58 protein-coding genes and 1 pseudogene (2 of these 59 cut by a window edge) are annotated in these 57,671 nt (G+C 40.1%); 41 read left to right on the top strand and 18 right to left on the bottom strand.

The window, feature by feature from the left end; all coding sequences use genetic code 11:
* The 6 genes in view from HF078_RS10640 to HF078_RS21195 are tightly spaced (at most 12 nt apart) and all read left to right on the top strand, a layout consistent with a single transcriptional unit that may run on beyond the window.
* Positions 1 to 70: the end of a hypothetical protein gene (locus HF078_RS10640; RefSeq protein WP_169291129.1), read on the top strand. It extends 860 nt beyond the left edge of the window; 70 of the gene's 930 nt are visible here — the last part of the coding sequence; its start codon lies beyond the left edge, outside the window; the stop codon is at positions 68 to 70.
* A gap of 12 nt (positions 71 to 82) precedes the next feature.
* Positions 83 to 1,444 (top strand): MATE family efflux transporter, encoded by a 1,362-nt coding sequence (locus tag HF078_RS10635; protein WP_169291128.1) that lies wholly within the window; start codon positions 83 to 85, stop codon positions 1,442 to 1,444.
* A gap of 2 nt (positions 1,445 to 1,446) precedes the next feature.
* Positions 1,447 to 2,523 (top strand): arginase family protein, encoded by a 1,077-nt coding sequence (locus tag HF078_RS10630; protein WP_169291127.1) that lies wholly within the window; start codon positions 1,447 to 1,449, stop codon positions 2,521 to 2,523.
* Position 2,524: 1 nt separating this feature from the next.
* The gene (locus HF078_RS10625) at positions 2,525 to 4,759 is read left to right on the top strand and encodes a M16 family metallopeptidase (protein WP_169291126.1); all 2,235 of its coding nucleotides are present in this window, start codon (positions 2,525 to 2,527) and stop codon (positions 4,757 to 4,759) included.
* Positions 4,756 to 6,033, top strand: a complete 1,278-nt coding sequence (yfmH, locus tag HF078_RS10620) for an EF-P 5-aminopentanol modification-associated protein YfmH (protein WP_169291125.1) — start codon at positions 4,756 to 4,758, stop codon at positions 6,031 to 6,033. Before HF078_RS10625 ends, yfmH begins: the two co-directional genes overlap by 4 nt.
* Positions 6,030 to 6,872, top strand: coding sequence for a DUF4097 family beta strand repeat-containing protein (locus HF078_RS21195; protein WP_169291124.1), 843 nt, complete (start codon positions 6,030 to 6,032; stop codon positions 6,870 to 6,872). The genes yfmH and HF078_RS21195 overlap by 4 nt, the downstream gene beginning before the upstream one ends.
* A 195-nt stretch (positions 6,873 to 7,067) precedes the next feature.
* Here HF078_RS21195 and HF078_RS10610 read toward each other — a convergent pair whose 3' ends face one another.
* From HF078_RS10610 to HF078_RS10600, 3 genes are all read right to left on the bottom strand, one after another.
* Complete coding sequence (locus HF078_RS10610) at positions 7,068 to 7,511, bottom strand: VOC family protein (RefSeq protein ID WP_169291123.1); 444 nt, start codon at positions 7,509 to 7,511, stop codon at positions 7,068 to 7,070.
* A 31-nt stretch (positions 7,512 to 7,542) separates the two neighbouring features.
* Positions 7,543 to 8,442, bottom strand: coding sequence for an alpha/beta fold hydrolase (locus HF078_RS10605; protein WP_169291122.1), 900 nt, complete (start codon positions 8,440 to 8,442; stop codon positions 7,543 to 7,545).
* Between the two features lie 341 nt (positions 8,443 to 8,783).
* Positions 8,784 to 9,860, bottom strand: a complete 1,077-nt coding sequence (locus HF078_RS10600; RefSeq protein WP_240951728.1) for an endonuclease — start codon at positions 9,858 to 9,860, stop codon at positions 8,784 to 8,786.
* 398 nt (positions 9,861 to 10,258) lie between these two features.
* Between HF078_RS10600 and HF078_RS10595 the strand changes: the two genes are divergently transcribed.
* Both HF078_RS10595 and HF078_RS10590 read left to right on the top strand, forming a co-directional pair.
* Positions 10,259 to 11,641: an alkaline phosphatase gene (locus HF078_RS10595; RefSeq protein ID WP_169291120.1), complete on the top strand. Its 1,383-nt coding sequence runs from the start codon at positions 10,259 to 10,261 to the stop codon at positions 11,639 to 11,641.
* Between the two features lie 87 nt (positions 11,642 to 11,728).
* Entirely contained in the window at positions 11,729 to 12,394 is a 666-nt protein-coding gene (locus HF078_RS10590) for a DUF4352 domain-containing protein (RefSeq protein ID WP_169291119.1), read from the top strand.
* Between the two features lie 128 nt (positions 12,395 to 12,522).
* Here the strand turns inward: HF078_RS10590 and HF078_RS10585 are convergent, their stop codons facing one another.
* Positions 12,523 to 13,413, bottom strand: a complete 891-nt coding sequence (locus HF078_RS10585) for an Ltp family lipoprotein (RefSeq protein ID WP_346775332.1) — start codon at positions 13,411 to 13,413, stop codon at positions 12,523 to 12,525.
* Positions 13,414 to 13,527: 114 nt separating this feature from the next.
* Positions 13,528 to 13,977, bottom strand: a complete 450-nt coding sequence (locus HF078_RS10580; RefSeq protein WP_169291118.1) for a GNAT family N-acetyltransferase — start codon at positions 13,975 to 13,977, stop codon at positions 13,528 to 13,530.
* A 154-nt stretch (positions 13,978 to 14,131) separates the two neighbouring features.
* Here HF078_RS10580 and HF078_RS10575 point away from each other — a divergent pair, with 154 nt between their 5' ends.
* Together HF078_RS10575 and HF078_RS10570 are read left to right on the top strand one after the other, a co-directional pair.
* Entirely contained in the window at positions 14,132 to 14,554 is a 423-nt protein-coding gene (locus tag HF078_RS10575; protein WP_169291117.1) for an Lrp/AsnC family transcriptional regulator, read from the top strand.
* A 163-nt stretch (positions 14,555 to 14,717) separates the two neighbouring features.
* Positions 14,718 to 14,960: a hypothetical protein gene (locus HF078_RS10570; RefSeq protein ID WP_169291116.1), complete on the top strand. Its 243-nt coding sequence runs from the start codon at positions 14,718 to 14,720 to the stop codon at positions 14,958 to 14,960.
* A 100-nt stretch (positions 14,961 to 15,060) separates the two neighbouring features.
* Here HF078_RS10570 and HF078_RS10565 read toward each other — a convergent pair whose 3' ends face one another.
* Positions 15,061 to 15,615, bottom strand: coding sequence for a C1q-like domain-containing protein (locus tag HF078_RS10565; RefSeq protein WP_169291115.1), 555 nt, complete (start codon positions 15,613 to 15,615; stop codon positions 15,061 to 15,063).
* A 169-nt stretch (positions 15,616 to 15,784) separates the two neighbouring features.
* On the opposite strand from HF078_RS10565, the gene HF078_RS10560 reads away from it, so the two are divergent.
* Positions 15,785 to 16,198 carry a VOC family protein gene (locus HF078_RS10560; protein WP_169291114.1) on the top strand — a complete coding sequence of 138 codons (414 nt, stop codon included), beginning with the start codon at positions 15,785 to 15,787 and terminating at the stop codon, positions 16,196 to 16,198.
* 227 nt (positions 16,199 to 16,425) lie between these two features.
* On the top strand, positions 16,426 to 16,608 hold the full coding sequence (locus HF078_RS10555) for a hypothetical protein (RefSeq protein ID WP_088017127.1): 183 nt from the start codon (positions 16,426 to 16,428) through the stop codon (positions 16,606 to 16,608).
* A gap of 57 nt (positions 16,609 to 16,665) precedes the next feature.
* On the opposite strand, the gene HF078_RS10550 is transcribed toward HF078_RS10555, so the two are convergent.
* A complete protein-coding gene (locus tag HF078_RS10550) occupies positions 16,666 to 17,229 on the bottom strand; it encodes a GNAT family N-acetyltransferase (protein ID WP_169291113.1) in 564 nt (187 codons plus the stop codon).
* 379 nt (positions 17,230 to 17,608) lie between these two features.
* Between HF078_RS10550 and HF078_RS10545 the strand changes: the two genes are divergently transcribed.
* From HF078_RS10545 to HF078_RS10525, 5 genes are all read left to right on the top strand, one after another.
* A complete protein-coding gene (locus HF078_RS10545; protein WP_169291112.1) occupies positions 17,609 to 19,285 on the top strand; it encodes a ribonuclease YeeF family protein in 1,677 nt (558 codons plus the stop codon).
* Positions 19,286 to 19,337: 52 nt separating this feature from the next.
* Positions 19,338 to 19,646 (top strand): hypothetical protein, encoded by a 309-nt coding sequence (locus tag HF078_RS10540; protein ID WP_169291111.1) that lies wholly within the window; start codon positions 19,338 to 19,340, stop codon positions 19,644 to 19,646.
* Between the two features lie 75 nt (positions 19,647 to 19,721).
* Complete coding sequence (locus tag HF078_RS10535; protein ID WP_169291110.1) at positions 19,722 to 20,030, top strand: hypothetical protein; 309 nt, start codon at positions 19,722 to 19,724, stop codon at positions 20,028 to 20,030.
* 1,128 nt (positions 20,031 to 21,158) lie between these two features.
* Positions 21,159 to 21,863, top strand: a complete 705-nt coding sequence (locus tag HF078_RS10530) for a hypothetical protein (protein WP_169291109.1) — start codon at positions 21,159 to 21,161, stop codon at positions 21,861 to 21,863.
* 242 nt (positions 21,864 to 22,105) lie between these two features.
* Positions 22,106 to 23,329: an MFS transporter gene (locus HF078_RS10525; RefSeq protein ID WP_169291108.1), complete on the top strand. Its 1,224-nt coding sequence runs from the start codon at positions 22,106 to 22,108 to the stop codon at positions 23,327 to 23,329.
* 198 nt (positions 23,330 to 23,527) lie between these two features.
* On the opposite strand, the gene HF078_RS10520 is transcribed toward HF078_RS10525, so the two are convergent.
* On the bottom strand, positions 23,528 to 24,211 hold the full coding sequence (locus tag HF078_RS10520; protein ID WP_240951721.1) for a CPBP family intramembrane glutamic endopeptidase: 684 nt from the start codon (positions 24,209 to 24,211) through the stop codon (positions 23,528 to 23,530).
* Between the two features lie 85 nt (positions 24,212 to 24,296).
* On the opposite strand from HF078_RS10520, the gene HF078_RS10515 reads away from it, so the two are divergent.
* Positions 24,297 to 25,049, top strand: coding sequence for a MerR family transcriptional regulator (locus HF078_RS10515; RefSeq protein ID WP_169291107.1), 753 nt, complete (start codon positions 24,297 to 24,299; stop codon positions 25,047 to 25,049).
* An 89-nt stretch (positions 25,050 to 25,138) separates the two neighbouring features.
* Positions 25,139 to 25,533 (top strand): annotated as a pseudogene (locus tag HF078_RS10510) (VOC family protein).
* Positions 25,534 to 25,857: 324 nt separating this feature from the next.
* Here HF078_RS10510 and HF078_RS10505 read toward each other — a convergent pair.
* Complete coding sequence (locus HF078_RS10505) at positions 25,858 to 26,427, bottom strand: TetR/AcrR family transcriptional regulator (protein WP_169291106.1); 570 nt, start codon at positions 26,425 to 26,427, stop codon at positions 25,858 to 25,860.
* A 262-nt stretch (positions 26,428 to 26,689) separates the two neighbouring features.
* On the opposite strand from HF078_RS10505, the gene HF078_RS10500 reads away from it, so the two are divergent.
* The 3 genes from HF078_RS10500 (at position 26,690) to HF078_RS10490 (ending at position 31,932) form a co-directional block, all read left to right on the top strand.
* Positions 26,690 to 28,633 (top strand): efflux RND transporter permease subunit, encoded by a 1,944-nt coding sequence (locus HF078_RS10500; protein WP_240951725.1) that lies wholly within the window; start codon positions 26,690 to 26,692, stop codon positions 28,631 to 28,633.
* On the top strand, positions 28,633 to 30,438 hold the full coding sequence (locus HF078_RS10495) for a YhgE/Pip domain-containing protein (RefSeq protein ID WP_169291105.1): 1,806 nt from the start codon (positions 28,633 to 28,635) through the stop codon (positions 30,436 to 30,438). The genes HF078_RS10500 and HF078_RS10495 overlap by 1 nt, the downstream gene beginning before the upstream one ends.
* Before the next feature lie 136 nt (positions 30,439 to 30,574).
* Positions 30,575 to 31,932, top strand: a protein-coding gene (locus HF078_RS10490; RefSeq protein WP_169291104.1) for an IS3 family transposase whose coding sequence is annotated in 2 segments (ribosomal slippage) — positions 30,575 to 31,046 and positions 31,046 to 31,932 — 1,359 coding nt in all. Because the reading frame shifts where the segments join, the coding sequence is not laid out codon by codon here.
* 199 nt (positions 31,933 to 32,131) lie between these two features.
* Here HF078_RS10490 and HF078_RS10485 read toward each other — a convergent pair.
* The 3 genes from HF078_RS10485 to HF078_RS10475 are packed head-to-tail and all read right to left on the bottom strand — an operon-like array spanning position 32,132 to position 34,416.
* Positions 32,132 to 33,430 (bottom strand): FtsW/RodA/SpoVE family cell cycle protein, encoded by a 1,299-nt coding sequence (locus tag HF078_RS10485; protein WP_169291103.1) that lies wholly within the window; start codon positions 33,428 to 33,430, stop codon positions 32,132 to 32,134.
* Entirely contained in the window at positions 33,427 to 33,864 is a 438-nt protein-coding gene (locus tag HF078_RS10480; protein WP_169291102.1) for a PadR family transcriptional regulator, read from the bottom strand. The genes HF078_RS10485 and HF078_RS10480 overlap by 4 nt, the downstream gene beginning before the upstream one ends.
* Positions 33,865 to 33,867: 3 nt before the next feature.
* Positions 33,868 to 34,416, bottom strand: coding sequence for a sigma-70 family RNA polymerase sigma factor (locus HF078_RS10475; RefSeq protein WP_169291101.1), 549 nt, complete (start codon positions 34,414 to 34,416; stop codon positions 33,868 to 33,870).
* Between the two features lie 205 nt (positions 34,417 to 34,621).
* On the opposite strand from HF078_RS10475, the gene HF078_RS10470 reads away from it, so the two are divergent.
* A complete protein-coding gene (locus tag HF078_RS10470) occupies positions 34,622 to 34,975 on the top strand; it encodes a helix-turn-helix transcriptional regulator (protein WP_169291100.1) in 354 nt (117 codons plus the stop codon).
* Entirely contained in the window at positions 34,962 to 35,624 is a 663-nt protein-coding gene (locus HF078_RS10465; RefSeq protein ID WP_169291099.1) for a permease prefix domain 1-containing protein, read from the top strand. Before HF078_RS10470 ends, HF078_RS10465 begins: the two co-directional genes overlap by 14 nt.
* A gap of 132 nt (positions 35,625 to 35,756) precedes the next feature.
* Here the strand turns inward: HF078_RS10465 and HF078_RS10460 are convergent, their stop codons facing one another.
* Complete coding sequence (locus tag HF078_RS10460; RefSeq protein WP_205825372.1) at positions 35,757 to 36,326, bottom strand: biotin transporter BioY; 570 nt, start codon at positions 36,324 to 36,326, stop codon at positions 35,757 to 35,759.
* Between the two features lie 178 nt (positions 36,327 to 36,504).
* Between HF078_RS10460 and HF078_RS10455 the strand changes: the two genes are divergently transcribed.
* From HF078_RS10455 to HF078_RS10420, 8 genes are all read left to right on the top strand, one after another.
* Positions 36,505 to 36,891 carry a VOC family protein gene (locus HF078_RS10455; RefSeq protein WP_169291098.1) on the top strand — a complete coding sequence of 129 codons (387 nt, stop codon included), beginning with the start codon at positions 36,505 to 36,507 and terminating at the stop codon, positions 36,889 to 36,891.
* 114 nt (positions 36,892 to 37,005) lie between these two features.
* On the top strand, positions 37,006 to 37,533 hold the full coding sequence (locus HF078_RS10450) for a sigma-70 family RNA polymerase sigma factor (RefSeq protein ID WP_169291097.1): 528 nt from the start codon (positions 37,006 to 37,008) through the stop codon (positions 37,531 to 37,533).
* Entirely contained in the window at positions 37,508 to 38,263 is a 756-nt protein-coding gene (locus HF078_RS10445; RefSeq protein WP_169291096.1) for a hypothetical protein, read from the top strand. The genes HF078_RS10450 and HF078_RS10445 overlap by 26 nt, the downstream gene beginning before the upstream one ends.
* A gap of 143 nt (positions 38,264 to 38,406) precedes the next feature.
* Positions 38,407 to 38,940, top strand: coding sequence for an RNA polymerase sigma factor (locus tag HF078_RS10440; RefSeq protein WP_240951720.1), 534 nt, complete (start codon positions 38,407 to 38,409; stop codon positions 38,938 to 38,940).
* Complete coding sequence (locus tag HF078_RS10435; RefSeq protein WP_169291095.1) at positions 38,930 to 39,766, top strand: hypothetical protein; 837 nt, start codon at positions 38,930 to 38,932, stop codon at positions 39,764 to 39,766. Before HF078_RS10440 ends, HF078_RS10435 begins: the two co-directional genes overlap by 11 nt.
* Positions 39,767 to 39,899: 133 nt before the next feature.
* Positions 39,900 to 40,535 (top strand): lysoplasmalogenase, encoded by a 636-nt coding sequence (locus HF078_RS10430; protein WP_169291094.1) that lies wholly within the window; start codon positions 39,900 to 39,902, stop codon positions 40,533 to 40,535.
* 113 nt (positions 40,536 to 40,648) lie between these two features.
* On the top strand, positions 40,649 to 41,161 hold the full coding sequence (locus HF078_RS10425) for a CBO0543 family protein (RefSeq protein WP_169291093.1): 513 nt from the start codon (positions 40,649 to 40,651) through the stop codon (positions 41,159 to 41,161).
* Between the two features lie 192 nt (positions 41,162 to 41,353).
* Positions 41,354 to 42,916, top strand: a complete 1,563-nt coding sequence (locus HF078_RS10420; protein WP_169291092.1) for a PAS domain S-box protein — start codon at positions 41,354 to 41,356, stop codon at positions 42,914 to 42,916.
* A 29-nt stretch (positions 42,917 to 42,945) separates the two neighbouring features.
* Here HF078_RS10420 and HF078_RS10415 read toward each other — a convergent pair whose 3' ends face one another.
* Positions 42,946 to 43,458, bottom strand: a complete 513-nt coding sequence (locus HF078_RS10415) for an acyl-CoA thioesterase (protein WP_169291091.1) — start codon at positions 43,456 to 43,458, stop codon at positions 42,946 to 42,948.
* 163 nt (positions 43,459 to 43,621) lie between these two features.
* Between HF078_RS10415 and HF078_RS10410 the strand changes: the two genes are divergently transcribed.
* The gene (locus HF078_RS10410; RefSeq protein ID WP_169291090.1) at positions 43,622 to 45,076 is read left to right on the top strand and encodes a protein adenylyltransferase SelO; all 1,455 of its coding nucleotides are present in this window, start codon (positions 43,622 to 43,624) and stop codon (positions 45,074 to 45,076) included.
* Positions 45,077 to 45,944: 868 nt separating this feature from the next.
* On the opposite strand, the gene HF078_RS10405 is transcribed toward HF078_RS10410, so the two are convergent.
* On the bottom strand, positions 45,945 to 47,681 hold the full coding sequence (locus tag HF078_RS10405) for an ABC transporter ATP-binding protein (RefSeq protein WP_169291089.1): 1,737 nt from the start codon (positions 47,679 to 47,681) through the stop codon (positions 45,945 to 45,947).
* A 178-nt stretch (positions 47,682 to 47,859) separates the two neighbouring features.
* Here HF078_RS10405 and HF078_RS10400 point away from each other — a divergent pair, with 178 nt between their 5' ends.
* Positions 47,860 to 48,429, top strand: a complete 570-nt coding sequence (locus HF078_RS10400) for a TetR/AcrR family transcriptional regulator (RefSeq protein ID WP_169291088.1) — start codon at positions 47,860 to 47,862, stop codon at positions 48,427 to 48,429.
* Between the two features lie 57 nt (positions 48,430 to 48,486).
* The gene (locus tag HF078_RS10395) at positions 48,487 to 49,425 is read left to right on the top strand and encodes an SDR family NAD(P)-dependent oxidoreductase (RefSeq protein WP_169291087.1); all 939 of its coding nucleotides are present in this window, start codon (positions 48,487 to 48,489) and stop codon (positions 49,423 to 49,425) included.
* 60 nt (positions 49,426 to 49,485) lie between these two features.
* On the opposite strand, the gene HF078_RS10390 is transcribed toward HF078_RS10395, so the two are convergent.
* Entirely contained in the window at positions 49,486 to 50,553 is a 1,068-nt protein-coding gene (locus HF078_RS10390; RefSeq protein WP_169291086.1) for an AI-2E family transporter, read from the bottom strand.
* Positions 50,554 to 50,845: 292 nt separating this feature from the next.
* Here HF078_RS10390 and HF078_RS10385 point away from each other — a divergent pair, with 292 nt between their 5' ends.
* The 3 genes from HF078_RS10385 (at position 50,846) to HF078_RS10375 (ending at position 53,134) form a co-directional block, all read left to right on the top strand.
* Positions 50,846 to 51,199, top strand: a complete 354-nt coding sequence (locus tag HF078_RS10385; RefSeq protein WP_169291085.1) for a PadR family transcriptional regulator — start codon at positions 50,846 to 50,848, stop codon at positions 51,197 to 51,199.
* Complete coding sequence (locus HF078_RS10380) at positions 51,186 to 52,175, top strand: hypothetical protein (protein WP_169291084.1); 990 nt, start codon at positions 51,186 to 51,188, stop codon at positions 52,173 to 52,175. Before HF078_RS10385 ends, HF078_RS10380 begins: the two co-directional genes overlap by 14 nt.
* Positions 52,176 to 52,291: 116 nt before the next feature.
* On the top strand, positions 52,292 to 53,134 hold the full coding sequence (locus HF078_RS10375; protein ID WP_169291083.1) for an STAS domain-containing protein: 843 nt from the start codon (positions 52,292 to 52,294) through the stop codon (positions 53,132 to 53,134).
* Between the two features lie 120 nt (positions 53,135 to 53,254).
* Here the strand turns inward: HF078_RS10375 and HF078_RS10370 are convergent, their stop codons facing one another.
* Positions 53,255 to 54,169, bottom strand: a complete 915-nt coding sequence (locus HF078_RS10370) for a TetR/AcrR family transcriptional regulator (protein WP_169291082.1) — start codon at positions 54,167 to 54,169, stop codon at positions 53,255 to 53,257.
* A gap of 181 nt (positions 54,170 to 54,350) precedes the next feature.
* Here HF078_RS10370 and HF078_RS10365 point away from each other — a divergent pair, with 181 nt between their 5' ends.
* The 3 genes from HF078_RS10365 to HF078_RS10355 all read left to right on the top strand — a co-directional run bounded on the left by HF078_RS10365 (position 54,351) and on the right by HF078_RS10355 (position 57,188).
* Complete coding sequence (locus HF078_RS10365) at positions 54,351 to 55,919, top strand: DHA2 family efflux MFS transporter permease subunit (protein ID WP_169291081.1); 1,569 nt, start codon at positions 54,351 to 54,353, stop codon at positions 55,917 to 55,919.
* 325 nt (positions 55,920 to 56,244) lie between these two features.
* Positions 56,245 to 56,538 carry an antibiotic biosynthesis monooxygenase family protein gene (locus HF078_RS10360; RefSeq protein ID WP_169291080.1) on the top strand — a complete coding sequence of 98 codons (294 nt, stop codon included), beginning with the start codon at positions 56,245 to 56,247 and terminating at the stop codon, positions 56,536 to 56,538.
* A gap of 38 nt (positions 56,539 to 56,576) precedes the next feature.
* Positions 56,577 to 57,188: a methyltransferase gene (locus tag HF078_RS10355; RefSeq protein WP_169291079.1), complete on the top strand. Its 612-nt coding sequence runs from the start codon at positions 56,577 to 56,579 to the stop codon at positions 57,186 to 57,188.
* Between the two features lie 199 nt (positions 57,189 to 57,387).
* Here the strand turns inward: HF078_RS10355 and HF078_RS10350 are convergent, their stop codons facing one another.
* Positions 57,388 to 57,671, bottom strand: the final stretch of a protein-coding gene (locus HF078_RS10350) for a GIY-YIG nuclease family protein (RefSeq protein WP_169291078.1). 772 nt of this gene lie beyond the right edge of the window; 284 of the gene's 1,056 nt are visible here — the last part of the coding sequence; the start codon falls outside the window, past its right edge; the stop codon is at positions 57,388 to 57,390.

Here is a 57,671-nt window from a genome sequence, read left to right as displayed (position 1 = left end):
GAATCAATCTATAGCATATGTTCATTTAAAGATTCATGACATACCAGAAATTAACTATATTCATTATTAACGGAGTGGTGAGATGTTTAAAAAGTTGGATTATTTAAATGACGGAATTTCCCCCCTAATATATAAGGTCTTTCTACCAATGTTATTAGCATCAACGGTAACAGTAACTACACAAATAGCTAATACATTTTTTATGGGGCATGAAGATAAAGTGGCATTATACATTGTGGGTTTATTTCTACCGATTTCTTTCTTAATGACAGCTTATATTGAAGGGTTCCAAATTTCAAATCAAGTTGCAATTGCGATTGAGAAGGGAAGAAAGAATGAAAAGAAAATATCCTTACTTATTAAAAATTTCCTTTTATATGGCGTTATAGTAAGCACAGTGATTGCCATTGTATTAAGTATAATAGCTCCATGGATTGCAGCTTTCTTTAAGGTTAACGACCTTATAGTCAATGAATTTATTTCCTTCGCAAGATATATGGTTTTTGCCAATATCATAGTAGTATTAAATGCTTTAGCAATGTCAAGCTTAAGAGGCTTTGGTCTAGTTAAAATTTCTAGTTTAATTAGTGTTTTTACGGCTCTTTCAAATATATTACTTGTGTTTTTATTTGTTACATATGCTCAAACTGGAGTTATGAGTATTGTATGGGCCAATTTAATTGTTTCTTTTATATCATTATCTTTAAGTATGTATTATTTGATTAGAAATAAAATTTTAAAATTAGATATTAAAGGATTTGAATTTGAAACTTTAGGATTACAAAAACTAAAATCCATAGGAATTCCTGTAGCGCTATCATATGTCCTTATCTTCGTAAGTACCTTTTTCTTTAATAAAATTGTAAGTCCGTTTGGAGAGGAAGCAATAGCAGGGTTTGGAGTAGCTTATAGAGTGCAGACCATGGTACTGATCGTGGCAATTTCTCTTGGTTCAGCAATTGGAATAATAATTAACCAAAATATAGGTGGTGAACGTTTAGAGAGGGCGTATGATGCATACAAAAAAGGTATTCAGACAGCATTTTATTTATATCTAGGTATAGGAATAGCAGTTTACTTTAGCAGAAATTTCATTTCTTCCATATTAGTAGAATCTAATGAAGTTGCAGAGTTCACAACGGAATACCTGGGTATTGTAGCTCTATCCTACATTATAATGGGGCCAATGTTGACAACTTTATTATTATTAGAACAGCTAGGTAAAGGGTTGCAAGCAGTGGTGCTTAATCTAGCATATTTCATATTAATAATAGCGATTAGTTGGTATTTAACTAGATCGTATCAAAGAATAGAATTTTTTTACGTCACCATAAGTGTGTTAAATGTAATAGGCATATCAGGTATATTTTATGGCTTAGTCGTAATACGTAAAAAACTAGGAGTTTCCAATTTACCAAAAGCAAAATTACAGTTAGGAGGTTGAAAATGAAAGCACTTTATATATTAGATGATTACAAATCTGGACATTTAGGTGCTGATATAGAGTTCTCTGAGTTTTTTGAAGTTGAAAAAAACGAGTCTTTACAAAAGAGAGAGCCTGCAGGGTGTATATTGGAAAAAACACAAGGAGAATTCTTTAATTTTTGTCCTGTTAATGGCCATCCTAGTCCAGAAGTAACAATAATAGGAGCTAGTATTTCTGAAAAATCAGGTAATGCTAATTCTACTGTATGTCATTTTCCTTCTACGCTAAGAAGACTTTCACAAACAAAACCTATATATATAAGGACTGACAACGTTATGACTTCTGGGCTTATTGAATATGGTAATGATAATGTTCTTATGGAGGGGCTTATATTTGAAGATTTGGGGGACTTTACACCAAAAACATTTATTCCAGAAAATATAAAAGATGTCATTCTCCATATAAAAAGACAAGATAGCATCTTATTTTCACTAGGAGGCGATCACTCACTAACATACAGTATTCTAAAAAGTTTTGAAAAAGAGCTTTCGGATCCCGTAGTGTTAATTGTGTTTGATGCACATAGTGACTGTGGAACATCCCCCTATCGAGAAAATGATATTTATCATGCAAATTTTATTAAATTTCTTCTAGAACACGAGAAAATTGCAGCTATCATCCAGATTGGAGTACGCGGGATAAGGTCAGTGGGGCAAATCTATAAGCATCCTAAGTTGATTCAAGTTGCTAGTAGCGACATGTCTCCAGAACTAATAAAAAAAATAATGACTGATGTGAAACAAAAACATCCAGCTGCTTCAGCTTATATATCCTTTGATATCGATTGCCTAGATCCTAGTGATTTTCAATATGTTGATTTTCCAGTCAGTGGTGGAGCTTCTTTATCTACCATACGAAATTGTTTATATAGTGTTTTGTCAAATTGCCCTAGTTTAATAGGGGTGGATTTGGTGGAAGGACAGGGAGTACAAAATGATGAAGATATCCCTAAAAATTATGAAGCAGCCCTTCAAATCCTAATATATTTACTAGATGGGGTTGGCACACATATTAAAGTTAGAAGAGGTGAAGACTAGCATGTTATTAAACATTCAGGACATTACAAATAGAACTTCCTTCGAAAAAGAAGAAATGATATTAGATTATTATCGTAAATTTGGAATACCGATAGAAAAATTCCTTTCTTTAATGAATATTACCATGGAATTAAAGCCAACAACTCAAACCAAGTCTTTAGAAAAAATTTGGTTAGATCATATGGTTTACAACAACCATATAAATGATATAAGGTTAGATCCAATTCTAGATAATCACTGGGATGAAATTATTGGTAAAGAGTATATATCTGAGATATTAAACGAAGGAGGTGCCTTTTTAACTTGGCACTATGGTGATTATCGCCATAATTTAAATCCAATAATAAAGGAACTGCGGGATAATATAAGTAATCATGAAAAAAAGTTTAGTGTAGTAGTAGACAGGGATTCATTTAATGCTGAAAACTTATTAAATGGGTGGAATGATACGAGAAGACATGCAGGCGTTAACCTTTTAGTTTCTGAATCGAATTTGATAGGGGTTAAACTGCATTACTTACTAAAGAAAAAAAATTCCTTTTTATTGTTTCTTGATGGAAATAGTGGATTTAATGAAGACGCTTATGACCTTGAAACATCTCTAGTAACTTCAAAAATAAGGGTAAGAAGCGGTATCTTTAGAATATTAGAACAGACACACAAAAAAATATGCGTTATTATTACCAGTCAAACTCCGGAAGGAAAGAAAAGAATCCATTTCCATGAACCTTTTTATGTAGAAAATAATAAAATACAAGAAGCTTGTAATAAAACTTTTCAAATCTTTAATAAAGCATTATTAGACCAACCAGAACTATGGAGACTTTGGGATCGGCATCATAATCAGGTAATATCCTGGCACCGAAGTATAGAAGAAGATAAAGCAGATATGCGTTTTGATTGGAAAACAAAGAGGGATATAGGTTCTTCAACCTTAGGACTGGATGTTGCAAATGCAAAACTTTATCTTTTGGAAGAAGAGACAGCTTCTTTCTTAACTGAATCTATTGGAAACATCAGTGCTCATGTTCAAGACAACAAAAAATTTAGAAATACTACTATTACGGTAAATTTATTATTGCCTATTAGTTTGCAGAAGGTTTCTTCTGTTGCTTTATTACAATCAGTATTGATACCGTCTGATCTTCAAATGAAACTTGAAGATTTATATGGTGGTGAATTCAATATTAGTATTAATAGAAAAGGTGATTTACAGGTTTTAGAACTAAAACTGTTATTTCCCTACAATAAAAATTACACACAGTTCGAATTACTTGACGAAGCTTTCACATTTCTATCTGACGTACTATACTCCCCACTAAGAGATAAAGGCTTTAGTGCTGAAAAAGTGCATAGGGGGATAGAAGTGCTAAAAAATACTATCCATGAATCGGAAGCAAGTATTGAATATTTTGTCCAGGAGATGTGTTTAAGGGCAATGACATCTGGTGAGCCATTTAGTATACCTGTGTACGGAATTTTGGAAGAAATTAAAAATATAACCACAGAAAAGCTTTACAAAGTATATTTAGATATTTTGGAGAATTCCTCGATACATGTACATGTAATAGGGAATATCGACGAAAAGGAAAAGGTCATAAAAAGAATCTTTAAAAACCTAGGTAACAATAATGGGAAAAGTCCAAACTTGCCTCAAAATATGACTTCTCCACAAAATAAACTAATCCAAGTAGTAGAAAAGAATGTCCAAACAGCACAAGGTCGGTTGGTAATTGGTTTTAAAACACAAACCAATTTCACCTCTAAACACTATTTATCTTTAATGGTTTTCAATGCTATTTTTGGAAACTCGCCAAACTCTAGATTACATAAAAAAATAAGGAGTGAAAGAGGGCTTACATATTTTTTAAGCTCAGAAATAGAACATTACAAAGGAATATTATTAATAAACATAGCTCTTAATGAGGAACATTACGAAGAAGTAATAAATATAGTTAATGAAGAACTTCAACAATTAAAAGAAGGGGAAATAGTAAAATCTGAAGTGAGCTCGGCTATAAATCTTATAAAACATTACATCATAACCGGCTTAGATATGATGTCAACTATAATTGATATCCATTTAGACGGAGAAATACTTAATTATCATTACGATGAAAAAGAGATATTGAACACTCTAGACCAAATTACAGTAGAGGACATAATTAATTTAGCAAACAAATTAAAACTAGATACTATATTTAAAACAAAAAGTAAGAAAGAGGCTTTATTATGAAGCAATATATAAATAAAGACTTAGGCATATCTTTGTACAAAGAAAAATTGCAAAACGGCTTAGAGGTGCACATATTACCAAAAGAAGACTCCTCTCAAACGATGGGTGTGTTAAGTGTTAACTTTGGAGGTAATGACAATACTTTTCTTGACAATGAGAATAAGGAAAATAATTTACCATTAGGCACAGCACATTTTTTAGAACATCTACTAATTACGCAAAATGGAGAAAACTCTATTAAAAATACTTTTTTAAATAATGGTGGTTCTGTAGGGGCATTTACAGACTATAAATCAACTAACTTCATTTTCTCATTTGCAAATAATATAAGTGTTTTTATAGAAAAATTATTGTCTTCACTTTATATTCCAGAATTCACTTTGAAAGATATCGAAATTGAAAAAAAAATAATATTAGAAGAACTTTTATTGTACGAAGATAAGAAAGATTGGTTAATTTTCAACAGCTTAATGAAGCAAATGTACCCTGATTCCCCCATATCGGAAGATGTAGCTGGAACTATAGATAGTATAAAACTACTTAACAAAAAAATACTAGATGAAGCACATAGTTCTTATTATATACCAAATAACATGAAATTGGTTGTGGTAGGAGATGTTAATCCATTTGATTTTTCGGATTTAATAAATAGAACTTTTAAAAAAATGGATTATTTGTCACCCCCAAGGAATACGATAACTAGAGTTTATAAAAAACCTGCTTATTTGGAATCTAAATTCCCATATGAAAATATGCATAAGCAGGCGGTGCAATTTTTAATTGGGGTAAGGGAAACTAATTACACAAATGATATTAGTACTTTACTCAGTACGCGTGTAGGATTAGATATGTATCTAGGGCCGGGATCTGAGATATCTACTAGACTAAAAGAATTGAATTTAGTTAATGATGATTTTGGTTATTCATACACCACAGGTCCAAACTATTCTTTCATTTCTTTAAGTGGGACAAGCAATCAAATCCATGATTTAAAAGAAAATATTATAACTGTAATAAATGATGTGCTCAAAAAGGAACCAGAGGATATAAACTTTCATCGAACTATAAAAAAAGCTATAGGAAATAAATTGTTATTATTAGATTCAATTAACAAGTTTACAATTTCTTATACAAATGACTTAATGGATGGAATGAATTTTTTTGAAATATTGGAAATGCTGTTAAAATTAGAATCAAGTTGTGTTCAAAATAGAATGAGAGATTTATTTAATAAAAATGATAATATTTATTTCGAGTATAATCTTAAGGAGTGAGCAAAATTTATAAGTTAATTCTAAGTTCAATTGTCGGATTACTGGCAATATTCATTATATTTATTGTTTATAGAGCAATCCCTGCATTAAGTAATATAGATAGTTATAAACCTTTTGAATTTAATTATTCTAATGAAGTAACGGACTTTAAGGGCAATAAAATGGATATTAAGGCATCTAAAAGTGATTTAGTGATTGAGGGGATCGACGGGGACAATATTATCTTGGAAGGAACAGTTATAATTAAAGCAAAGAATAAAGCCGAAGCAGAAGAACTATATAATAATTGTTGCAACTTTAAATTGAAAAATGATAAAGTACTGCTAACAATGGAAGACTTTAAAAAGAATGGTATAGTTACCACCAGTTCGTCCTTAAATTTAAGAGTTCCGAAACAAGTTAAAGTTAGTGTTAACGTAGAATCAGGAGATATTAAGGCTAAACATTTAGACCAAGGACTATTTTTAAATGTAAAAAAAGGAGATTTAACTGTTAAAGATATTGAGGGTCTTATGGAGTGGGACATTACTAGTGGTAACATAAATGCAGACCGTTTAAATGGAAAGTTATCTTTAACAGCAGTGGATTCAAATATAACTTTAAACGAACTATCTGTAACAAGTGAAAGTGAAATTTCATTAAAAAATGGTAATATTGAGATTACTATGAACGAAGAAAATCCAATAAATGTTCTAGCAAAAACTGTGGTAGGAAAAATAGGTGGTAACAGGACATGGACATTAGGAAATAGTAGCTATTATGAATCAAATACGGACTCTAATGCTGTGAAGCTTATTTTAGATAATATACACGGCAATATTACTGTAGATAACTTTTAGTTGCAATCCTTCAGTGGGTAAGAAGTTAAACCAATCTTAATATTAGAACAAGAAATAAACCTAAATAAAGACAACATTCTAGTTTTGTTAGCGAAAAAGTGCACATGAGATAAGTAAATTCTTAATATAAAAGAATTGCAAAATTAAATAAAATCAATATTTTACTTGAGCTACAGGGCAGCACCTGTAGCTTATTCACATGTCTTCAATGACCAACATATTCGATTCATCAAACTCCCAAAACTCTCCGTATGCAACTTCCCAATAGTAACCGTCAAGATCGGTGAAGTACCCGCTATAGCCACCCCAGTCCGTTTTCTGCGGCTTTTTCTGAATGGTCGCTCCTGCTAACTCTGCTTTCTTCATGACCTCGTCCACTTCATCTATTGATTTTGTATTATAAGCCAGGGTGATTCCGGGAAACCCTTTTCCAATCTCAGGAGGTTGCTGTTTATTAACGTCTTTCGCTAATTCTTCAACCGGATACAGCGCGATCCTTGTTCCTTCATTTTTAAAGAAGATAATGGCTGGAGCGGATTCCGGTCCTCTGATGGACGTGTCAAAGCCTAGGTCCTTGTAAAACTTATGTGCCTTCATGATGTCCTTTGTGCCGAGTGTAATGATATTTAAACGGTTCATGATAGTTCCTCCTTTTTATATGTAGTGTTCCTTACTGACTAGGAACTGCTTCTAATACAAAGTTTACCACTTCGTCCCGATACTTTTGCGGCTCCTCTAATCGGGGAAAGTGAGCATTGTGTTCAAATACAACCGTTTTACTTGCGGGAGCGTTCTCTATGAAATATTTTTTCTGGTGCTCGCATAAGACTGGATCAAACTCTCCATGTAAAAGTAGGGAAGGCTGATTTACCAATGGGATGAGGGGAAGCTGGCTTTCAAACATCATGCCTTCTTCCTCAAGCTTTTGGGTGTATTTTTGCGAGCGTCCCCATAATTCAGACGGAAGTTGGGCCTTTTCATAGATGCTATTTAACTCATAAGGCTCGAATGATTTTAGATAGATTGAATCCTTTTTCTCTTCTCCTAATTCCTGATAAACCTTACCTATCGCATTCCAAAGCTCTTTGGTAGTATAGGAATCCTGTTGGATGTAGCGGTTATACTCGTGATTAGGACCCAATAGTAGGAGGGCACGTTTAATCATGGATTTACTAGATAACCCTAAATCAAAAGTTGGCGCCTCATAGATTATCTTTTTCACAGAATGAGGAAGTTCATGTGTATACTTTAGTGCAATAAAACCACCAAAGGAATGACCTAGGACAGTCCATGATTGAATGCCTAATTGCTCCCTTAAAGCCTCGCAATCTGCAATAATTTCATCTAAACCAATATCCGTACCTTCCTTGATAGGGTCAGAACGAAGTACACCTCGCTGATCAAGTGCAATGATTCTAAGCTTTTCCCCTAACAATTTTGCCTGTTCATAACAAAAATCAAGGCAGTTAGCACCAGGCCCACCGTGCAAATACAACAAGGCCACCTCATTATTTTCCCCAAACTCCTCCACATATAGATTCGTACCGCGAATATGTACTAACTCCCCCACAAGGCCAACTCCCTAATCTCAAAAATAGCTACAAAGTAAATTATTCTATAGGGACAGGGAAAACCCTTTTTGGGTTGCCGGGACAGGCACGCTGGCCCGTTTCTCCTTTAAAGTTTAATAATGTTCTTTTCCTATATAAGTTAGGTTTGAGGGGTATGATCCTCAAGCCTTTGTTGGTTTGTTATCCATTTTAACGGAGATTAATTTTTCATAGAACTGTAAAAATGAAAAGACATGCCCATGCGGCATGTCTCCTTCTCAATATATGATTCGCTATATATAGCTTTAAATATAGCTTTAAATTTATCGTTGGGTCGCCGTGCCTGTCCCCTCAACCCTGCCTACCAAATCATCTCCGCAAATTCCGGATGATCGATAAATGGATTTCGGTTTCCTTGGTAGTTTTCGAAAATGATATTGTTGCGGCGGATTTCTCTTGCATCCACCGGGTCTTCTGCGTGCCATTGTAGCAGGACGGACAGTTTGCCGTGGTAAGGGGCACTGCCGTTGTTTACTACGTTATTAAGCTCTAAATCTAGCTCCCCGCTGTCTCCTTCATAGCGAACCGCCATATAGAAAATCATGCGTGCTACGTCGCCTTTTACTTCATCACGCGGCTCCCAGGAATCACTGTCATAATAGTTTCCTGGTGCTTCAGCATGTTGGCTTCCCCCGTTATCAAAGTCCAGGTTACCTCTGGAGGAGTTTACCGTCACATCGGTTGGACGCAGGTGGTGAAGGTCTGTTCCAGGACCTTGAGTTGTACCGAAGTTACCGTGGGATTTTGCCCAAACATGCTCGCGGTTCCAGTCGTCTACTCCGCCTCCGTTTGTGAACTTGGATTGAGAACGGCCGGTATACAATAAAAGAACATTGTTAGCGTTTGATGGGTCTTCGTCTGTATTACGCAGCGCATCCCACACTGCATCATAGGATAGAGTTTGGTGATCGTCGATGATGTTATGTAGCGCTGTTTTTAATGCGGAACCTGTTTTACCTTCTGCAGAACTGTAATAGGAATCATAGCTTGGTGGTGGGTCAGTAGGGTCTGTGGTCCCGCCATCCACAACCTCAAATGCAGATGCGTTTTTGATACCTGAATGAGAAAAGTAAGCTGTTAAAGAACCAGTGACCTTCAATTTTTTCCCCATTAGGTCCGGGTTGCTCTGCAATCCATAGCCTGAACGGAAGGAAGAAGGAATCTGAACATAAATCATAGTGGAAGTGCTTGTTTCAGACGGGCTGTCGGCTAACGCTAGTGCGTAGTCGTTAGGGAAATTGCTTGTAACCACTGTATTGGTAGCCGTTGGTTGCCCCACTACATAGCCTTCAACCGTGTTAGTAGAACCGTTTTGATTGGAGTTCGCTTGACTCACAGTAAACGGAGAGCTCCAAGTACCGGAACCTGCAGCGCTCATCTTATCAGGTACGGCGTGGGAGCATGCAAGGGTAAAAACAAATAGGAAAATAAATAAGCCGCGAACTTTCTTGTTAAAATGATTCAAACCGTTTCTCCTCCTCGTGGGTGCTTCGTTACATACATAGCGTACATCAGGAGGTTTGGAAATTGTGTAAAAATTATGTAAAACGCAAAAAATGAGGCTTTTAGCATAGGGAGGGAGTCAAGGGGACAGGCACCGTTACCCATTTATGTCCTGTAAATGAGATTAGTGGATCGAGGAACCTGTCCCCACAGCTCTTCCTTGTAATACGCTTGTAAATCAATCTTTACGTTGGCTTAAGGGTGGCTTAATAATATATTAGTATACTAACTCCTGTAAGTGAGATTGATAAATTCATTTTCCAGGAGGTTATTATGTTTTCTAAAAAACTACTAACGGTATCCATGGTTGCTACTCTTGCAGTAAGTGGGGTTGCAATGAACCAAGTTTCCGCTAAAAAAGATGATAATAATAAAGAAGAAATCCGCAATGTTATTTTCCTAATTGGAGATGGAATGGGGAATTCTTATACAAGTGCGTATCGTACCCTTAAGGATGATCCGAACACTCCAGAGATGGAAGAAACGGCGTACGATCCTTATCTTGTTGGGATGCAGTCCACTCATTCTTCGGATGAAGAGGAAAGCGTAACGGACTCCGCAGCTGCTGCAACTTCCATGTCTGCTGGAATTAAAACGTATAACGGCGCTATTGCTGTTGATATGGATAAAAAAGACGTGAAAACTGTCCTGGAGCAAGCAAAAGAGAACGGGAAATCTACTGGACTAGTAGCAACTTCCCAAATCAACCATGCGACTCCAGCAGCATTTGGAGCGCATGATGAATCTCGTAATAACTACAATCAAATTGCAGATGATTACTACGACGATCTAATCAATGGTGAACATAAAGTCGATGTCCTTCTTGGTGGTGGGACAAGCTATTTCGAACGTGAAGATCGTGATCTCACAAAAGAATTTGAAAAAGACGGCTATTCCTATGTAACAACTGCTGAGGAAATGGCAAATGATGATAACGAGCAAATTCTAGGTCTTTTTGCACCAAAAGGGTTAGAAAAAATGATTGATCGTCCTGAGGAACAGCCTTCTCTTAAAGAAATGACGGTCTCTGCACTTGACCGCCTTGATAACAATGAAAAAGGTTTCTTCTTGATGGTAGAAGGAAGCCAAATTGACTGGGCGGGCCATGATAATGACGTTGTCGGTGCAATGAGTGACATGCAAGACTTTGAAGAAGCCTTCCAAGCAGCAATTGACTATGCGAAAAAAGACAAGCACACGCTAGTTATTGCGACAGCTGACCACTCCACTGGAGGAATGGCTATGGGACGTGACGGCGAATACAAATGGGATCCAGCTGCAATCAAAGCTGCGAAGAAGACACCTGACTTCATCGCTAAGAAAATTGCAGAAGGTGCACCTGTTCAAGAAACATTAAAAAAATATATTGACCTTGAGTTGACAGAAGAAGAAATTCAATCTGTTGAGGATGCAAAAGAAACAAGTGGTGGCGAACTTATTGAAATCGACAATGCCATCGAAAAAATCTTTGACCTTCGTACAGGAACAGGCTGGACAACAGACGGTCACACTGGGGAAGACGTGTCCGTTTATGCATACGGCCCTGGTATGGATAAATTTACGGGTAAAATCGATAACACCGACACAGCAAAAGAAATCTTCAATATTTTGAAAGAATCGCGAAAAGGTAAAGACAAGCATAAAGATGATAAGTAACGGCGTTAATTACGATCGAATTGACGACTAATTTTAAAAGCATTCCGAGTTCTTCTCGGGATGCTTCATTTATAGGAGGTACTTTTCATGTCAGTTAAACGTTTTTTCATCGTTGGTATGGCGGCTTTGTTTTTAGGTGGCTGTTCCTTGGGGGATGTGGGAAAAGAACAGAATTCTGCTTCAGGAAATACAAATGAGGTGGAGTCAACGGAGTCTACTCCTAAAACGTTCCAAGACAGTCCACAAGCTCCTGACGACAGAAAACTAAAACAAGTGGGCGAAACGCTGGAAGACGAGGATGGTGTAATCACTCTTAAGCAATATGTCAATCTAAACGAAACCAAGCAAATAGGAGATATCACCATGACGATTGAAGAGGTGAAGGTCATGAACTACCGCCCGTCACCTGATTTGGTGGACTATTTCCATGGCTTAACCCATGAAGAAGTGGAATTCCCGTATGTTCGAGTGAATGTAAAGGTGAAAAACAACAGCGAAGAACCCCTTCACTTTGCGCCGGTCGCAGAGCTTGCCACCGACCAAGGAGAAACCGTGACATGGGAAGAAGACTTCTACATTGAAGAACTAAACGGCGAACTAAAACCAGGTGAAGAAAAAGTCGGAAGCCTCGGCCTCATTATAGACGAGAGCAACCCAGAAGGACTGAAGAACCTGACAATCAAGACAAGTGAAGTGGTTAATGATCAGGAAGAGAAGATTAGAGAGGGCGAGGAGTTTACTGTTGGGTTTTAGGGGGAGCGATTGGACAGGCACACGCCGACCCATTTTTCTTCTGTTAACTAAATGTGAAAGAGACATGCTGCATCGGCATGTCTCTTTGGTATGGTGGATGGGTAGTGGAGATCGTCAAGGAACCTGGTCTACAGCCCTACTTCGTCCACAGCATAAGTAGCATCCTCATTGCTAAAACCTTCAAATTCTAGCTGTTGGATTAATCCATTTCTTGAGAATGCCGTGTAATCAAGGTAGTTTTGAGCCATTTGGACTGCTTGTGCTTGCCAGTCTACATTGAGTTGATCGACAGCATAAGTAGCATCCGCATTACTGAAACCTTCAAACTCTAACTGTGCGATCAAGCCACTTCTTGAAAATGCAGTGTAGCTAAGGTAATCATCCGCTTTTTTGACTGCTTGGGTTTGCCAATCTACCTGGAGTTTATCTGTAGCATAAGTAGCATCTTCATTACTAAAACCTTCAAATTCTAACTGTGCTATCAAGCCGCTTCTTGAAAATGCGGTGTAATGAAGGTAGTCTTCTGCCATTTGAACTGCTTGGGTTTGTGACATGGTTTCCGCATTTTTTGCTGCTTCTTCGGCCTCTTTTTTAGCTTGCTCTTCGGCCTCTTTTTTAGCTTGCTCTTCGGCCTCTTTTTTAGCTTGCTCTTCAGCCTCTTTTTTAGCTTGCTCTTCGGCTTCTTTTTTAGCTTGCTCTTCAGCATCTTTTCTAGCTTGTTCTTCCGCTTCTTCTTTAGCCTTTTCTTCTTCCTCATCCTCCACTGGCTCATTATCTGCTATCTCTGATTCTTCTTCACTATCTCTTTGTTCGCTCTTAACTGTACTCTCGCTTATGGGAGGTGTAGTTATTCCAAATAAAATAAAAAAGGCCACTGTTGCAATTCCAAAATACATCGCTACATACTTTCTTTTTCTTTTGGCTTCAGGTGACCATGACAATACTATACTGGGCTTAATCATGCCAATAAGAAATGCTAAGATGGAAATAAGAGATAAAATTAAAAAGAAATCATCCACCCGTTCCCCTCCTAATCATTAACATAAACCAATATATGTTAATTGACTTAGGGATATGAAAAGGGATGGAATTATTCATGAAATGGATGGAGCAATTGAATGGAGCAACCGGGTTTAGCCCTCCTTAAGTTCCAGGTAATAATGGTAAAATTGATCATCCTTTTTATATCCGCTTTTTTCGTATAATCGCTGAGCTCCTACATTATCTGGTGTTGTCTCTAACGAAATACTTTTAGCACCTGTTTGATTAGCAAATTCCTTTGCTTTTTGTAGAAGCTTTCCTCCAACTCCTTGGTTTCTGGCCATTGAATCTACAAACATATCATTTAATATCCACGCTTGTTTCATTGATATGGATGAAAAGGTGGGGTAGAGTTGGGTGAATCCGACATATTCATGATTAATTTTTGCAATGTATATTACCGAATCCTCATTTTCTAAGCGATTTTTTATGAAAGCCTTAGCCCCATCTAAATCTGATGTTTGTTGATAGAAAGTCCGATACATATTAAATAAATTTGCAGCCCCTTCTAGGTCTTTCATAGTAGCTTGATAGATCTCCATTTGTTGTTATCCCCCTTACTTTAAGTTAGTTATATTTTATAGAGTGTATGGATTTATTCACATGGCTTTTTGAAGGTAATTTGCGTCAATCTCATGCAATTTTATTATAATAATAGTTAACTACTTAAATATTATTGGTGAGGAGGGAAATTATATGGATGAGATTGATCAGAGCATCCTTCGTCATCTTCAAGAAAATGCTCGGATGTCGATGACAGAACTAGGAAAAAGGGTTGGGCTTTCCACCCCAGCAACAAATGAGCGGGTAAAAAAGCTTGAAGATAAAGAAGTGATAAAAGGGTACCATGCAATTGTGGATCCAGAAAAACTTGATAAAAACGTGACAGCCTTTATCCTTTTTGACACCAAGCAAGGGAAGAAGTTCAGGGACTTTTGCAGAGAGCATCCGGTTGTAGTGGAGTACCATCGACTGGCAGGTCAATATAGTTATTTAGTGAAGGTGGTAGCGGAATCAGTGAAAGTACTTGAAGAATTCATTGATGCGACCTTGCCTTTTGGAGAGCCGTCTACTTTGATAAAGCTGTCATCAGTAGTGGAGTTTAAGCCGGTGGTGTAAGGGGCAAGTTCCTCAACCTATTTGTAATGGGTTGTGGAGTGCTGAAAATGGTTAAAAGGTGAAAAACAAAGGTCAAATAAAAAAACAGAAAGGTGCAACTTTCCGCCTTTCTGTTCATAGATTCTATTATCAACTAGATGATCCGGAAAGTGGTGATAGGAGTATGAGTAAGAAATCACTAAAGATTACCTCGCTAGTTTGTTTTGTCATTTGTGTGCTTCTGTGGATACCAAATGTGTTCATGCACATTGCCAGTCCGTTTTGGATGTTGACCTTTGTTGTTGGTCCGATTGGTCTAGCGTTCGGATTAGTGGGGAAGCATTATTTATTGGCTATTTTAAATTTTATTATGACATTTAGTTTCTTTTTGTTTATGGCTGTTGGTTACTATTTTTTAGGCCCATAGAAAGAAGGGACGTTGCATTTGCTTGGACCATGAATTGGGTGATAGCAATAGAAACGTCCTTTTTTTCATAGGACGGTGCGTCGGTTACAGTGCCTGTCCCCTACGAGACCTTAAACGCTTCAAAGTTGGAGCTATAAGCAAAGTTTGGAATTTCAATGTCTGGTTCGATGAAGCCGTCGACTGAGCTTTGGCCGAAAATTTCGACATGGTCGCAGGCTTGTAGTTGTAGGACTGCGGACACATTGACTACGTTGAGATTTGCGAGTTGATCCCAGTAATCATTGTCGACTTGGACGGTGATGCCGTTGACAACAATGTCTGCGCGTGTACGATAGGGCACGTTTTCGCTTGGTGCAAAAGTAAAGCTAGCTGCTACATAGTAGACACCACTCTCACGGGGAACAAAGGTGGAAGAGTTAGGTTTATAAATGCTTCCAATGTCAAATTGCTCTTGTTCAAACGTTATTTTTGAGGAAACACCTGCTGTAAGTGGCTGAATATTCTCTTTTAAAGCCCTGAATGCAGGGTTTGGTCGATCTCTTTCCCCATCGCCATGTCCACAACAATCAACGTAGCTATTGGTATCCTTGGAGTTTTTCTTTTGGTTGGGATAATAAGTAGTCCCTGAATCATTTTTATAGTGGTATGTTTTCATCTATTCACCTCCTATTCTTCTATTATTTTATGGAAGTCTAGTAAAAAGGTTCGGGTGTTTGGAAGAGAAGATTGATTTTTTAGTTGAAGAAGTTCCTTTTGGTAGTGTCTATTAATAGAACATTCGGATAAAATAGAATTGTACGTATTAAATACTAGGGGTGAAGCTTGTGTCTGTAGATGTTTATCTTGTATTTGATGGGAATTGTAGAGAAGCGGTTGAATTTTATGCAAAGGTGTTTCAAACAGAAGCTCCTCAGATTATGACTTTTGGGGAAAGTCCGCAACATCCGGATTATCCACTTCCAGAGGAGGCGAAAGGTCGCATCATGCATACCCGCCTCTCAATAGATGGAAGCAATGTGATGTTCTCTGACACCTTCCCGGGGCAAGAATATATTCAAGGCAACAATGTTACATTGGCACTGGTTAGCCATAGCACAGATGATTTAACATCTTGGTTTGAGCAACTAAAAGAAGGCGGAAAGGTTGATATGGAACTGCAAGAAACCTTCTGGAGCAAGCTTTACGGACAAGTAACTGATAAGTTTGGTGTACACTGGCAATTAAATTACGGAGAATAATAAGTTTTGAAAAAATGCCTTCGTTTCTGAGGACATTTTTTTGATATGGAAATAAATAGTTTATTCCATCCTGGGACAAAATAAACCCTCCTGTTAATAACAAAGATAAGGATAGTTTGGATAAAAGTAGGGGAAAGTATACGGGCTGAGGGGACAGACACGCCAACCCATTTGGGTCACAGTACCTGTCCCCACGACATCAAAAAGGAAATGGAGGGATACCTACCATGGCGAAAAGAAACGGCAAAACAGATGCGGAACAAAAGAATAAAAAAGGCTTTGACGCTAGCCAAACAGACGCTGAATTCTCTAAGGAATTAGGTAGTGCTGCAGCTAACCAAGCTCATAAAGAGAAAGCCAAAAAAGAAAAATCCTCTAAGAATCAAGGGGAATGGAACGGAATGAATTAAGGGTTGAGGGGACAGGCACGGCGACCCATGTGTAGCGCCGTGCCTGTCCCTAAAGCTTTAATTAGCGTTTTTATAATATACCAAGTTGTCGGTCCACTCATCGTTTTCGAAAATAAAGCCTTTCCGAATACATTCAAATTCCATGCCGACACTTTCTGCCAATTTTATAGAAGGGGTATTATCCAAGTTTATATGAGCTTCAATGCGATGGAAGTTCAACTCTTGAAAAGCAATCGTAAGTGCTACATTTACTGCTTCTTTCCCGTAACCTGCTCTCCAATATTGATTATGTATGGTATAACCAATCCTCCCCCATTGAAAATCTTCTCTTGCAAAGGTGGAAAAATCAATCATGCCGATGTGAGTCCCATCATTTTTTCTAAACACTCCAAATATATGAGCTTTGTCTTCCAGTGCCAATTCTTGATGTTTATCCACTAGATTGTGAAACCATTCCAGTGTACAAATGCTCATATCCATTTTTCCTTCATCATATGGATGTTGGGAAGGTAACCTGCTTTCATATTCATGTAACCAGTTTTCATAGTCTTCTTTCTTTAATGGTCTTACTATTAATCTATCGGTCTCTGATAGATAGTCGAATTTATTTTTTGTAGTCAATGTGGCATCTCCTCAGCGTGATTGTTTTGTTTTATTGTCCAAATTTATGATTTATTGGCCAACTTTTTATTTTATTAACACTTTCTCATTTTATTGTCCAATTGAGGTCATATAATTGCCATTCGACAAAATGTAATTGTAAAATTCGGAGTTTCGCCTTTTCATAAAATGGGAATGTGAAAAAAAGGAAATAACCTAGAGCGAATGTTTTATGCATGCCAAGAAACCCAAACATTTGTATGGTAGAAAAGTTACAAATTTAGAAGTAGGAGCTTGCTATCTAGATTAAACATAAACCATAACACCTATTCTAAACAAGTTGGCTGATTGGTAAAATTAAACTAACTGTTTTAAATGAACGTGGGTGGTGAATGAAAAAATGAAAATTTTAGAAGTGAATTCGCTCCAAATGGAACTTCAATCCATGCTAGAGAAATTGGAACTGCAAAAAAAAGAAGTAGAAAAGATACATAATGATGTCATGGGGATTGTCGGCCTGGAAGATGCCTTAAAGGGGCAGGGTGGACAGGCAATTCGAGCATTTTATCAGGACTGCCATATTCCTTTTTTGACCTACTATCAATCCATGCTTGATGAATTCAAGAACACATTAAACGGAATGAAAAGTGCTCTTCAGTCGGTGGAACCATCAAGTTCCGGCTATATTAATGAAAGCTTTTTGCAAAACGATATACCGCGCGCACTGGATAATGCAAGGCGCATGACCACAGACTTAGCAATCGAAACAAATCAGGTCCTCTATTCTGTAAGCGACATTGTTTCCTTGCCCAACATAAGGGAAGATGGCTTTGTCGATCAGGTCCGGATGGCCGAGAAAGATGTTGACCAAACGCTTGAGAAACTGCATGTATTTGATCAGGAACAAACCAGGAAATTAGATGCCGTTTCTGAGAGCAGCCAGGTTGCATCCGGTTATATTGAACAAATTAATTCCATGTTCAATGCCAAGAAGATCAGCATTAGTGGGTATGAATCGGGTTCGTTGCTAGAGAAGTTGGCAGGTGAAGCGATGACAACAGGTGTGAACGCGCCTGGTAGTTCTTCGGGTACGACTCTTAACGGTAACTCGATTAGTGAACGTGCGCTTAATTTGTTGTTATCCCATGAAAGTAATATGGATGGGGATGGACCGGACACGGGAGGGAAGGATGAGTCGAAAAGTATTTTCCATGCTATTAAGGATGGTGCTTTTGATTCCTTCGCGCCATTGGCGGTTATGATGGCAGCACATAAGTCGAAGCTTCTGCGTATCGAATACACGAAGAAGAAGAATCATTATACGTTTAAGTATAATAGGAAAGTTTCTCAGTTTCTTAAAGGTAGAATTGGGCCCAAATGGTCACGGTTACTCATTCAGAAGATTAATAGGACTTCCAAGCAGTATAGGAATATAGAGAAAACCTTGAAAGCTCAAAAGGCCTCGCTTGGAAAAGGATTTAAGGATCCGAGAAGTACTGTGGAGAAGTTAAAGGGTACTATTTGGAAAAAGGTTACCGAGAACAGTTCTTTAAATGGAGTTGTTAAAGGTAAGATTGTTCAGCACTCATCAACAAAAATGGTCATTCCAAAGGAAGCATTTAAGAAAGTTGCGGCAAAAGCGTCTGCAGGTGCGACTGTTGTGGTTGGGGTATTCTCTATTTTTACTAACTCCTCAAAAAGATTGAGTGAGATGGAGGGGTTACAAGGTAGAGAAAAATCTTCGGTAACCGGACGCGTTATTGGAGAAGAAGTAAATAAAGTAGCGGGGAGTGTAGCAGGTGCTACAGCAGGTGCTTATGTCGGCGCGGCTATAGGAGGCGTTCTATCGGGCCCTTTTGCACCATTTGGAGCAGCAGCGGGCGCGGTAGTAGGAAGTGCCATAGGAGCTACAGTTGGTGAATGGGCTTCAAAATATACTAACAAATGGGCAAGTGAAGCTGGAGCAGCAGTTGGAGAGAAATGGCACGATGGTGTAGAAAAGGCTAAAGATGCACTAGATAGTGCAAAGAATGCAATAAGTGATGCAAAGGATTCCCTTTTTGGGTGGATAGGTTAATGTCAATTTTAAATAAAATAAAAAGGTAGTGTTTAAGGATGTTAGATACGTAATGCAAATTCTTGCAGTTTCTTTTGGTTCTCTTGGGGCATTTATATTATTTAATTTCTTCTTTGCCCTTATATATATTCTTAGTAGATCAGCAGGAAATGGATTATATCGTTGGGTTACTCATGATCTAGAATTTTTGGCGATTATCTTTGCCCCAATATTTGGGCTAACTCAATGGGCGGCAAGTAGTTTATATGAGAAATATAATTGGTTTGTAGCAAGAGTGTTCATGGTTTTTTATGCCATATTTATATTAATTGTTTCATTGCTTTGCTTTAGCCTGTTTGGTTATTTTACAGATCGGATGTAATAGTAAATGAATGTAGCAAAAAATAGTAGTTGCCCTAATAACTTATAGGTCGTGATGTAGGATGGTTAGGTTTTAATGGAGGTATTCGGAACAATTCTATTTGCGCTCGCTGCATTTTTATTATTTAATTTTCTATTCGCCCTCTTATATATACTTAGCAGATCTGTAGGAAACGGGTTTTATCGATGGATTACCCATGATCTGGATTTTCTAATAACTATGTCTTTTCCGCTAATCGGTTTAACTCAATGGGCGGCAAGTAGTTTGTATGAGCGATTTAATTGGTTTGTAGCTAGAGTGTTGATAATTTTGTATTCTGTTTTGATATTTATAATGGCGATAGTTTGCTTTTATATGTTTGGAGCTGTGGAAGACTGGTGGTAATTAAGAAGTAGTAATAATTTTGAGAGTTTGTAAAGGATGCTAGATACGTAATGGAATTGATTGGAACTGTTTTCTTTATGCTTGGGGCATTATTATTATTAAATTTCCTTTTTGCCCTCTTATATATACTTAGCAAATCCGCTGGGAATGGCTTTTATAAATGGGTTACTTATGGTGGCCTTCTGAGTGTCTTATATTTCCCAATAATGGGGTTGACACAATGGGCGGCAATTAGTATTTATGAACGGTTTAATTGGTTTGTAGCGAGGGTGCTGCTAGTTTTTTACGCCGTATTTATATTTATTATTGTAATACTCTGCTTTATCGGGTTTGGGTATACTTTATAAAATCAGTAAATGAATGTGGAAATGAGGCATTGATTTAAGTAAGTTAGTTTCAACAACATAAGTAGCATTAGTATAAAAGGATGCAAAATTAATGAAATATATCGCGTTTTTTTTTGTATGCTAGGGTTTTTCTTATTGATAAATGGCTTTTTTGCCCTGTTGTATTTACTAAGCCGGTCAGCAGTCAGAGGATTTTATCGCTGGCTTACTTTGGATTTTGATTTCCTGAAGACTATGGCTTCCCCGATTTTCGGTTTGACTCAGTGGGCAGCACCTAGTATTTATGCGCGGTTTAATTGGTTTGTAGCGAGGGTGCTAATCCTCTTATATGCCATATTCATATTTATTATTGTGATACTCTGCTTTACCATGTTTGGATATCTAGCAGGTAAGGTGTAAGTTAGTTTATAAAACTTGTATAGAGGTAGTGTTAAAGGATGTTACAAATCTAATGGGATTCATGGAAACTATATACTTTGCAATTGGGATAATTTTATTTACTAATTTCTTCTATGCTCTCTTATGTTTCCTCAGTAGAACAGCTGGTGAACGGCTATATAATGGGATTTGTAAGTACTCGGATTGCTTAGGATCTTTGTTGTTTTTACCTCTTATGGGATTTACTAGTATTTTAGCGGAGCATATTTATGATCGCTTTAATTGGTTTGTAGCCCGACTGTTGATACTTTTGTATGCATTATTATTATTTATTCTATTTTTCGTTTTGTTAATTTTAGTATCATAGATAGGCAGGTTTGATAAAAAGAAAGGGGTTACTCATATGACGTATACTCTTACTGCGGAAGAATACATATTATCGCTTTTATTGCTTGATGGGGCGGAAGTGGCCGCTTCGATCAAGGATGAGGTGTTCGGTGATATTTCAGATCAACTATTGGAGTGTCGGCTGGATAGTGCGACAAGTGGCCTAATTTCTAAAGGGTTATTTTTCGTAGATGGTAATCAGGAGAAAGTGGATGAGCAGTTTCGGGAGTTTGTAATGGGACTGACCAATGTGAAGCGTGTGGTTCGTTGTCAGGTAGCAACAGACGAAGGTGCCAGTACGGTGTCATTATTCTGTGGTGAAGATTTTACGGTTCAACAATCGTTGTATGATAACCGTATTTTTAAGTTGTTTGGTGAGTCGGATGAGCAGAAACTGAGCAGGTTGATGGACCTGAGTATGAATCGGATGGATGGCGAAGCATTTACTGTGAAGGAACCACAATTTGAAAAGGTTGTAGACAAATTGTTGGCGGGTAGGGAGCTTACAGCGGAAGAGTCCAGTTTGTTTGATCCGCAATTTCTAGACGTGCTTGTGGCGAAAAAAGGCAAGTTGAATTCGTTGTATGATTATCGTCTTGGGGAGCAGGTTGCCATTGGTGCCCTTTTGTATATTAGTAATGGTGAGCAAACATGGTTTATTGAAAACAATGAGGATAATTTGATTATTGCACCGTTTTCGTTTGGGGATTTGTTTGAATAATTGGTTATACGGACAGGCACGCCGACCCGGTTGGGGGTGGCGTGCCTGTCTCTTTCACTAAGAGCGACTCCGTAGATTTTTGGATGGGGTCGTTTTTTGTTTGGTTTATAGAATCTAATCTACATCTAAAGTCGCACCTCCCCCATCACAAAGCTGTATTCAAACTTCCTTCCTTTGCTGAATGTTACCAAACTCTTCTTCCATTATGATAAAAGTATCAAAAGTGAAGAGGGAGAACAGCTATGAACAGTTTATATAAGGACAGCAGGTTTCAGTATATTATTTTGGCAAATGTGGCGTCAGCGATTGGGAGCGGAATTACCATGATCGCAATTCCGTGGCTGTTGGTGACGAGTGAGAACGGGAATGAAGTGTTTGGTTACGTGGCAATTTGTATGACAATCATCAACTTTATGCTTACTCCGTACTTAGGATATTTGATTGACAAGATTTCTAGGAAGAGATTACTTGTAAGCAGTAAGATGGTCAGTCTCGTTGCTTTGGCTTTATTTTCGGGAGTTGGTTTTGTTGAATTGGACTATGAACTTTGGCATTACATTGTCATCTACATGATTGGCAGTCTGTATTACACGATTTTTTATCCAACGATGTTTGCTTTAAACCAGGAGTTGTTTCATAAAAATCAGTTTAAGGTATTGAACGGCACAATGGAGGTGCAGGGGCAGTTATCCAGCATGCTGGCTGGAGCGATTGCGAGTGTGCTTCTTTTAAAGTGGGATCTTCATTACATTTTGCTTTTGGATGTATGTACGTACGCACTTGCAATCTACTTTTTTGTAAAGATTCCTTATCGGAAGAATCGTCCAAGGGGAGCAGTTTCAGATGGTGCGAAAGTGAGCGCATTTGCGGCCATTGATTTTATGAAAAGAGAGCCAGCGATGTTCCTGTTTTTGCTGGCCTCGACCTTGCCGTTCATTGGGGTCATGCTCACAAACTATCTATTTCCTGTTTACTTGGCCGATGTGTTGAAAGTGGAGGGGGATATTTATGGCATCCAGGGGATGGTGTATGGACTGGGGGCGGTGCTAGCGGGGATTTTTGTTCCGATTGCTGCGAGGAAATTTGAGGACGAGAAGCTAGTTGCAGGGACGATGGTACTCTTTACGTTAGCGATTTCGGTTATGGTTTATTTACCAGTTGGCGGCTATCTGTTCATGATGTTGTTGATCGCGCTTGGTAACGCAGGTGCAAGGGTGGCGCGGAATACCTTCATGATGGATCGGATTCCGAATGAGATTATTGGTAGGGTCGATGGGATGTTAAGAACTGTCGGGCTTTTATTGCGAATTGTGTTGTTGGGGTTGTTCACGGGGCTTGTTTCTATGGGGCAGATCATGATGTGTTTTACTATTTTGGCGGGTATTCTGGTGATTGCTTCGAGTTTTGTGGTTGTTTTTTCACGGAAAAGTGTTGGAGCTGCTGAGCGGGAGGTCATTAAAGTGTAAAAGGAGCCGAAATGCGTGGCTCCTTTGGTTTTGAATGGGGTGGCGTGGTGATTTATAGTCCAAGTCTTGGATTTATTAGCAAACTTTTCAATTTATCAGCGACTTTGGGCAATATAAATGCCATTCGACAATATATGACAAAGGTATCCATTCGCCTTGATTGAAATTCTCCAAAACTGGGTCGGCGTGCCTGTCCCCTCAGCCCACCACCATCAACAACACCGCAATCCCGTTAAACACCCCATGTATAATGATCCCCGGAACTATCGACCCTGCCCTCTCATATGTCCATGCAAAAATTATCCCTGAGAGGAAGTTGACTGGCAACGTGTTGTAGGTCGGGATATGCACGATGGTGAAAATGAGCGAGCTGACCAAAAGACCTGCCCCCACACCCCACCTCCCCCGAATCCACTTATATAAAAATCCTCGGTAAAAGATTTCCTCATATATTGGTGAAATAACAGCGGCGGAAAGAAAGGCGATGGTGAAAGTGAACCATGTGACTTGTTCCTGCAGTGATTCTGTCTTGCTATTGTCGACTCCGACTCCCAATATATCCATGATGACGACCAATAGAATACTAAAAGCAATCAATATTACCGTCCATACCGGTATCCATTTCCAATAGCTTCTTGGGAAAGAACGAAGGCCGACTTCCTTCCATCCTAGTTGGTGTGGTCTTAAGGCAAATAAATATACGCTTAGTGTGAAAATGATGGACATGATGAGGCCAGTCATGGTGCCGGCGTAAAGTGCGTTATCAAATGCTTGCAATAAAAAACGGTGCAGCCACACCTCAATGAATAATGGCACTAAAACGAGAGCCATAAATAGTAGTAGGATCAATTCTTTAACATTCCATTTTGTGTTAATTTTCAATGTGATTTCCTCCAGTAATTTTGTATGATAGATGTAGGATAAATGGTGACGTTACGTAACCTGCAAGTAGTTTAGGAGGGAATGTATGAATTATTTTTCATCGGGAGAGGTTGCAAAGAAATTAGGGGTGTCTTTGCGGACAGTACGATATTATGACGACATTGAGTTGGTGGAACCGACAAAAAAGGATGACAGTGGAAGGCGGCTGTATACGGCAGACGATATCCTCCAGCTTCAAAAAGTGATGTTATTGAAGGAAACGGCCATGCCTCTGAAGGACATTGAAAAAGTGTTAAATCATATCACAATGGAGCGGATTCTTCTTTTACACAAGGAAAAGTTGGTGGGAGACCTAGAACGGTTAAATCTGTCGCTCAATCACACACATTCCCTGCTAAATATGATGAAGCTAGAAAAGGACATTCAATGGGAACATCTTATTCCTTTGCTTGGAGAGGACTTGGAAGGAAAGCGGCAGCAACGAGGGGCTGAAATGGAATTGGTGTTCAGCGAGGAGGAGCAAGTAGTTTTGCAGCAAAACTTGCCTAAGTTAGAGGACAACCCTGTGGAAGTGGGGAAATGGATCAATATTATAAAGCGGATTGAGCTTTGTCTTGCCGAGGGGAAAAAGCCGGGTTCGGAAGCCGGACAACTGATTGCGGAAGATGTCATGATTTTGTCTGAGGAGACGTTTAAAGGCGATGCGGAGCTGGCGGAAAAGTTTTGGGATGTAAGGAAATCAGAAAGGGCATCTTCTGAGTTGGGGTTTTATCCAGTGAGGCAAGAAGTGTTGGAATTTTTGGAGGAGGCTATGAAGAAAATTGCCGTATCTTCCTAACTAGTTATTGAATCCTTGTCTATCGATGAATTATGATAGAGAAGTAAGTTGGTATATATTAGAAATATTAATCTAGTAGGAGGGGTACTATGGGAAGATTAATTCATTTCGAAATTCATGTGGATGACATGGAGCGTGCGAAGGGGTTTTATGGAGAGGTGTTCGGTTGGACGTTTCAAGATTGGAGCGAATATGCTGGAACGCCGTATTTCGGAGCGGTTACAGGACAAGAAGGGGAGCCAGGATCAATGGTGCGTTAATGAAACGAAAAGGTTCTGCGCCTGAGGCCAATCAACCTCTAAATGGTTTTGCCTGCACAATGGGTGTGGAGGAGTACGATGTTACGGAAAAATTGATACTTGAGAACGGCGGTAAAGTGGCTGTGCCAAAGCATGCGTTGCCTGGAATGGCGTGGCAAGGCTACTACATGGACACAGAAGGTAACGTGTTTGGTATCCACCAGCCAGATCAGAATGCGAAATAGATAGAGTTAGAGACAAGACCTGATGTTGTGGGTCTTGTTTTTTCTTTATCAGCTAGAAAGTCTTGAGAATCAGCCAGTTTGCTAGTTTAAGTGGGAGATTAAGGCACCAATGGATGACGAGCTTGTCAGAATCGAAGGGGATAAGGTCCGTTCGGGTGACTTATTTTCCAAAAGCGGGTATTTATTTTCCGTTCACGTGATTTTATTTGCCGTTAGACTTAATTTATTTTCCAAAATCACCGATTTATTTTCCGTTACACCTGTTTTATTTTCCAAAGTCGCTAATTTACTTTCCATTCTTTCAAAACAAAAACCAACTCCGCCTCACCGCACCTGTCCCCTCAACCCACGATTCAAAAACTCATTCAACAACCCGGCCATCTCCCTAGGTGTCTTGTTCATCCCACTCTCCAACCAATTCTTTATCATATAAATACTCCCGCTGACAAAGAATATACTTAGATATTCGAAGGTTTCCGCGTCGATTTGTTTGCTAGGAATAAAGTTCTTCAAGATGTATTCCTTTGCGATCATCATACCTTTTTTCTGGAATTGCACTTCGGTGTTTTCGCTCAACAAAATACAACAAATATCACTCTTAGAGGCGATATATTCAAAGATTTTCTCGGTCATTTGGTATGCCTCGTCTTCTTTTGAGAAATTATATTGGTTAAGCGTTTTTACCATGTCCTCGGTGAATTCATCGTCAATGGAATCGAGCAGGTCATATTGACTGGAATAGTGGGCATAGAAGGTGGAACGGTTTATATCGGCTTTTGTACATATTTCTTTTATGGTAATGCTAGCAATGGATTTTTCCTTTAATAAATCTAACAAACTTTCCTTCAGCACCATGCGTGTGTACTGCTTTCTTCTATCCATCTTTTCGCTCATCTTCCCTACACCCTTTCATAAAAAACAACACAATAGAATGATTTGTTGTCTATCTAACATCCTGAACCCAACTGTCTGTTGTATACCCAACACCGTGTCTAATATAATAATAAAATGAAAAGGGTTAAGAAACAAGAGAGGATGAACAACCATAAATATTGCATCGCGTATTATTAAACATAAAAAGGCAGTGTTGATTGTGTTTGGGTTGGTGACCATCATCTCCGCCGTGGCGCAGTTTTTTGTCTCAGTTAATTATAATATGGTAGATTATCTGCCGGATGATGCCCAATCGACAAAGGCCATGGAGATCATGGAAAAAGAATTTACAGGCTCTGTTCCGGATACGCGGGTCATGATATCGGATGTGACGATACAGGAGGCCGTGTCGTATAAAGAAAAATTAGAAGCTATTGATGGAGTTGCAGAAGTGATCTGGCTCGACGACGTGGTCGACTTAAAAACTCCTCTTGAAATAGCGGATCAGGAGATGGTGGAAAGTTACTACAAGGATGGCAATGCCTTGTTTTCTATCAGCGTCCGCAGTGGGGATGAGGTGGCGATTACAGATGCCATCTATGAATTAATTGGGGGAAATGGCGCTATTGCCGGGGAAGCGATTAATACCGCAACCTCACAAAAAATGGCCGGAAACGAATCCATGTATGCGGCCATGCTACTGGTGCCGATCATTATTTTCATTCTGGTCATTTCCACAACATCTTGGGTGGAACCAGTATTCTTCCTGACGGCGATTGGTGTTTCTGTCTTGATCAACTTAGGAACCAACATCTTTATCGGTGAGGTTTCCTTTGTAACGCAGTCGGTGGCGCCGATTTTACAGCTTGCCGTATCGCTTGATTATGCGGTGTTCCTCCTACACAGCTTTTCAGAATATCGTAAAAAGACCAACAATCCTGAAGAGGCTATGGAGCTAGCGATGAAAAAATCGTTCCCTGCCATAACGGCAAGTGCAGCGACAACATTTTTCGGTTTTATCGCCCTGACTTTTATGGACTTTGAGATAGGTTCTGACCTTGGGTTGAATCTGGTAAAAGGGATCGTGTTGAGTTTTATCAGTGTAATGGTGTTCCTCCCAGCATTAACACTGTTCTTTTATAAATGGATGGATAAGACGCAGCACAAGAGTTTCATTCCAAGCTTTGAGGGAATTGGGAACTTTGTGGTGAAGTTAAGGGTTCCTAGTTTACTAATTGTGCTGGGTCTACTTGTACCCGCATTCCTCGCACAGACGAACACCTCTTTTACATATGGATTTGGTGAACTTCCAGACCATACGAGAGCAGGTGCGGACTATAAAAAAATCAACGAATCCTTTGGTGAGATAACACCTATTGTCCTCTTGGTACCAAAAGGCGAGGTGGCAAAAGAGGAAGAGCTTGTGGAAGAGCTAGAGTCCATGGACTATGTCACAAGTGTCGTGTCTTACATGAACATGGTGGACCCGGTAATTCCGCCGGAGTACTTAAATGAAGACATCCGGAATGAATTTTACTCGGAAAATTATAGCCGGATTGTGATCAACACCAACCAGGCGACAGAAGGAGACATTCCGTTTGCGATTGTGGAAAATGTGGATAAAGCCGCATCTGCATATTACGGGGATTCCGCGCTCAGCCTTGGGGAGAGTGTGACCCTGTTTGATATTAAAAAAACGGTAACTAAAGATAATATCTTGGTCAATGTACTGACGGTCGTGACAATTGCCATTGTGTTATTGATTGGTTTCCGGTCGATTTCCATACCGGTTGTCTTGTTAATAGCGATTCAGTCCTCTGTGTGGATCAATTTATCCATTCCGTATTTTACTGAAACGTCACTGGTGTTCGTAGGGTACCTCATCATCAGTACTGTGCAGCTAGCGGCAACAGTGGATTATGGAATCTTGTTTACAGAGGCTTACACCCACCACCGCAAAGAAATGTCTGCAAGGAAAGCCATTATAAAAACATTGGATGAGAAGACCTTCTCGATTTCGATATCCGCAGCCATTCTATCCAGTGTCGGGTTTATTTTATGGATTACGTCTTCTAACCCAATTGTCGGTTCGATCGGACTGTTGCTTGGAAGAGGTGCGTTGCTGGCGTTTATCATGGTGCTGTTCTTCCTGCCGGCGATGCTGCTAGTGTGTGATAAGTTCATCAAGAAAACGACCTATAAGTCCAATTTTAAAGAGGAGAAGTGATGATGAGAAAGAAAAAACTACTTTATGTTACACTTGCCGGAATGATTTTCTTGCCTTCATTTCTTGGCAATGCGAGTGGTGTTTACGCTGAGGAACAACGAAATGTCCGGACTAAGGAAGAAGTGGTGTATGCCACGCTTAAAGCAAACGGAGATCTTGGACCAATCTATGTCGTGAATACCCTTGATGTTGCGAAGGCTGGGGAAATCCTCGATTTTGGTGAATATAAAACAGTGAAAAACCTGACGGACATGACAGAGCTTGAGCAAGAAGGCGAGCGTGTGGTGGCCGATGTGGAACAGGAAGGGAAGTTCTACTACCAAGGGGACTTGGAAGAAGGAACTGAACTGCCTTGGGATGTGACGGTTACTTATCTTTTAGATGGACGTAAAGTGGAGCCTGCAAAGCTTGCGGGGAAAAGTGGTCATGTGGAAATACAAGTTGAGACAGCGGCGAACAAAAACGTTGCACCTGCCTTTTATGAAAACTACTTGCTGCAAGTATCCCTGACGCTGCCCAATACGTATCAGAATATCGAAACATCCTCTGGTGGCATGCAGGCGAATGTCGGGAAAAATAAACAAATCACGTTTACGGTGATGCCTGGAAAGGAAGAACAGCTTCGTGTGGAAGCGGATGCGGAAAACTTTGAATTTAATGGCGTCGAGATTGCCGCAGTCCCATCCAGCCTTCCGATTGATACAACCGGAACGGAAGGGATGACCGGTGATATGGCAGAGCTGTCTGATGCCATCGGTCAGTTGAATGATGGGGTTGGCCAGCTGCAAGACGGGGTTTTTGAGTTGAACAACGGCGCCGCAAAACTTCGTGATGGCTCTGCACAATATAAAAATGGCATCAATCAGCTGAGTGGATCGTCATCTGAGTTGGTTGGGGCATCGAACTCTATAAAAGAAGCATTAGGAACAATTAACCGTGAGCTTTCTGCTGGTGCGGCCGACGTGGATCTGAGCAGTTTGACCGAATTGCCGGCTGGATTGCGTGAGCTTGCAAAAGGCTTGAATGAAACGGCGGATGGTCTTGTTAAGCTACAGGAGAACTACGCGGGGGCATACGCCGCACTAGATGGTGCGATTACAGAAATTCCTGCTGGGGACCTATCCGAAGAAGAAATTGCCGGGTTATATGAGAGCGGAGCAGACCCTGCCGTTGTGGATAAGTTGGCAGCCAACTATGCCGCTGCCCAAAAGGTTAAAGGAACTTATGCACAGGTGCGAGAAGCTTTTGCTGCAGTGGAACCATCCCTAACCCAGGTTGACGGAGCGGTAAGAGGAATAAGCGGCACGTTGACGACGATTGCGGATGAGCTATCGGCTTCACTAGAGGAAACAGATTTGAGCGGGTTGGCAGAACTGACAAAAGGCATGGAAACATTAGCAGCCAACTATAATCAGTTCCACTCCGGGCTAGTAAATTATACAAATGGTGTTGGAGAGCTATCCACATCCTATTCACAACTTCACACAGGTTTGATTGGCTTGACGGATGGTACGAGTGAACTTTCATCAGGAGTGAATGAGTTAGCTGAGGGAACAGAGGAATTGTATTCCGAAACGAAAGACCTTCCTGCCAAAATGCAAGCCGAGATCGACAAGATGATTCAAGAATACGATAAGTCGGATTTCAAACCGGTGTCGTTTGTATCGGAAGAAAATGAGAAAGTTACTTCCGTTCAGTTTGTCATTAAAACGGAAGCAATTAAGATGGAAGAGAAGAAAACAAAGGAAGCGGAGGCGGAGAAGAAGAAGGGATTCTGGACTTTGTTGAAAGAGTTGTTTAAGTAAAGGGTGTGTTAAACACCGCTGGTGATTTCCGCAAATGGCTTCGCTTTCCTAGGGGCACTGCTGGAGCCTCCTCGGCTATGCTACTCTGCACCCCTATTGTTGGACACACCATCTAACAATAGGAGGTGTAGTCCAAATGACTATATTCACCAAGGAGGAAAAACTCCTTGCCGCAAGACGTTACTTGGATGATTTATATAGTTACCGTGAATTAGCTAAACAACTTGGAGTAGACGATTCTGTACTCCGATATTGGGTGATGTTAGTAAAGCACCATGGTGACCAAGCATTTGTGTTTCCCTATACAAACTATTCGCCAGCCTTTAAACTGAGGGTAATTCAATTTATTAAGGAATCGAATTATTCTATTCGAGAGGCGTCGGCGATTTTCCACATCCCAGATCCTTGTATGGTTCGTAGGTGGAAATGTAAGTGGGAGACATGTGGAGATGCCGCCTTTAATCTAAAAGAAAAGAGGCCATCTACTATGACTTCCAAACACAATAAAACATCCAATAACGACAAAGCTACCAACCCTTCCATGGAAGAGTTGAAAAAAGAATTAGAATATCTTCGTATGGAGAATGCGTATTTAAAAAAGCTGAAAGCCTTAGTTCAGGAAGAGAAGTTACCAAAGAAATTAAAGCGAAAGTAATATATGAACTAAGGCATGCATTTCCTGTAAATCAATTGGCGAAGGTAGCTAATATATCTAGAAGCACCTACTATTTCATTGTTCAAAGCTGGGAACAATCTGATCCTGATCGTAAGTGGAAAAGACGTATTGCGTTCATTTACCGTAAGCATCAAGGCCGTTTGGGTTATCGTCGTATTACTGATGTCCTACAGGAAAAAGGCTATATAATCAATAAAAAGAAAGTGTACCGTATTATGAGAGAACTAGGCCTTCAATGTATCGTTAGGATGAAGAAGTACAAGTCTTATAAAGGAGAAGTAGGAAAAGCTGCGCCAAACATCTTAGACCGTGATTTTAAGGCCGACAGGCCGAATCACAAATGGGTCACTGACGTGACAGAGTTTAAATTGTTTGGTGAGAAATTATACCTTTCTCCTATACTAGATTTGTTTAACGGCGAGATCATAACGTACACTATTCAATCAAGGCCCACTTTTGATTTAGTAGGAAACATGTTAAAACAAGGATTAGAACGACTCAATGAAGACGATAATCTTATCCTTCACTCAGACCAAGGGTGGCATTACAGAATGCCGAAATACAAAAGGACTTTAAAGCAAAATAATATTACCCAAAGTATGTCTAGAAAAGGAAACTGTTATGACAATGCAGTAATAGAGAACTTTTTCGGAATCATGAAATCCGAATTTTTGTACTTACAAGAATTTGATAGCATCGACCATTTTAAGGAGGAGCTAGAAGAGTACATCCTTTACTACAACCACCTGAGAATAAAATCAAGATTAAAACGTAAAAGTCCAGTAGCTTATCGAGCTAGATTTGAGCAAGCTGCTTAGAAAATATGTGTCCAGTTTTAAGGGGTCAGTACATGCCTGCGGGGTCTCCACCTAGCGCTAGCTCCCTCAGGAGTCTTCGCCTTTTGCTCCAATCACCAGCTAGGTTGCTGCATAAATCAACCATATGCTTTAACAGAGTCAAATTATAAAAGGGAGGTTTCTACTTTTACACAGTAGAAACCTCCCTTTCATTTCAGAACTAAATCTCACTTGGTTCGACTATATCTTTCCGTCTGTAAACACTTAAAATAATCCCTAAAATTGCGGAATGAAAAATCAGTGTGGTTCCGCCATAACTGATGAATGGTAAAGATACACCTATTATTGGTGCAAAACCTACCCCCATAAGAATATTCCATATGGCTGGGACCGCGATTAAAGTAGCTCCACCAACTACTAAAATCCTTCCATAATAATCCTTTGTCTTGCTTGCATTTTGTGAAATTTTCCATATAAAAACAATCAGTAAAATACAAAGAGCTATTCCAAATGCCCAGCCGAGTGAGTAAACAAGATAGGGGAAAGCGAAATCTGTATGGGCGTCCGGAAGGGATTGAATGGCACTATTCCCATTTAGACCGTTTCCGAACCAGCCTGCGTCAGCAAGGAGTCCCTTGATTAAGATGTACATATAACCCAGTCCATTGTAATATTGTTCAGGGGAAAGAAAAGAAAATAATCTTTCACTTAAAAGTGTACCACGAGAGCTGAATAAAATCGGCACAATAAAAAATACACACATAGTCAGTTTTGCTGCAATCATGATGACCTTGCTCTTTTTCCGTATATGGGAAAAAGTGAACATCATTAATACACATAAAAAATAAAAAATACTGTAAGGTAAGGCAGGAAGCATCATGTAAAGGATGAAAGGTATCCAGAAAAGACCAAACATTATTGCTTGTTTCCACCCGTTAAACATGTCAGATTTAGTGAAAATACCAGACCATGCAAGGAAAAACAAAAGCATAGAAATGGTAGCCGCATCCACCGTAAATCCGCCAAATGAGATCCATCTCTTGACTCCGCCTACTGAAAGGCCGAATACAGGTAAGTATAGGAGCACGAGCACGCCACTACTATAAAAAATCAACCACCAATTTCTCAGTTTTCGATAATCAAAGAATAGAAATGCGATAAGGACGATTGTTCCCAGGCTGTACCAAATTGCCTGCTGTTTCAAAAATAATGAGCCAGGTGCATTCCCGACTAAGGGGAGAAAGCTGATCGCACCGATCACAATAAATAGACTAATGAGCATCCAGTCCATTCTAGGTTTATGAAGCTTATTTAATTTTTCTCCAATTGTAAAAGGGTTTCCCATTTCTTGAACGGCCTTTTCCTCTGCTTCTTTTAAGGAATCTGCGCGATTCTCAAAGGACTTGCTTAATTCTAGGAGGTGATGGTGGAGCTCTTTTCTAATCATGCTGTGCGCTTCTTTGGATCTTACTTTTGAGATTACTTTTGTTAAAAATTCATTAAAGATCGGCGAACTCATAAGGAGGCCTCCTCTAGTATCTCTTTTAATAGAAACGGTTGTTTGACATATCCTTTTTTAGACGTGGCTGCCAAGTACTTCCGACCTTTTGCAGTTAGTGCATAATATTTCTTATCCTCTCTCCACATAGAAGTCAGTACTTCTTTTTTCTCTAACAAATGTAAAAGGGTATAAAGTTGTCCTTCATTGTGTAAAAAGCTGTGTTCTTCTTTTTGGAAAAGTTGTGTGGAAATATCAAATCCATGCTTGGCCTCTAGTTGTAGAGATTCCAAAATGGAAAGGACGGTTTTTTCGTTAAATGAGTGAAGCGTAGAGGATGAATGCTTGGACTGTATCGCTTCGTTCACTCTAGCTTTTCGTTCTTCTGTAAAAGAGAGATCTTTGAAAACATTCTTTTTCATAGACTTTTTGAAATTTAGAAATGGATCGTTCATTCTTTAAACCTCCTCAATCAAGTGTTCTTTTAATATCTCTTTTGCGCGTTTAAGTCTTGTTTTTATCGTATTAACATTAACCGAGGTAATCTTGCTGATTTCAGCCAAAGGAAGTTCCTCATAATAATGAAGGACCACCACTTCACGATATTTTACAGGCAATCCCATTACTGCATTGGTCAGGCTTTCTTCTTCGCTTTTGGCTATCACCTCTACCTCGACATCTTTTGCTTTGGAAGGTATATAGTCCAATAGTTTTTCATTGAGAATTAGCTTTCGAAAATGCCAACTCCTTAGATAATCTTTGCAATGGTTGCTGGCAATTCGGTAGAGCCAAGTCTTTAGGGAAGACTGGTGATTAAATTGCTCTAACTTCTCATAGCACTTGATAAAAATCTCTTGCGTTAAATCCTCTGCTATCGTCTGGTTCTTAACATATGTAAAAACAAGATGGAGTACGGCGTCCCCGTTCTCATTCATTATTTGATTGATAAGTTGTTCCTTATCTGCAACAAACACTTTAGAAACTGCCTTATGTTCTAGTTCGTTCATGTAGACAACCCTCCTTTCTCCATTTTAGACGAAGCACCCACTGTTTGGGTTTGGAAAAAAAATAAATAGTTTCATTGTGAGGGAACTAAAAAAGGCAATCCCGAAAGTTTCTTGTATGGATTTTTGCTATCAAGTACTTTGTTGTAAAAATTACTTTGACACACACAGTAATATGTTGTAAATTATAACCAGGAGGTGAGAAAATGTGGAAACTAAAATATCGACTGATTTGATACGCGGGCATACAGATACCATTATCCTGAATGTGCTTCGGCAAGGGGATAGTTATGGTTATCAGATTTATAAGACCATTATGGAACTAAGTAAAAATCAATATGAATTGAAAGAGGCAACGCTTTACACAGCTTTTCGGCGCCTGGAAAAGGAAGGATCTATTGCTTCTTATTGGGGAGATGAAACCCAGGGTGGCCGCCGGAAATATTACCGGATAACGGAAGATGGTACGGCACGCTACGATCAGTACAAGAAAGAATGGAAGTTTGCTAAAGAGATACTTAATTACTTGATAGAGGGAGGAATTGAGAATGATGAGAAGTAGTGTGGATAAAAAAGTTCAGGCGTATGTGGATGGACTTTTCTCCGGTGTTGGGGAAAGTCAGCAATTATTTGATCTTAAAGAAGAGCTAGCAACCAATCTAAAAGAAAAAATTGCGGACTACAAGAAGGACGGAATGGATGAGTCAGCCGCATTCAAGGAAGCAGCTAGTTCCATGGGCGACCTTAGCGGACTGGTCGATGATATGCGTGAAATTGGGCAGGACAAAGCCAAGCAGGCGGTGTACTCTTCCATGACAGCGCGTATCTCCGCGGCTGGGTTGATCACTGGAATTTTGCTTATTCTGTTCGGTGTAATAACATCTGTCATGTTGTATTTTATGGATTTGCAATTGGAAGCTGTGACAGGGACTGCTATTTTTGTTGTGTTTGGGGTTGCCCTCATTACGTATAGTGCCTTAACGAGAGAGACGAGTAAGAAGTATGGTATGAACAAAGTGCGCGCGATTTGTTACGCAGTAGCAGTCGGGTTGGTCGCATTCAGTTTATTTGTTGCTTTTACAACAGGGTTTGCAACCGGAGAGATGTATATTGCGATTAGCTCCTTTATGATTTTCTTCTTGGTTGGAGTTGGTTTATGGTTAGGACTTGCTTTTACGGGGACGGATCGTAGGAAGATGGTGGCGAGGTAGTGATTACGAGGAAATTGGGCAAAAGAAAACCACCTTCTGCTTTGGTAAAAGAAAAAGATGGCTTTCACACTTAGATAAATCATGGAGAGAGGTGTTGGCGCACTTCTCTCTTTTTTATTATACACCAGATTACTACGCAGCTACATCCTCTTTTACCTGTAAAAGGTTAGCCTGCTTCAGACGTCTTCTTACTGTAATCCCAATCCAACTTGCCAAGAATGCTTTAATCAATCCCACCACAATAAAAGGATAAACCCCGAATTTCAACGCATTTGCCCATGTCATATCCATCACCAATTTTAACTGTATAGTTCCCATCACGAGCGTAATAATCATCCCCACCGTGTTGGCGAGCATTGCCCATTTTAATGTGAAAGATGTTTTTTCTAATATGTAGCCAGTGAAAAATGCAGCTAGGATAAAGCCAAAGATGTAACCTCCTGTAGGACCAACAAGTACTCCAGCCCCGCCTTTCATTTCTGCAAACACCGGTAAGCCGACTGCTCCAAGCAAAACGTAACAGACCATGGACATAGCCCCGTATCTACTTCCAAGAATCGTTGCTGCAAGTCCTACCGCAAGTGTTTGCCCGCTGATTGGCACGAGCGGTAAAGGGATTTCCATTTGTGCGAGCACCGCTGTAATAGCGGCGAACATAGAGCATAGTATTAGCCATCTTAATCTTTCGTTTTTTGCTGTCAATTGAGGTTCCTCCTACTATGTAAACTTTCGATAATTATAAGTTTACATAAAACGAAGATTAATTGGAAGGTTTTTTTTGGATATGAAGGTATGGATTAAGTGAGGCTATTTAGAGGGTTTTTATAGATGAACCTAGAACTTGTTACTATATTAATCTATCTGGAGGGAAAACAAAAAAATGATCCATAAGCTCGGTCAAGTCATGCTCTATGTAAATAATCAAGATGAAGCGTTGAGGTTTTGGACAGAGACAGTAGGGTTCCACGTCATTTCTGAAGAAGACAATGGAGAGGGAATGAGATGGATTGAAATAGCACCGTCAAAAAGTTCGGAAACAAGTATCATCCTACACAACAAGGAATTCGTTGCGAAAATGTCACCGGGACTTAACCTTGGTACGCCTTCTTTCATGTTTTTTACGGAGAATCTTGAAAGATTATATGACAATTTATCCAGCAAAAGTGTAACCGTAGGGGAAATGGTAAATATGCCTTCTGGTAAAGTGTTCAATTTTGCCGACTTTGAAGGCAACTATTTTGCGGTAATGGAGAAGAAAGAGAATTAGCCTTAAGACCTTGGAGGAGTCATTCTCTGAGGTTTTTTTGTGACATATAATCTTTTTTAAAACTTTTTTGAAGTTCGCCCGTCTATACAGTGTCAAAAAAAAGGGGGAAAGCCGGTGTCATTCTATAAAGAAAATGAGATAGAGGAGTGGTATAGCCAATACCATCAGACTATTTTCAAATATATTATTCTCATGGTCAAAGACAGTCAGCAGGCAGAGGATTTGACGCAAGAGACTTTTTTAAGGGCATATAAACATCATCATACATATAAGAGAGATTCTTCACCGAAGACTTGGCTCTTTAGGATCGCTCACAATTCCACAGTTGATCACCTTCGGAAGATGAAACCGATAAGGTTATTCCATCAAGTTTTCCAAAAAGAACAAACCGTTTCATCGGAAGACATTGTCATCCTTAAAGAGAATTCATGTGAACTTTATGACGCACTAAACAATCTTAAGGATAACTATAAACAGGTAATTATCCTTCGAAAAATTAAAGGCTTTTCTATTTTGGAAACAGCTCACATCTTAGATTGGTCAGAAAGTAAAGTGAAGTCAACTCTGTTTCGGGCCATGCAGACCTTGACTGAACATATGAAGGGGGAGGTAAATCATGAAGAGAAACGGTTTAGAAAGTGAATACGGTTTGGACCAATCATTGAAAAGGTTAGAGTATGATTTGGAGTGGAATCAGGATAGAGCCGGTTTAGTAAGGGAGAGAATCCGTACAGACATGTATAAAATGAAAAAAAAGCGCAGAACGGCAAAAATTCTTCTTATTGCAGCAACTTTGTTTCTCTTAATGGGTACTCCTATTATGCTTCAAGACCATTGGGGGGCATGGACGGGAGATTCTCCTGCAATAGAAAAAGAAACAGTAATCCCGACTGAAAAACCAATTACAGCAAAACAGCAGAACAATGCTATCATGTTGGATCCGGAATATCAAGTCTTTCCTCTAAATGCACAGGAATATGTAGAAGGAATTAGTGGGGAGCCGACTATCACTAGGGCTTCTTATGCTAAATACCCTTATCAACTCAGTGACCGTCCAGTGGAATTTCTACATGTCCTAATTGAACCCCATGAACTCTCCCAGGAAGAAATGATTAAACGATTGAATCCTGAAATAAATTTTCATCCCTCTGAAGCCTACGAGTCGGAAGAATTATTAGTTGGAGAACATCCCGCAGTTCTTAAAGTTTCAGGGCAAGAAATGGGAGGAATTAATTTAGAAGTAGTTACGGAAAATTTTGTCTACCTTTTTACAACGCCAAAGTCTTTCCAGCCAAAGGATATGACAAGTGAAGAAATAGAACAATTGAAGGCAGACATGATCGAACTTGCAAAGTTATTTCAATTTGAATGAAGGAGCGGTCCTCTCGTTTCCTAGTGTAAATTAGAAGAGCGGGAGAACCGCTTTTTTCTTTTGAAAAACTGTAACCGATGAACAATCCTCACGTCCTTAAAGTAAGCAAATTTGCGATAGCTATAGAGAGATAGGTGAAATAAATGGAGGGAGAATGGTCAATTCGAAAGCTGGATGATTGGTATGAGCGTTATAGTGATGAGGTTTTTCGTTATGTTCTGATGATGACCGGTGATCCAGAGATGGCGAAGGACTTGACCCATGATACGTATATCAAGGCTTATCATGCACTAGATCGTTTTAAAGGGGAGACAAGCGAAAGGAATTGGCTGTACAGGATTGCCCGGAATGCGACAATCGATGAGTTTCGTAAGAGGAAGCCTTTTCGGTTTGTAGCGGATTCTTTTGCCGCTACTGCCATGCTTTCAACTACGGAATATCTACCAGAACAGGTAACGCAGCAAGGGGAATATGAGGCGTATCTGTATCGTGCTTTGCAACAATTGAAAAGATCTTATCGAGAGGTCATTATTTTACGAAAAATAAAGGATTTGACGGTGCGGGAAACCGCAGAAATTCTAAGTTGGAGTGAAGGTAAGGTGAAGACCACTTTGCACAGAGCGTTGGAAGCTTTGAAAAAACAGATGCTGAAGGAGGGTTATAACCATGACGCATGAAAAAGATGAGAGTCGCTTGGATCTTACATTGAAAGGATATCAGGCGATCAGGATGGATGAGGAAGGAAAGAAAGAAATCCATGAACGAGTGATGGAGACAGTTAGACATCGGGAGATAAGACAACAAAGGAGATGGGATATGAGGCCGGTCGTTTCATTCATGTTGGCTGGGTTTTTGTTGGTGATTGGTGGGTACTTTGTTGCTTCAGAGTTGATTTTATCAGATGATACGGAAAAGAGTTTGACGGTGGAGGAAGAGAATGACACTGTTGTAGAAGCTGGAAATGGAGGGGTGACTCCTTATACTAATTTAGAAAAAGCGGCCTCTGCTAAGCTTGGGACAGAGGTTCATATTCCGTTTCATGCTGATGTCCCTTTACGGACAGCTTTTATCATGCATGACGGTTATATTCTTAGTGATGATGAGGAGTTTTTAGGAGATCCGGTAGTGGCAGCTTTGGTGTATAGTACTCTTGAAGCGGGTGATGAAGAAGGGAAGTCAGAGGAACTTGGGAAGTTATCGAAATCTACGGATTTGATATATGGGGAGTTTCTGTTGAATGATAAACACATGGTCGCGCTGAACATTTTAAATGGAAAAACGAGTCATATCGATTTAATTAATAGCAACCTGATTGGTGAGGAGAAAACTATTGCCGGAAAAACTGTCTACTATAGTCAAAGAAAAGGATCTATTCCAAATACGTTCCGGATAAGTTTCCGGGTGAACGAAGATGTGTATGCATTCTATTTCAATGCGGAAAGAGTATCGGAAAGTTATGCGTACGCTTTTGTGGAGAAGTCATTGAAGCAGATAGTGGAGTGATATAGAGGGAGGGTTCATTCGCATTAGCGTGAGAACCCTCCTTTATTGTTATGAAGTTTTGAAAAAGGCTATCAAGAGTGTTGGATGTGGATTAAAATATAGAGTAAATAAAAGGGTGAAGGAGGTTATTGGATTGTTGTTATCGCTCTCATTTCTCACCATGTTTCTCGGTGTTTTTTATCTTTTTGCAGTAGAAAAACAATATAGATCATGGATGTATATTTTAAAGCCAGGGACTATGGTAATCATTATTTTTATAGCGATATTGGGGTTGGGAAATGTATCTTTTACATATGGCTGGTGGATTCTAGCTGGATTATTATTTTCGATTTTTGGTGATATTTTTTTGATGCTACCAAGGGACCGTTTTGTTTATGGATTAGTATCTTTTTTGGCCGGGCATGTATGCTATGTTGTGGCTTTTTGGTATTTTCCTGGCGGTGGTTCCGTAAGTATATGGATTTCTGGAGCACTATTTCTTGTCGCTATTCTCTATCTTATGAAACTTTCGAAAGGGGTTGTGAATTCGGGAGGTTCCGTTCTTTTTCTAGCAGTCACAGCGTATGTAACGATTATTACTGCTATGGTATGGACAGCACTTTATAGTCAACAGCCTCTAATTATAGCAGGCGCCATCTTGTTTTTCTTTTCCGACGCCATTCTTGCATGGGATAGATTTGTCGGTAAGCTAACCTATAGAAACTTTTTGGTGATGATCCCTTATTATTTGGCACAATATCTATTTGCGATTTCTTTGCATTGGATTTAAATTTTTTCATGTAGATGTACCTTAAACATCATTAAAACAAGCTCGGATAATATCTTTCTTGTTGGGAAACGTATAAGTAGTAAAATTACCATTCTTGAGGAAAGGGTGTCCCAATGGAGAGAAAAATGTTAAACCTATTAAATATACTTTGTATGGTTTCCTTACCATTTGTATTTAGAGGTTCAAAAATGAGAGAGAATATACTGGTTTTTTTCCTAAAGGGAGTTATTTCGATGCTACTGGATTCATATGTAGTAGGAACGAAAAAAATTGCTTATCCAGTAAGGCCTTTTTCAAAAATTTTTAGTACAAATATTATTTATGATTTATTGTTCTTTCCAATATTAAGTGTCATTTGGGTTAGAATTTCTTACCATGATAATTTGAAAACTTTACTACTGAAAAGTATGATTTTTAGTGTTCCCATGAGTTTATGTCAATGGTGGCTGGAAAAAAACTCAAGATTATTTGAGTGGAAAAAATGGTCTGTATTCCATACATTTGGGAGTATCAATTTCACCTTGTTTTTGGTTAGAGGTATTATAGGCTTCTTAAAAAGAGTAGAAGTGATGAATCAAGAGAGTGTAACCAATTCAATCAATCATTGTTCCACCCAAGGTAATTAAACTTGGGTTTTTTTGTTTGACTTTATTAAAAACTACGTAAAAGAGAATCTTTGCGTCTGTTCAGGACGATATCTAGTCTTTTAAAAAAATTGCTTCTCCAATTGTGGAAATAAAAAGCCAAAAGCACTTTAATGTGGTAAAGTTATTATTAGAATAGTAAGAAAATACTAAAGGAACGTTGAGGGGCATACTATGCTGAATGAACTTTTACATAAAAATCCTTTTGAACATGATGATACGGTAGAGAAAATATTATCTCGTTTGGTAGTAGAGTTGCAAGAGATGCTCTCAGAAGATGCCGTTGTAACGACGATGATCTTTGATGATGCGACGCAAACATTGAGTCCCGGACCGGGTTATGATGGATTTCCGGAGTGTTTCATGGAGAGAGCCAAAAACCTTCCGCTTGGCGTTGGCGGATGCGGCATAGCAGCAAATGAAAAGCGCATTGTCATTTGCGAAGATATGCATACGGATCCTGTGTGGGAGCCTTTTTTAGAACTTACTAACTTGGCTGGAGTACGCGCTGTCTGGTCCCTCCCTATTTACTATCGAGAGAAAATATATGGAACGTTTGCTATTTATCATCGTTATCCATATCATCCGACTGAAATGGATATACGTCTGTCCATTTTAATGAGTAAGCATGCGGTTACGGCCTTTACTTTTTTACGAAAACAGGAATTTGAAAATATGTATCAGCTCATTTCAGAGCATTCGAAAGACATCATTACGCTAGCTTCACCGGACGGGACGGTTCAATACATCAATCCTGCCGTGACCGATATACTTGGCTACAGTCAAGAGGATATCATCGGAGCTGATTTTACTCAATTCATTCCATCGGAAGATCTAGAAACCGTACAAAGTTTTAACGATGAAATAAATAATGCTCAAACATCAGTAAGTAAAGAGTTCCGTATTTTAACAAAGGATGGCAGAACTATTTGGCTTGAAACAGTTTCAAAACCAGTTTTTGATGAATACGGAAAACTCGAGCAAATCATTAGTACAACTAGAGATATCTCGGAGCGCCGAGAATCAGAAGAAGCGCTGGTTAATTCAGAAAAATTAACAGCAGTGGGGCAGTTGGCTGCAGGGGTTGCTCATGAAATACGAAATCCGCTCACTTCCTTAAAAGGATTCTTGCAGTTAATTAACATACAAAACGGAGTGAATCCTCAATACTATGAAATTATGGCAAGTGAGTTGGAACGGATTGAACTGATTTCTAATGAAATGCTAGTGCTTGCCAAACCACAAGCAAAATCCTTGGAAAATGTGGACATGGTTAAGCTTTTGAAGAATGTAGTATTTTTGCTGGACTCACAGGCATTGTTCCTCAATATAGGAATCAAGCTGGAAGTACCGGAATCATTGATGCATGACTGTGTGGAAAGTGAAATGAAGCAAGTGTTCATCAACCTCTTAAAAAATGCCTTTGAAGCGATGCCGCGTGGTGGAGAGGTAACCATCCGTCTAAAGGAAACAGCCGAATCGGTTTATATAGAATTTGAAGATCAAGGTGTCGGTATCTCTCCTGAAAAGATTAAGGAGTTGGGAAAACCGTTTTTTACAACAAAAGAAAAAGGAACAGGCTTAGGCCTGCTTGTTACAAATAAAATTATTAAAAATCATAATGGGTCGCTTGATTATGAGAGTGAATTGAATAAAGGAACGGTTGCAAGGATTACATTGGAAAAGCAAAACGCTGTCACAGCGGAAGTGAATCTTTCAGCGAATGTGATGGAATAGAGGAGAGTGCTGGGATAGTGAGCACTCTCTTATTTTTGTTGTGAAAATCCATTTGTCAGCTTGGAAGCTAGCGCTTTGGATTCTGCTCTTCTGGTGCGACGTGCTTTTGCCCGTTCTTCCCCGGTTTTGTTTAGGTACAGCTCTTCTTCTGTTTCTGGTGTAATAGAAGGTACTGGAGCAGGCTTTCCTTGATCATCTAGTGCCACAAACGTTAAAAAGGCTGTCGCTGCAATGTTTTTGGTACCTTTTGTTAAATCCTCTGCTGTCACTTTCACAAAAACTTCCATGGAAGAATTCCCTGTCCAAGTTACAAACGATTCAAAAATTACGGCATCAGTAGGTCGGATTGGTGATAGAAAATCCACCGAGTCCATGGAGGCTGTTACACATTCACAACGGCACATGCGGGCAGCTGAAATGGAGGCTAGCATGTCCACATCAGACAATAGCTTTCCTCCAAACAGAGTGTTGTGATTGTTAATGTCGTTTGGAAACACACGGCTTGTTCGGACGACGCGGGTATCTTTGCAAGTTTTGTTCATGGAGTATCTCCTTGTCTGTTACTTGTTTGAGATATATTTTAGCATTATTTTCCTCAAATGCGAAATTTGAACTTTCTATGGGCAAGGCTGATTTTATTAAATTTGGCGGTACAAAGGGTATAATAAATGTATTGACCTAGACAGATGAGAGGAAGGGGATTTGATGACCATTACTAACAATATAGGATGGAAATTTGATAATAGCTATGAATCATTACCTGAATTGTTTTTTTCAAAAATAGAGCCGAACCCTGTGGAGGCACCGAAGTTGGTTGTCCTAAATGAGACGGTTGCCAGTGAGCTTGGACTGAGAGCGGAAGCATTGCAAGATGGTGTCGGTTTATCGATTCTTGCAGGTAACACCGTTCCAGAAGGTGGTTCAGGTATAGCTCAAGCGTATGCGGGCCATCAGTTTGGCAATTTTACGATGCTTGGCGATGGCCGTGCCTTGTTGGTGGGGGAGCAAATTACACCTTCTGGAAAGCGTTTTGATATTCAGTTGAAGGGTTCGGGGCGGACTCCATATTCCCGGGGTGGCGATGGTCGTGCAACTTTGGGACCGATGCTGCGTGAGTATATTATAAGTGAAGCGATGCACGGCTTGGGGATCCCGACCACACGAAGTTTGGCTGTGGTGAAAACTGGGGAAGAGGTCTTGCGGGAAGGATTGTTACCTGGAGCAGTCATGACCCGAGTTGCGTCCAGTCACCTTCGTTTTGGAACCTTTCAATTTGCTGCTCAGTGGGGTGACTTGGAAAAGTTGCATGCATTGGCTGACTATGCAATGAAACGCCACTTCCCTGAGTTGGATCCCGGTGACTATCTTGGATTTTTTAGAAAAGTGATGGAGCAACAGGCGGAGCTGATTGCGAAATGGCAGTTGGTTGGTTTTATTCACGGTGTGATGAACACAGATAACATGACAATTAGCGGGGAAACCATCGACTATGGACCATGTGCGTTTATGGATGTGTATGACCCGGCGACCGTGTTCAGTTCCATTGATGTACAAGGTCGTTATTCATATGAAAACCAGCCGCGAATCGGCGGTTGGAACTTGGCACGTTTTGCGGAAGCTTTGTTGCCGTTGTTTGATCAGGAGCAAAAGCGTGCTGTCGAGTTGGTTCAAGAAGAGTTGTATAAGTTTTCGGACTTGTATAAGGGGTATTGGCTTGCAGGGATGCGTGCGAAACTTGGGTTGTTTGGTGAAGAATCTGGGGATGAGGTATTGGTGCAGGGGCTGCTTGATGTGATGAAGGAAAGCAAGGCGGATTTTACGAATACGTTTCGTGAGTTGACATTGAGTGAATTGGATTTGGCTGAAAGACCTGCGTTTTTGGAATGGCATTCATTGTGGCAGGAGCGTTTAGGTAGGCAGTCTGCGAGTGCGGAGGAGGTTCGTGAGCTGATGCAGAAGAACAATCCTGGTGTTATTGCGCGAAACCACCGGGTGGAAACTGCATTGGAAGCGGCTGTAGAACATGGGAATTATGGTGTGATGGAGAATTTGGTGAGGATCTTGCGTGATCCGTATGCATATTCGGAGGAACAGGAAGATTATTGTGTGGCGCCGGGTGCGAGTGTGACCGCTGGGTACCGAACGTATTGTGGGACTTAGGGTGATTTTCGTTTTGGCACGAACTTGAGTGGTTTTGGCACGAGCTCGTGTGGTTTTGGCACGAACTTGAGTGGTTTTGGCATCAACTTGAGTGGTTTCGGCACGAGCTCGGTTGATTTCGGCATGAACTTTAAAGAAAGTTAGGTTGAATTGCTATAGAGAGGTCGTCTCTATTCCCGAACCTCAATGGGAATAGGGAAAACGGTAGTAGAGAGTCGGTCTCTCCACCCGAAATGGAATGGGAATAGGGAAAACGGTAGTAGAGAGTCGGTCTCTCCGCCCGAACCGCAATGGAAACAGAGAAAACGGTAGTAGAGAGGCAGTCTCTCCGCCCGAAATGGAATGGGAATAGGGAAAACGGTAGTAGAGAGGCAGTCTCTCCGCCCGAAATGGAATGGGAATAGGGAAAACGGTAGTAGAGAGGCAGTCTCTCCGCCCGAACCACAATGGAAACAGAGAAAACGGTAGTAGAGAGGCAGTCTCTCCACCCGAAATGGAATGGGAATAGGGAAAACGGTAGTAGAGAGGCAGTCTCTCCGCCCGAACTGCAATGGGAATAGGGAAAAATGGTAGTAGAGAGGCAGTCTCTCCGCCCGAACTGCAATGGGAATAGGGAAAACGGTAGTAGAGAGTCGGTCTCTCCCCCCGAACCGCAAATGGGAATAGGGAAAACGGTAGTAGAGAGTCGGTCTCTCCGCCCGAAATGCAAATGGGAACAGGGAAAATGGTAGTAGAGAAGCGGTTTCTCTGGACTCTGGAAAACGGTAACAGAGAAACCGACTCAATACCCAAATCTTGAATTAGAACAAATCTACCATAAAAAAAGGTCAAGGACTCCGCATCCTTGACCTTTTTTCTTATCTCCAACCTAAGTCAACTGCTGCTCCGCAAACTCGCGATACAACTTATGCGACTCCACCAACTCCTGATGAGTCCCCATTCCAGTGATCTCGCCTTTTTCGATAAAAATGATCTTATCCGCATTCACAATCGTAGAAAGGCGATGCGCAATCACAAATGTTGTCCGGCCTTCCATCAGCCTAGTCAACGCCTGCTGGACGATTCCTTCTGACTGACTGTCAAGGCTTGCCGTTGCTTCGTCCATCATCAAAATCTTAGGGTCGCGCAAAAAGGCACGGGCAATCGCGATTCGTTGGCGTTGTCCGCCAGATAGCATCACTCCGCGTTCGCCCACTTCGGTATCGAGCCCTTTCGGAAACTCTTGAATGAACTGGTCGGCATATGCCATCTTGGCTACTTCCCATAGGCGGTCATCTGTAAGCTCCTCTTTATTTTCCAACCCATACGTCAAGTTATCTCGGATGGTACCGGCCATCATCGGGCTGTCTTGGGAAACATAGCCGATTTGCTGGCGCCATGCTTTCATGGATAAGGAGGAGATAGGTAACGCGCCGACGTAAATTTCCCCGTTTGTTGGTTCATAAAAGCGTTCCAGCAGACCGAAAAGTGTACTTTTCCCGCCGCCGCTCGGTCCTGCAAAGGCAACCATCATGCCAGGTTCAACATCAAAGGAAACATTACGCAAGATAGGCTCGTCCTCGTTGTATCCAAAGGACACACTTTTTACGAAAACGGATTGATTGGTAATATCCGCAGCCAATCCTTCCTGTCCGGGTTCGTCATCGATTTCTAGAATATCAATAATTCTTTCCGTCGCGCCTTTAGCCTTCTGTAGCTGTGTAAAAAACATCGTAAAAGATGTAATCGGAAAAATAATCTGGAACAGGTAGAGCAGGAAAGCAACGAGTTCCCCGGTTGTCATGGTGCCTTCTGCTACCCGAATTCCGCCATAACCGATAATCACCACAATCACAAGCATGACGACCATATACATAAGCGGTCCGATTATAGCAAAAATACGAGCTTCTCTAAGACCAAAAGTGAGTAGCGTGCGAATGCCAGACTTCCCTTTAATCTCTTCTACCGCTTCCGCATTTGATGCCTTCATCAGACGAATCTCACTTAGAGTCTGCTGGACACTGCCGGTAAAATTGGCCGTTTCATCTTGCATGCCACGTGAGATCTTCGCCATTTTCGTACCAAGTGGAATCATGACCAGCGTTGTTACTGGCACGGAAATCAGCATAAGCAATGTCATTTTCCAGTCCATGATGAAGAGGATGATGACAGCACCGATAATCGTGATAATTCCTGTGATGAACTGCGGGAAGTGCTGTGAGATCAAATCTTTTACAATCCCTGTGTCGTTAACTACACGACTGACCGATTCGCCACTTGTTTTTTTGTCAAAATAACTGACAGGCAGACGGATCAATTTGAACCACATTTTCTCGCGAAGGCCGGCAACGATGCTTTGGCCGACATAAGCGAGGGAGTAGGTGGATAATCCGTCAATCACAGCTTGTAAAATAAAGACGCCTGCAATTGCAACAATAAGACCGACACTAAGTGATTCCATGGAAAAGCCGTCGACTAGTTGCTGGGTAAGCAAGGGAATGGTTAGTCCAACAAGTGTGGTGATTAGACTGCCGACTAATCCCAGTGTTAGTGCGAGTTTTGGGATATTAGTCGACATGATAAGGGCGGTAAATTTTTTCAAATTAGTATTCGAAGCTTGCTCCATTTATTGTGTGTCTCCTTTTAGAAGGTTTGTTTGATAATTGTACGTTTATTAAATAAGTTAGTTCCACTATCATTGTGACAGATTGAGGAACATGTTACCAATTTTTTAGTTGACAACAGTATTTCCAAAGGTATATATTTTAATTAAACAGTGGTCAATAAAAAGGATGAGTAAGGAAATGACACCTAGAAAAGCGGTAACAAATGAATTAACTCAGATGATGGTAATGAATGCAGCACGGGAGTTGTTTCGCAAGAAGGGTTATCAACAGGTTTCGATGCGGCAAATAGCTGCAGAGTTAGGTTATAGTCATGGTGCTATTTATTATCATTTTAAAAATAAAGCGGAACTTTTTTACGCCATGATTGAATCGGATTTTAAAGAACTAGATCTTTGGCTGGACAATGTGATGATGCAGAACCTTGATAACAAAACAAAATTAACGCAAGTTTTGCTCGAATTCATCCGCTTTGGCCTTACGCATAAGAGTCAATATGAGATGATGTTTCTGCTTTCAGATGAAGAAGTGAAAAGCTATGTTAATAAAGGTCCGAATGAATCTTATGAGAAGTTTGCAGAGGCACTTTTAAAACTTAGCAATCAATCTATCAGCATCCAGCAAGCATGGTCCATTTTCCTTTCCTTACACGGTTTCGTTAGTCACTATTGCCGGTGTGATGCAGACTATGAAGAAGTGAAAGGCTTGGCAGAATCACATGTGAATTTTATCCTGGCATCTTTGGGGTAAAATTTTTTGAACATTTATTGACCGTCGGTTAAAAACTAGGCAGGGGGGTATATTTTTATGAAAAAAGCATTGGTTATAGGGGCTTCAGGTGGAATGGGGCATTCATTGGTGATGGAACTAGTTAGTCGCGGGGTGGATGTAGTGGCTTTTGCCAGAGGTATAGAGAAACTTGAGGAGCTATTTGCTAGTGAAGAAAAAGTGACACTCGTAGCTGGAGATGCAGGAAGTAAAGAGAAGTTGATCTTTGCAGCTAAAGGTGTTGATGTCATTTTTCATGCACTGAACCTTCCTTATGAACAGTGGAAGGATAAGTTGTTGCCAATTACCCAAAATATTATCCATGCAGCGGAAGAGAATGGTGCAAAACTAGCCATGGTAGATAACATTTATGCTTATGGAAAAAGCGGTGGTAACAGGATTACCGAGAATATGGAAAAAAACCCTCATACCAAAAAAGGGAAGCTTCGAAAGGTAATGGGGGAAACGATTCAACAGTCCTCTATTCCGTCATTAATTTGCCACTTTCCAGACTTTTATGGGCCGAATGCTACTAATACTTACATGCACTTTACTCTGGATCAACTCCTGCAAAAAAGAAAGGGAGGTTTTGTCGGACCGAGAAACATTGAAAGGGAATTTATTTATACGAAAGATGGAGCTAAGGTGATGGTGGAGTTAGCTTTAAAAGAGGATGCCTATGGGCACTGTTGGAATATCCCTGCCGTATCGACCATTACCGGGCGTGACTTTGAAAAAATCGTGAAAGGACAGCTAGGTAAAGATAAGCAACTTTACTACATTACAAAGCCTCTGTTTGCTCTTTATGCCCTGGTTGCTGGAAAGGGAATGCGTGAGGCGGTGGAAATGCAATATATCAACACTGAGCCTACCATTCTATCAGGGGAAAAACTAGAGAAGTTTCTTGGGACAATGGAGTGGACTCCATATGAAAAAGGAATAGAAGAAACGTTAAGATATATGAAAAAACAAACATAAGTTAGAAAAGGGGAAGCAGTTTGAGTGGCTGATTCCCCTTTTTTAATTGAAGTTTTCTGCTTAAGCCCTTCGTAACCGATAAACCTCATACAGATTCTTGGTCACAACCTTCAAAACTGAATACACGGGAACCGCCAACAGAATACCGATAAATCCGTACAGCTTCCCTGCTGCAAGAAGGAGCAGGATGACTGTCAAAGGGTGAATGGAGAGCTTGTTTCCGATAATCTGCGGGGAAACCAAATTTCCTTCAATCTGTTGCACGATTGCAAGAAGTATTAATATCTTCACGACCATAAATGGATCAGTCATCAGTCCGATGATCCCTGCGGGCAGTACTCCTAATGCCGGACCGATAATGGGAACGACAGCGGTAATCACGATAAATATGGCCAGCACAAGCGCATAATCCAATCCGATGATGAGATAGCCTATGTACATGAGAAAGCCATTCACCAATGCCACAATCATTTGTCCGCCAATGTAGGTGGATAAAGTCTTGTCTATATCGGTTAACAATCTTTTTCCTTCGTCATGATGCTTGTTCGGCAGCATTTTCAAGATAAAGGGCAAGAGTTTATGGCCATCCTTTAGAAAATAGAACAAGATGAACGGGGCTACAACAAGGATGGTCACAAAGTTAGTGATGGAGGAAATGATGGCGGATACGTTCTCTCCAATGCGTTGGGACTGTTCTTTTAAAAAGGCTAGACCTCTCTGTTTAGCTTCCTCATAAGAGATGAGGCCGAAGTTATTTTCATCAATCAGTTCCTTTGTTTGTTCTTCATTTTTTTCAAGAAAAGATGGGAAGTCTTCTGCAAACTGTGCGATCTGCTCCTCGATTTTCCCTCCAACGGAATAGCCGGCTAATACAGCAGCTCCAATAATAGCTGAGAATACAAGAATGATAGCCAAGGTACGCGGGATAAACTTGGACTTTGCGAGCAGATTCACCAATGGCTTTAAGATATAAAATAGAAAGCCAGCAATTAGGATAGGAAAGAATAGGGTTGTGATAAAGCTAATAATTGGATTAACAATAAATTGAACTTTACTTAATAGAAAAACTATTAATAATACTAGAATGATACCTGTTGCATATTTAAAGAACGGGTGTCTGATCCACATGCTATCCCTCCAGAGAAAGTAATAGTAGTTTATTCCCTAGAATAGAGGTGGATGAAACGGGAAGTGTGATTCGTTCAAAAGGGACAGGAGGTTTTTGCCAGTCCCTTTTGCTATTACTTCGCAAGTCATGATATAACCTCCTAGAAGTATTAGTTGCATAGTATATGCACCTAAGATAAAGAGGTGTAAACACACATTTCTGATGAATACCTTTACTTTTTTCACCTCCATACTGTATGATACATAGTATAAACCATACTGTACGACATATAGTATAAATAGAGGTGAGTAGATGAGCGATGGATTGTTGCAGTCGTTGACGACGGAATTAAGGCGTGGGACTTTGACATTAGCGGTATTAAGTCAGCTGAGAACGCCTCAGTATGGCTATTCACTAGTTCAATTGCTTGAAAAAAGTGGAATCACCATTGAGCAAAGTACACTTTATCCATTGCTTAGGCGTTTGGAAAAGCAGGAGCTGGTAACGAGTAGTTGGGACAAAACGGAGAGTAGGCCGCGGAGGTACTACGTTTTAAGTGAGTATGGGACGGAGACTTTTGAGAAGTTGAAAAAGGAATGGGAGAAAACGTCTCAGGAGCTTGCCATTTTACTAAGAGAGGAGAATGAGGACAATGAAACTGATTGAGTTGTATGTTCAGGAGGTGATTCGAAGGCTGCCGGAGAAACAACAGGATGATATCGGACTTGAACTACGTTCGACCATCGAGGATATGCTTCCGGATGATTATCAGGAAGAAGATGTAAAAGCAGTACTATCAGAGCTTGGGCATCCAGCAAAGCTAGCCAGCGGTTATTTGGATAAACCGATGCATTTGATAGGTCCGCGGTATTTTGATGTGTATGTAAGTCTGTTGAAGCTCATTATTCCACTCGCAATGATCATCTCTTTTTGCGTGGTGACCTTCGTGGGCATTTTTTCTTATAGTGGTGAGGGGGAAATCTTCCCGGTTATTCTTGGCATGATTGCTGACGGGATATGGAACAGTCTTAGTGCCGGAGTTCAGACATTTTTCTGGATAACGATTACGTTTGCATTGGTGGAAAGACTGGATAATTCCGATAACACTAATCCAATTACATCGAAGTGGAAGGAATGGGCCCCTGAGGATTTAAAAGATGTCACATATGTTCCAAAAAGAAAAGCCATTTCAAAAGTAGAATTGTTGGGCAGTTTAATCTGGACGGTTATTTGGGTAGCTGGTTATTTTAATGCCAATAAGTTGCTTGGAATCTATGAAAAAGGGGAAGAGGGATTGACACTTGTGACGCCCCTTTTCAATCAAACCCAATTGATTTCCTTCTGGCCCCTGGTGATACTAGTAATGATTTTGGAGGTTGGACAGGTGGCGTATAAATGGAGGCTTGGGCAATGGACCATAAAGCTTGTTTTGGCAAATGCTATTGTTCATGCTGTATCGCTTGCTGTATTTATTATCGTGTTCCACAACCTTGCTGTGTTTAATCCAGCGTTTTTCAACTATTTTGAAGAGCTGTTTGGCCTTACGTACCAGCTAGATCTTATTTTCTGGGTTGCGGTGTTGGTGTTCTTTCTTACTTCTATATCGGAAATTTATCAAGGTGTGAGAAAAGCAAAACGGTGATGTTTAAGGGAGGCGGGAAGTTGCCGTACTCCCTTATTTTTTTGTCGAATAAAAGAGGATTACGTTTTTCTTTATAGAAATAGGAAGTAATAAATATCTATAAAGGAGATCATTAAATGACTGTGAAATTTGTCAGCAATGGAGAAGTTACCAGTTTTCTAAAGGACCATAAGGATGAGTTCGAGGCTACTTTGCTATCAGAGGCTGTGAATGTCGCATCGAAAATTAATGATATTTTGCAAAAGGGAAATATCGATCTTCTTAAAAATGCGCAAACCTTGATTCAACGAGTGGTGGAGCAAAAAGAGACGGAAGTTATTGACTTCGCTGAACAAGAAGGGATTGCATGGGCGAAGCATTCTCACTCTCTTACTTTATCATTTAAGCTAGAATGGGTTCAGGCAATCAGGAGAACTCTATGGAAATTTATAAATAGATTTATTGATGAAAGAGGAGAATATCTCACGCAAGAAGACTTCTTTGAAATAGAAAAGAAAATCAATAATAATATCGACTATTTTCTAAATAGTTTCTTCTTGAGCTATTCTCATTACAAGGATGAGCTGATCAGTTCGCAAAGGAAATTGGTAGAGCATTTATCTGTTCCGATTATTCCTGTAAGTGCAACGGTTGCCGTGTTGCCATTGATTGGAAATGTGGATGACTATCGAATTCGCATCATTGAAGAGAAGGCGCTAATGGAGATTTCCAACTTGAAGTTGCAGACACTTGTATTAGACCTCTCTGGCGTCACCACTATGGATCAGGATGTCATTGCAGTATTTGAGGATATCTTGACTGGGATCTCGATGATGGGATGCAAAGCAGTAATCACTGGCTTGCGTGCAGAACTTGTTAGGAAGATGGTCAGCATGGGAGTGACCTTCCATCAATATGCAGAAACGCATGGGACGCTGCAACAGACCCTGAGGAAGTATGTTGTTGCGCAGGAAGTATAGAAGAATTAGGATTATGCTAGAAGAATTTAAAGAAGACAAGTGTGAGTTCGGATGGATAAACCGGACTTCCACTTGTCTTTTCTATATTCTTGATTCTTACAATTATGAGGGTATCCTGCTCTACGAACAGTCATCTTCATCCGATCTAATGGACCTTTCCACTAGCTCTTGAAACTTCAACCATTCCTGTCCAGCGTTAGATGCAAAGGTCTCGTCTTTGCATAGGCTCTCCATTGCACTCTCCACAAGGAAACGTCTAGGAGCGGTGCGATTTTTCCCGGTTAACTCCTCTTGAATAAAGTCCAAAAGCTCTGCCTTACGCCCGTAATCAGGCCCACCGGAAAGACTTTTTTTCAATTCAGTTACCTTATGTGCTATAGCATGTGGAAGTGGTAACTCCTTATCCCCTTCATTCGGCACCCAGCGTGCCATCGACTCTGCATCCACCAACACTTCACCTGACTCCGCTACATCCTCCACTATCTTCACCAAGCGATTGACACTATATTGCACAACTCTATGGATGTCCAGTTTCTTATCATGGGTCATCGTGTAGTATCTGATGCCATGATTCAGTATTCCAAGATACATAATGGCACAATCCCAGAGGTATTCTTGTTTCTCTGCTCCGAATATCTCCAAGAAACGGTGGTGCACCCATCTTAGCATCCTTAGCTGAGTTTTGTGGATGAAATCCTTTAACTCCGAATCATTAATGAAGATGACTTCCTCAAATAGGGAGATCAATTTGTTTGCCCGATTTGTCTCCATTTGAAGTTCAAACTGCTTTATGAAAATATGAATGTCCGCCGGGTCCTGTCCAATCAAGAGGTCGTTCCGTTCTTTTTCCATTTTTTTATATAACGTTTTGAACAGTGCAATTAACAGTTCGTTTTTGGATGAAAAATAATTATATAAGGTTCCTTTGGCAATGCCGCTCTCATCCAGAATGTCCTGGATGGAAGTCGCTTGAAATCCTTTTTCAATAAAAAGTTTATGAGCACATGTGAGAACATGTAGTTTGCGATCCTTCATTTTATCACCTAATTAAAGTAGACTGATGGTACAAAAATAATAGTACACGAAATAAAACCTTTATACAAATAGCAAATTAACAAAGTTTTCAAGATTGATAAATTTGAACCGATGGTATAAAATTGGAGTAGATGTAATGGTAGTATAAAAATGTACTGTTAGTATAAATGGAGGAGAAAGAATGCAGCAAGCAGAATCAAACACAACGATAAATCGTCCACCATATGGTATTTTGGCCATTTTAATGATCGGCGCGTTTATTGCTTTTTTAAATAATACTTTATTAAATATTGCCCTGCCATCCATTATGGCAGAGCTTCAAGTGGGACCTTCAACGGTTCAATGGCTGACAACTGGCTTCATGCTGGTGAATGGGGTATTGATCCCTACCACAGCTTTTTTAATTCAAAAGTATTCTGTACGGAATTTATTTATTGTCGCAATGGGTCTCTTTGCCGTTGGGACAGTAATGGCCGGTTTTGCACCGGTTTTTGGCGTTCTTTTAGCAGGCAGAATGATGCAGGCTTCCGGGTCGGCCATATTAATGCCATTATTAATGAATGTGATGCTTGTCAGCTTCCCAATCGAAAAGCGTGGAACCGCAATGGGTATGTTCGGACTAATTATGATGGGGGCGCCTGCAATTGGGCCGACGCTTTCCGGTTGGTTAATTGAACATTACGATTGGAGAATGCTATTCCACTTTGTGTCACCAATTGCGATTGCTGTTTTGCTATTAGGTGTTTTTCTTTTAAAGGATAGAAAAGAAAAGCAAGAAATTCGCCTGGATCAACTTTCTGTTGTCTTATCGAGTATAGGTTTTGGTGGTTTATTGTATGGATTTAGTTCTGCTGGTTCCAAGGGATGGGATAGTCCGCTTGTATACGGAACCATTGCAATCGGTACATTATCGTTAGTTTGGTTCATTTTACGTCAGCTTCGAAAAGAAAAACCTATGTTGAACTTCCGAATCTACCGATACCCGATGTTTGCTTTATCATCAGCTATTTCAATGGTTATTACGATGGCGATGTTCTCGGGGATGATATTGTTGCCTATTTATGTGCAGACGATCCGCGGAATTTCACCATTGGATGCCGGTTTATTGATGCTTCCGGGTGCGATTGTGATGGCATTAATGTCGCCGGTTACTGGGAAGTTGTTTGATAAGTACGGTGGCCGTGCGCTTGCCATTACCGGTTTGTCTATTACCGTGGGGACGACGTATTTCTTCAGTCAGTTGACCTTTGAAACGACTTACACGCAACTATTGATTTTATATACCGTGCGGATGTTTGGTATGTCGATGGTGTTTATGCCGGTTTCCACGAACGGTTTGAACCAGTTGCCAACACGATTTTATCCGCATGGTACCGCCATGAACAATACGTTACAGCAGGTGTCAGGGGCGATTGGAACGGCGCTGTTGGTGACGTTGATGTCAACGAGGGCGGAAAGTGTTGGTCGTGAGCTGTCAGGAGATGCAATGGCTGCTTTGGGTGCGAACCCGTCTGATGAGGCAATTGCGGGTATGCAGCAACAAGTGATGATGCAAGGGATGTTAGAAGGAATCAATTTCGCCTTTTTCGTGTCAACATTTATTGCGGTGGTTGCGCTCGTGTTGTCATTCTTTATTAAGCGGGCGACACAGGCGGGAGATCCAGAAGCAGAAGTAGAGCCTGGGCCGATGGGTGAGCTTGCGGTTGCTGGTGAGCGTAAGGTGAAAACAGAATTGGTGGGGAATAATTAAGTTTTTTTGAGGGAGGTCCGCTTCTGCCTTTTTGGTGGGGGCGGATTTTTTTGTGTTTTGGTCGCGGAGGTGTTTGTCGATTAATGTGTGTTTGTGTCGAATGGCAATTTTATGAGGGCAAGTGGCTAATAAACGTAAAAGTTGGACAATAAATCGATAATTTGGCTAATGAATCTCGAAAGTGGACAATAAATTAAAAATTTGGCTAATGAAAAATCTTAAAAGTGAAAAAATGGTGAGAACTATGCATCTGGTTTTTAATTCTGGCGTTTTTCACGCATAATGAATATAAGAGAAATTTTACTAGTGAGAGGAAGATACAACTATGATAACCGAAGTAGCATTTTTTAATATAAACGAAGGAATGGAAGCCGGATTTGAAAAAGATTTTGAAGTAGTAGCTAAAGAAACAATCGCTCAATCAAAAGGCTATAACGCGCACACTTTACATAAATGCATCGAAACAGAAGGGAAGTATATGGTGCAAGTGGAATGGGAAACTCTCGAGGACCATATGAAAGGTTTTGTGGGATCTGACTTATTTAAAGAATGGGTTAAAAAAATGGACCATTATTTTAAACCAGATATATATATGGAGCATTTTCAATTAATAAAGTAATTACAAATAAGCTCAAATTATAGCAAGGGGAAAAGGAAATGCCAAGATCTCCAGAAAGATATGATCAGAAACTTAACATCGAAACGACTGATATACAGATGGGTATTCACCGCTCTTTTACCTATCATCGCTATGAGCCTACTCCATATGAAGCGCTGGACCGGTTGTTTGAAAGATACTTGGTAGACTCCGATAATCACGTGGTTGACTTTGGGTGTGGAAAAGGCAGGTTGAATTTTTACTTGGCACATCGGTTTGGGCCTAGGGTAACCGGTATTGAAATGAATGAGACATTTTACGAGGCTTGTTTGAAGAATTTGTCCATGTATAGAGGTAAGGGAAGACAGATGATCATGTTTGAAAAGTGCTTGGCCGAAGAGTATACAATACCTGAAACGGCCAATGTGTTCTATTTCTTTAACCCATTTTCGATAGATATTTTCAGGCAAGTGGTCAGCAATATTCTCTTCTCCATCGAACAACATGATCGGCCTATAGAGATTGTGCTTTATTATCCGGCTCCTGATTTTGTGTTCTTTTTGGAAAATCATTCGATGTTTACTCTTAAGCTAGAGGTCCAGCTTGATGAGTATGAGAAAAATGCGAATGAGCGATTTTTGGTGTATGAGTTGGGATTGAGCGCGAGCTAAAAATGGACTCATTTGAGTGATTGCTCGTTTGGCACGAACTCAGGGCATTTCGGCACGAACTTGCCCCATTTTGGCACGAACTCATAATCTTTCCGCACGAACTTGTCCACTTTTGGCATCAACTTGTGTCTCCAAAGTCAAGAGGTCCAAAAAAACAGCCACTTCACGTACGAAGTGGCTGGCAACAGTAATTTTTACATCATAAAACATCAGAAATCAATGCATTCAACGCACCCAAATCCTCGTGACCGACCATCTTATACTTACATTTCCCACTTCGTAAATAACTGTAAATAATCTGCGCTTTATCAATTTCAAACCGGCTCACTCCACGGGTTGCAGCAGGGACGGCATCAGAGAGTTCATGAGAAAGCCTTGCAAAAATATCTCTACGTACTTCCTCATCCACTCCGTTCTCACCGCCATAAACCTCACTAAACAACACATCCGTCCTCCTGATCACAAAGCATTTTACCCTGTTTT

It is taken from the genome of Bacillus sp. RO2, assembly GCF_012911845.1.
In the GTDB taxonomy this organism is placed as follows: domain Bacteria; phylum Bacillota; class Bacilli; order Bacillales; family Bacillaceae_I; genus Sutcliffiella_A.
Note: the sequence above shows the minus strand (reverse complement) of the source record. Positions and strands in the feature narration are given on the sequence as shown.

Excerpts from the sequence above, each read along its gene's own strand:
- HF078_RS10610 (WP_169291123.1), bottom strand. The coding sequence starts at position 7,511 with ATGAACCGTTTAAATATCATTACACTCGGCACAAAGGACATCATGAAG.
- HF078_RS10555 (WP_088017127.1), top strand. The coding sequence starts at position 16,426 with ATGGCGAAAAGAAACGGCAAAACAGATGCGGAACAAAAGAATAAAAAA.
- HF078_RS10580 (WP_169291118.1), bottom strand. The coding sequence starts at position 13,977 with ATGGAGATCTATCAAGCTACTATGAAAGACCTAGAAGGGGCTGCAAAT.
- HF078_RS10540 (WP_169291111.1), top strand. The coding sequence starts at position 19,338 with ATGCAAATTCTTGCAGTTTCTTTTGGTTCTCTTGGGGCATTTATATTA.
- HF078_RS10410 (WP_169291090.1), top strand. The coding sequence starts at position 43,622 with ATGACCATTACTAACAATATAGGATGGAAATTTGATAATAGCTATGAA.
- HF078_RS10475 (WP_169291101.1), bottom strand. The coding sequence starts at position 34,416 with ATGAACGAACTAGAACATAAGGCAGTTTCTAAAGTGTTTGTTGCAGAT.
- HF078_RS10405 (WP_169291089.1), bottom strand. The coding sequence starts at position 47,681 with ATGGAGCAAGCTTCGAATACTAATTTGAAAAAATTTACCGCCCTTATC.
- HF078_RS10515 (WP_169291107.1), top strand. The coding sequence starts at position 24,297 with ATGAATTATTTTTCATCGGGAGAGGTTGCAAAGAAATTAGGGGTGTCT.
- HF078_RS10530 (WP_169291109.1), top strand. The coding sequence starts at position 21,159 with ATGACGTATACTCTTACTGCGGAAGAATACATATTATCGCTTTTATTG.
- HF078_RS10600 (WP_240951728.1), bottom strand. The coding sequence starts at position 9,860 with ATGAGCGCTGCAGGTTCCGGTACTTGGAGCTCTCCGTTTACTGTGAGT.
- HF078_RS10380 (WP_169291084.1), top strand. The coding sequence starts at position 51,186 with ATGAAACTGATTGAGTTGTATGTTCAGGAGGTGATTCGAAGGCTGCCG.
- HF078_RS10545 (WP_169291112.1), top strand. The coding sequence starts at position 17,609 with ATGAAAATTTTAGAAGTGAATTCGCTCCAAATGGAACTTCAATCCATG.
- HF078_RS10375 (WP_169291083.1), top strand. The coding sequence starts at position 52,292 with ATGACTGTGAAATTTGTCAGCAATGGAGAAGTTACCAGTTTTCTAAAG.
- HF078_RS10440 (WP_240951720.1), top strand. The coding sequence starts at position 38,407 with ATGGAGGGAGAATGGTCAATTCGAAAGCTGGATGATTGGTATGAGCGT.
- HF078_RS10400 (WP_169291088.1), top strand. The coding sequence starts at position 47,860 with ATGACACCTAGAAAAGCGGTAACAAATGAATTAACTCAGATGATGGTA.
- HF078_RS10495 (WP_169291105.1), top strand. The coding sequence starts at position 28,633 with ATGATGAGAAAGAAAAAACTACTTTATGTTACACTTGCCGGAATGATT.
- HF078_RS10445 (WP_169291096.1), top strand. The coding sequence starts at position 37,508 with ATGAAGAGAAACGGTTTAGAAAGTGAATACGGTTTGGACCAATCATTG.
- HF078_RS10635 (WP_169291128.1), top strand. The coding sequence starts at position 83 with ATGTTTAAAAAGTTGGATTATTTAAATGACGGAATTTCCCCCCTAATA.
- yfmH (WP_169291125.1), top strand. The coding sequence starts at position 4,756 with ATGAAGCAATATATAAATAAAGACTTAGGCATATCTTTGTACAAAGAA.
- HF078_RS10625 (WP_169291126.1), top strand. The coding sequence starts at position 2,525 with ATGTTATTAAACATTCAGGACATTACAAATAGAACTTCCTTCGAAAAA.
- HF078_RS10415 (WP_169291091.1), bottom strand. The coding sequence starts at position 43,458 with ATGAACAAAACTTGCAAAGATACCCGCGTCGTCCGAACAAGCCGTGTG.
- HF078_RS10595 (WP_169291120.1), top strand. The coding sequence starts at position 10,259 with ATGTTTTCTAAAAAACTACTAACGGTATCCATGGTTGCTACTCTTGCA.
- HF078_RS10590 (WP_169291119.1), top strand. The coding sequence starts at position 11,729 with ATGTCAGTTAAACGTTTTTTCATCGTTGGTATGGCGGCTTTGTTTTTA.
- HF078_RS10420 (WP_169291092.1), top strand. The coding sequence starts at position 41,354 with ATGCTGAATGAACTTTTACATAAAAATCCTTTTGAACATGATGATACG.
- HF078_RS10390 (WP_169291086.1), bottom strand. The coding sequence starts at position 50,553 with ATGTGGATCAGACACCCGTTCTTTAAATATGCAACAGGTATCATTCTA.
- HF078_RS10570 (WP_169291116.1), top strand. The coding sequence starts at position 14,718 with ATGAGTAAGAAATCACTAAAGATTACCTCGCTAGTTTGTTTTGTCATT.
- HF078_RS10425 (WP_169291093.1), top strand. The coding sequence starts at position 40,649 with ATGGAGAGAAAAATGTTAAACCTATTAAATATACTTTGTATGGTTTCC.
- HF078_RS10630 (WP_169291127.1), top strand. The coding sequence starts at position 1,447 with ATGAAAGCACTTTATATATTAGATGATTACAAATCTGGACATTTAGGT.
- HF078_RS10385 (WP_169291085.1), top strand. The coding sequence starts at position 50,846 with ATGAGCGATGGATTGTTGCAGTCGTTGACGACGGAATTAAGGCGTGGG.
- HF078_RS10505 (WP_169291106.1), bottom strand. The coding sequence starts at position 26,427 with ATGAGCGAAAAGATGGATAGAAGAAAGCAGTACACACGCATGGTGCTG.
- HF078_RS10455 (WP_169291098.1), top strand. The coding sequence starts at position 36,505 with ATGATCCATAAGCTCGGTCAAGTCATGCTCTATGTAAATAATCAAGAT.
- HF078_RS10485 (WP_169291103.1), bottom strand. The coding sequence starts at position 33,430 with ATGAGTTCGCCGATCTTTAATGAATTTTTAACAAAAGTAATCTCAAAA.
- HF078_RS10435 (WP_169291095.1), top strand. The coding sequence starts at position 38,930 with ATGACGCATGAAAAAGATGAGAGTCGCTTGGATCTTACATTGAAAGGA.
- HF078_RS10365 (WP_169291081.1), top strand. The coding sequence starts at position 54,351 with ATGCAGCAAGCAGAATCAAACACAACGATAAATCGTCCACCATATGGT.
- HF078_RS10575 (WP_169291117.1), top strand. The coding sequence starts at position 14,132 with ATGGATGAGATTGATCAGAGCATCCTTCGTCATCTTCAAGAAAATGCT.
- HF078_RS10360 (WP_169291080.1), top strand. The coding sequence starts at position 56,245 with ATGATAACCGAAGTAGCATTTTTTAATATAAACGAAGGAATGGAAGCC.
- HF078_RS10500 (WP_240951725.1), top strand. The coding sequence starts at position 26,690 with ATGGTAGATTATCTGCCGGATGATGCCCAATCGACAAAGGCCATGGAG.
- HF078_RS10355 (WP_169291079.1), top strand. The coding sequence starts at position 56,577 with ATGCCAAGATCTCCAGAAAGATATGATCAGAAACTTAACATCGAAACG.
- HF078_RS10480 (WP_169291102.1), bottom strand. The coding sequence starts at position 33,864 with ATGAACGATCCATTTCTAAATTTCAAAAAGTCTATGAAAAAGAATGTT.
- HF078_RS10395 (WP_169291087.1), top strand. The coding sequence starts at position 48,487 with ATGAAAAAAGCATTGGTTATAGGGGCTTCAGGTGGAATGGGGCATTCA.
- HF078_RS10465 (WP_169291099.1), top strand. The coding sequence starts at position 34,962 with ATGATGAGAAGTAGTGTGGATAAAAAAGTTCAGGCGTATGTGGATGGA.
- HF078_RS10535 (WP_169291110.1), top strand. The coding sequence starts at position 19,722 with ATGGAGGTATTCGGAACAATTCTATTTGCGCTCGCTGCATTTTTATTA.
- HF078_RS10370 (WP_169291082.1), bottom strand. The coding sequence starts at position 54,169 with ATGAAGGATCGCAAACTACATGTTCTCACATGTGCTCATAAACTTTTT.
- HF078_RS10525 (WP_169291108.1), top strand. The coding sequence starts at position 22,106 with ATGAACAGTTTATATAAGGACAGCAGGTTTCAGTATATTATTTTGGCA.
- HF078_RS10565 (WP_169291115.1), bottom strand. The coding sequence starts at position 15,615 with ATGAAAACATACCACTATAAAAATGATTCAGGGACTACTTATTATCCC.